This is a genomic window from Thermococcus sp. ES12 (assembly GCF_012027515.1).
GTDB classification, from domain to species: domain Archaea; phylum Methanobacteriota_B; class Thermococci; order Thermococcales; family Thermococcaceae; genus Thermococcus; species Thermococcus barossii.
Genome location: NZ_SNUP01000003.1, coordinates 223,809 through 276,042, shown reverse-complemented (window position 1 = coordinate 276,042; position 52,234 = coordinate 223,809). Strand labels below are relative to the sequence as shown.

General features: G+C 55.3%; 66 protein-coding genes (2 of these 66 only partly in view). 31 read left to right on the top strand and 35 right to left on the bottom strand.

Annotated features, from left to right (window positions below):
- Positions 1-1,049, bottom strand: the 5' portion of a protein-coding gene (locus E3E37_RS09380; RefSeq protein ID WP_167716799.1) for an A24 family peptidase C-terminal domain-containing protein. Its footprint begins 169 nt before the window's first position; 1,049 of the gene's 1,218 nt are visible here — the first part of the coding sequence; the start codon lies at positions 1,047-1,049; the stop codon falls past the left edge of the window.
- A gap of 9 nt (positions 1,050-1,058) precedes the next feature.
- Positions 1,059-1,223, bottom strand: coding sequence for a class III signal peptide-containing protein (locus tag E3E37_RS09375; RefSeq protein WP_088865042.1), 165 nt, complete (start codon positions 1,221-1,223; stop codon positions 1,059-1,061).
- Between the two features lie 93 nt (positions 1,224-1,316).
- On the opposite strand from E3E37_RS09375, the gene E3E37_RS09370 reads away from it, so the two are divergent.
- Together E3E37_RS09370 and E3E37_RS09365 are read left to right on the top strand one after the other, a co-directional pair.
- Positions 1,317-1,655 (top strand): ASCH domain-containing protein, encoded by a 339-nt coding sequence (locus tag E3E37_RS09370; RefSeq protein WP_088865041.1) that lies wholly within the window; start codon positions 1,317-1,319, stop codon positions 1,653-1,655.
- Complete coding sequence (locus E3E37_RS09365) at positions 1,652-2,221, top strand: ASCH domain-containing protein (RefSeq protein ID WP_088865040.1); 570 nt, start codon at positions 1,652-1,654, stop codon at positions 2,219-2,221. The genes E3E37_RS09370 and E3E37_RS09365 overlap by 4 nt, the downstream gene beginning before the upstream one ends.
- Here the strand turns inward: E3E37_RS09365 and E3E37_RS09360 are convergent.
- On the bottom strand, positions 2,202-2,468 hold the full coding sequence (locus E3E37_RS09360; protein WP_088865039.1) for a hypothetical protein: 267 nt from the start codon (positions 2,466-2,468) through the stop codon (positions 2,202-2,204). The two genes, E3E37_RS09365 and E3E37_RS09360, sit on opposite strands and share 20 nt — an antisense overlap.
- A 155-nt stretch (positions 2,469-2,623) precedes the next feature.
- On the opposite strand from E3E37_RS09360, the gene E3E37_RS09355 reads away from it, so the two are divergent.
- Entirely contained in the window at positions 2,624-3,331 is a 708-nt protein-coding gene (locus tag E3E37_RS09355; protein ID WP_167716901.1) for a TIGR02253 family HAD-type hydrolase, read from the top strand.
- Between the two features lie 78 nt (positions 3,332-3,409).
- Here E3E37_RS09355 and pgsA read toward each other — a convergent pair whose 3' ends face one another.
- The 3 genes from pgsA to E3E37_RS09340 are packed head-to-tail and all read right to left on the bottom strand — an operon-like array spanning position 3,410 to position 6,123.
- Entirely contained in the window at positions 3,410-3,976 is a 567-nt protein-coding gene (gene pgsA / locus E3E37_RS09350) for an archaetidylinositol phosphate synthase (RefSeq protein WP_167716900.1), read from the bottom strand.
- 9 nt (positions 3,977-3,985) lie between these two features.
- Positions 3,986-4,522, bottom strand: a complete 537-nt coding sequence (locus E3E37_RS09345; RefSeq protein ID WP_167716797.1) for a tRNA (cytidine(56)-2'-O)-methyltransferase — start codon at positions 4,520-4,522, stop codon at positions 3,986-3,988.
- A complete protein-coding gene (locus tag E3E37_RS09340) occupies positions 4,522-6,123 on the bottom strand; it encodes a transglutaminase-like domain-containing protein (protein WP_167716795.1) in 1,602 nt (533 codons plus the stop codon). Before E3E37_RS09340 ends, E3E37_RS09345 begins: the two co-directional genes overlap by 1 nt.
- A gap of 50 nt (positions 6,124-6,173) precedes the next feature.
- Between E3E37_RS09340 and E3E37_RS09335 the strand changes: the two genes are divergently transcribed.
- Positions 6,174-6,953 (top strand): S-adenosyl-l-methionine hydroxide adenosyltransferase family protein, encoded by a 780-nt coding sequence (locus tag E3E37_RS09335; RefSeq protein ID WP_167716898.1) that lies wholly within the window; start codon positions 6,174-6,176, stop codon positions 6,951-6,953.
- The gene (locus E3E37_RS09330; protein ID WP_167716793.1) at positions 6,954-7,520 is read left to right on the top strand and encodes a nicotinamide-nucleotide adenylyltransferase; all 567 of its coding nucleotides are present in this window, start codon (positions 6,954-6,956) and stop codon (positions 7,518-7,520) included. It begins immediately after the preceding gene.
- Positions 7,521-7,559: 39 nt separating this feature from the next.
- Here E3E37_RS09330 and E3E37_RS09325 read toward each other — a convergent pair whose 3' ends face one another.
- From E3E37_RS09325 to E3E37_RS09315, 3 genes are read right to left on the bottom strand one after another with little or no spacing between them, the layout of a single operon-like run.
- Positions 7,560-7,949 carry a DUF6516 family protein gene (locus E3E37_RS09325; protein ID WP_167716791.1) on the bottom strand — a complete coding sequence of 130 codons (390 nt, stop codon included), beginning with the start codon at positions 7,947-7,949 and terminating at the stop codon, positions 7,560-7,562.
- Positions 7,924-8,202, bottom strand: coding sequence for a hypothetical protein (locus tag E3E37_RS09320; RefSeq protein ID WP_240921963.1), 279 nt, complete (start codon positions 8,200-8,202; stop codon positions 7,924-7,926). The genes E3E37_RS09325 and E3E37_RS09320 overlap by 26 nt, the downstream gene beginning before the upstream one ends.
- A 7-nt stretch (positions 8,203-8,209) precedes the next feature.
- The gene (locus E3E37_RS09315) at positions 8,210-9,391 is read right to left on the bottom strand and encodes an MFS transporter (protein ID WP_167716789.1); all 1,182 of its coding nucleotides are present in this window, start codon (positions 9,389-9,391) and stop codon (positions 8,210-8,212) included.
- A 538-nt stretch (positions 9,392-9,929) separates the two neighbouring features.
- On the opposite strand from E3E37_RS09315, the gene E3E37_RS11565 reads away from it, so the two are divergent.
- From E3E37_RS11565 to E3E37_RS09300, 3 genes are all read left to right on the top strand, one after another.
- The gene (locus E3E37_RS11565) at positions 9,930-10,127 is read left to right on the top strand and encodes a DNA alkylation repair protein (RefSeq protein ID WP_206204083.1); all 198 of its coding nucleotides are present in this window, start codon (positions 9,930-9,932) and stop codon (positions 10,125-10,127) included.
- A gap of 124 nt (positions 10,128-10,251) precedes the next feature.
- On the top strand, positions 10,252-11,559 hold the full coding sequence (locus E3E37_RS09305) for an ATP-binding protein (RefSeq protein ID WP_167716787.1): 1,308 nt from the start codon (positions 10,252-10,254) through the stop codon (positions 11,557-11,559).
- 41 nt (positions 11,560-11,600) lie between these two features.
- Positions 11,601-12,461 carry a radical SAM protein gene (locus E3E37_RS09300; RefSeq protein ID WP_167716785.1) on the top strand — a complete coding sequence of 287 codons (861 nt, stop codon included), beginning with the start codon at positions 11,601-11,603 and terminating at the stop codon, positions 12,459-12,461.
- A gap of 72 nt (positions 12,462-12,533) precedes the next feature.
- Here E3E37_RS09300 and E3E37_RS09295 read toward each other — a convergent pair whose 3' ends face one another.
- Complete coding sequence (locus E3E37_RS09295; protein ID WP_240921962.1) at positions 12,534-13,010, bottom strand: GNAT family N-acetyltransferase; 477 nt, start codon at positions 13,008-13,010, stop codon at positions 12,534-12,536.
- 40 nt (positions 13,011-13,050) lie between these two features.
- On the opposite strand from E3E37_RS09295, the gene E3E37_RS09290 reads away from it, so the two are divergent.
- Positions 13,051-14,178 (top strand): beta-galactosidase, encoded by a 1,128-nt coding sequence (locus E3E37_RS09290; RefSeq protein WP_167716783.1) that lies wholly within the window; start codon positions 13,051-13,053, stop codon positions 14,176-14,178.
- Between the two features lie 35 nt (positions 14,179-14,213).
- Here the strand turns inward: E3E37_RS09290 and E3E37_RS09285 are convergent, their stop codons facing one another.
- Complete coding sequence (locus tag E3E37_RS09285; RefSeq protein ID WP_167716781.1) at positions 14,214-15,026, bottom strand: GNAT family N-acetyltransferase; 813 nt, start codon at positions 15,024-15,026, stop codon at positions 14,214-14,216.
- A 66-nt stretch (positions 15,027-15,092) separates the two neighbouring features.
- On the opposite strand from E3E37_RS09285, the gene E3E37_RS09280 reads away from it, so the two are divergent.
- Positions 15,093-15,596 (top strand): hypothetical protein, encoded by a 504-nt coding sequence (locus E3E37_RS09280; RefSeq protein ID WP_167716892.1) that lies wholly within the window; start codon positions 15,093-15,095, stop codon positions 15,594-15,596.
- A gap of 111 nt (positions 15,597-15,707) precedes the next feature.
- Here E3E37_RS09280 and E3E37_RS09275 read toward each other — a convergent pair whose 3' ends face one another.
- Positions 15,708-17,450: a hypothetical protein gene (locus tag E3E37_RS09275; protein ID WP_240921961.1), complete on the bottom strand. Its 1,743-nt coding sequence runs from the start codon at positions 17,448-17,450 to the stop codon at positions 15,708-15,710.
- 274 nt (positions 17,451-17,724) lie between these two features.
- Positions 17,725-18,645: a hypothetical protein gene (locus E3E37_RS09270; RefSeq protein WP_167716777.1), complete on the bottom strand. Its 921-nt coding sequence runs from the start codon at positions 18,643-18,645 to the stop codon at positions 17,725-17,727.
- Positions 18,646-18,733: 88 nt separating this feature from the next.
- Here E3E37_RS09270 and E3E37_RS09265 point away from each other — a divergent pair, with 88 nt between their 5' ends.
- Genes E3E37_RS09265 through E3E37_RS09255 form a run of 3 tightly spaced genes read left to right on the top strand, consistent with a single transcriptional unit; the run spans position 18,734 to position 20,230 of the window.
- Positions 18,734-19,414 carry a carbon-nitrogen hydrolase family protein gene (locus E3E37_RS09265; protein WP_167716890.1) on the top strand — a complete coding sequence of 227 codons (681 nt, stop codon included), beginning with the start codon at positions 18,734-18,736 and terminating at the stop codon, positions 19,412-19,414.
- 33 nt (positions 19,415-19,447) lie between these two features.
- A complete protein-coding gene (locus E3E37_RS09260; RefSeq protein WP_167716775.1) occupies positions 19,448-19,777 on the top strand; it encodes a methionine--tRNA ligase subunit beta in 330 nt (109 codons plus the stop codon).
- Positions 19,778-20,230 carry a dual specificity protein phosphatase family protein gene (locus E3E37_RS09255; RefSeq protein WP_167716773.1) on the top strand — a complete coding sequence of 151 codons (453 nt, stop codon included), beginning with the start codon at positions 19,778-19,780 and terminating at the stop codon, positions 20,228-20,230.
- Here E3E37_RS09255 and E3E37_RS09250 read toward each other — a convergent pair.
- From E3E37_RS09250 to E3E37_RS09240, 3 genes are read right to left on the bottom strand one after another with little or no spacing between them, the layout of a single operon-like run.
- Positions 20,217-20,780: a nitroreductase family protein gene (locus E3E37_RS09250; RefSeq protein ID WP_167716888.1), complete on the bottom strand. Its 564-nt coding sequence runs from the start codon at positions 20,778-20,780 to the stop codon at positions 20,217-20,219. The genes E3E37_RS09255 and E3E37_RS09250 overlap by 14 nt on opposite strands.
- On the bottom strand, positions 20,767-22,155 hold the full coding sequence (locus E3E37_RS09245; RefSeq protein ID WP_167716771.1) for an ATP-binding protein: 1,389 nt from the start codon (positions 22,153-22,155) through the stop codon (positions 20,767-20,769). The genes E3E37_RS09250 and E3E37_RS09245 overlap by 14 nt, the downstream gene beginning before the upstream one ends.
- Positions 22,156-22,193: 38 nt before the next feature.
- Positions 22,194-22,943 carry an MBL fold metallo-hydrolase gene (locus E3E37_RS09240; protein ID WP_167716886.1) on the bottom strand — a complete coding sequence of 250 codons (750 nt, stop codon included), beginning with the start codon at positions 22,941-22,943 and terminating at the stop codon, positions 22,194-22,196.
- A 64-nt stretch (positions 22,944-23,007) separates the two neighbouring features.
- Between E3E37_RS09240 and E3E37_RS09235 the strand changes: the two genes are divergently transcribed.
- A complete protein-coding gene (locus E3E37_RS09235) occupies positions 23,008-23,475 on the top strand; it encodes a Mut7-C RNAse domain-containing protein (protein ID WP_167716769.1) in 468 nt (155 codons plus the stop codon).
- On the opposite strand, the gene E3E37_RS09230 is transcribed toward E3E37_RS09235, so the two are convergent.
- Genes E3E37_RS09230 through E3E37_RS09210 form a run of 5 tightly spaced genes read right to left on the bottom strand, consistent with a single transcriptional unit; the run spans position 23,469 to position 28,915 of the window.
- On the bottom strand, positions 23,469-24,458 hold the full coding sequence (locus E3E37_RS09230; protein ID WP_167716767.1) for an ABC transporter ATP-binding protein: 990 nt from the start codon (positions 24,456-24,458) through the stop codon (positions 23,469-23,471). The genes E3E37_RS09235 and E3E37_RS09230 overlap by 7 nt on opposite strands.
- Positions 24,455-25,426 (bottom strand): ABC transporter ATP-binding protein, encoded by a 972-nt coding sequence (locus tag E3E37_RS09225; protein ID WP_088865019.1) that lies wholly within the window; start codon positions 25,424-25,426, stop codon positions 24,455-24,457. The genes E3E37_RS09230 and E3E37_RS09225 overlap by 4 nt, the downstream gene beginning before the upstream one ends.
- 5 nt (positions 25,427-25,431) lie before the next feature.
- Entirely contained in the window at positions 25,432-26,280 is an 849-nt protein-coding gene (locus E3E37_RS09220) for an ABC transporter permease (protein ID WP_167716765.1), read from the bottom strand.
- Positions 26,281-26,290: 10 nt separating this feature from the next.
- Positions 26,291-27,310 (bottom strand): ABC transporter permease, encoded by a 1,020-nt coding sequence (locus E3E37_RS11780; RefSeq protein WP_198362167.1) that lies wholly within the window; start codon positions 27,308-27,310, stop codon positions 26,291-26,293.
- A 48-nt stretch (positions 27,311-27,358) separates the two neighbouring features.
- Entirely contained in the window at positions 27,359-28,915 is a 1,557-nt protein-coding gene (locus E3E37_RS09210; RefSeq protein ID WP_167716763.1) for an ABC transporter substrate-binding protein, read from the bottom strand.
- Between the two features lie 129 nt (positions 28,916-29,044).
- Between E3E37_RS09210 and E3E37_RS09205 the strand changes: the two genes are divergently transcribed.
- Positions 29,045-29,755, top strand: a complete 711-nt coding sequence (locus E3E37_RS09205; protein WP_167716761.1) for a 6-hydroxymethylpterin diphosphokinase MptE-like protein — start codon at positions 29,045-29,047, stop codon at positions 29,753-29,755.
- Here E3E37_RS09205 and E3E37_RS09200 read toward each other — a convergent pair.
- Together E3E37_RS09200 and E3E37_RS09195 are read right to left on the bottom strand one after the other, a co-directional pair.
- Positions 29,737-31,026: a sodium-dependent transporter gene (locus tag E3E37_RS09200; RefSeq protein WP_167716759.1), complete on the bottom strand. Its 1,290-nt coding sequence runs from the start codon at positions 31,024-31,026 to the stop codon at positions 29,737-29,739. The two genes, E3E37_RS09205 and E3E37_RS09200, sit on opposite strands and share 19 nt — an antisense overlap.
- 174 nt (positions 31,027-31,200) lie before the next feature.
- Positions 31,201-32,028 carry a hypothetical protein gene (locus E3E37_RS09195; RefSeq protein ID WP_167716757.1) on the bottom strand — a complete coding sequence of 276 codons (828 nt, stop codon included), beginning with the start codon at positions 32,026-32,028 and terminating at the stop codon, positions 31,201-31,203.
- A gap of 62 nt (positions 32,029-32,090) precedes the next feature.
- Here E3E37_RS09195 and E3E37_RS09190 point away from each other — a divergent pair, with 62 nt between their 5' ends.
- Together E3E37_RS09190 and mobB are read left to right on the top strand one after the other, a co-directional pair.
- Positions 32,091-32,306 carry an LSm family protein gene (locus E3E37_RS09190; RefSeq protein ID WP_167716755.1) on the top strand — a complete coding sequence of 72 codons (216 nt, stop codon included), beginning with the start codon at positions 32,091-32,093 and terminating at the stop codon, positions 32,304-32,306.
- A 9-nt stretch (positions 32,307-32,315) separates the two neighbouring features.
- Positions 32,316-33,050 (top strand): molybdopterin-guanine dinucleotide biosynthesis protein B, encoded by a 735-nt coding sequence (gene mobB, locus E3E37_RS09185; RefSeq protein ID WP_167716753.1) that lies wholly within the window; start codon positions 32,316-32,318, stop codon positions 33,048-33,050.
- 1 nt (position 33,051) lies between these two features.
- Here the strand turns inward: mobB and E3E37_RS09180 are convergent, their stop codons facing one another.
- Positions 33,052-33,450, bottom strand: coding sequence for a M67 family metallopeptidase (locus tag E3E37_RS09180; protein WP_167716751.1), 399 nt, complete (start codon positions 33,448-33,450; stop codon positions 33,052-33,054).
- A gap of 64 nt (positions 33,451-33,514) precedes the next feature.
- On the opposite strand from E3E37_RS09180, the gene E3E37_RS09175 reads away from it, so the two are divergent.
- The gene (locus E3E37_RS09175) at positions 33,515-33,664 is read left to right on the top strand and encodes a hypothetical protein (protein ID WP_167716748.1); all 150 of its coding nucleotides are present in this window, start codon (positions 33,515-33,517) and stop codon (positions 33,662-33,664) included.
- A 189-nt stretch (positions 33,665-33,853) separates the two neighbouring features.
- Positions 33,854-34,003, top strand: coding sequence for a hypothetical protein (locus E3E37_RS09170; RefSeq protein WP_167716746.1), 150 nt, complete (start codon positions 33,854-33,856; stop codon positions 34,001-34,003).
- On the opposite strand, the gene E3E37_RS09165 is transcribed toward E3E37_RS09170, so the two are convergent.
- The 4 genes from E3E37_RS09165 to E3E37_RS09150 all read right to left on the bottom strand — a co-directional run bounded on the left by E3E37_RS09165 (position 34,000) and on the right by E3E37_RS09150 (position 38,214).
- Positions 34,000-34,245, bottom strand: coding sequence for a hypothetical protein (locus E3E37_RS09165; RefSeq protein WP_167716744.1), 246 nt, complete (start codon positions 34,243-34,245; stop codon positions 34,000-34,002). The two genes, E3E37_RS09170 and E3E37_RS09165, sit on opposite strands and share 4 nt — an antisense overlap.
- Positions 34,246-34,314: 69 nt before the next feature.
- Entirely contained in the window at positions 34,315-36,702 is a 2,388-nt protein-coding gene (locus E3E37_RS09160) for a CDC48 family AAA ATPase (RefSeq protein WP_167716742.1), read from the bottom strand.
- Positions 36,703-36,784: 82 nt separating this feature from the next.
- Positions 36,785-37,270 carry an Hsp20/alpha crystallin family protein gene (locus E3E37_RS09155; protein ID WP_088865007.1) on the bottom strand — a complete coding sequence of 162 codons (486 nt, stop codon included), beginning with the start codon at positions 37,268-37,270 and terminating at the stop codon, positions 36,785-36,787.
- 86 nt (positions 37,271-37,356) lie between these two features.
- The gene (locus tag E3E37_RS09150) at positions 37,357-38,214 is read right to left on the bottom strand and encodes an MBL fold metallo-hydrolase (RefSeq protein ID WP_167716740.1); all 858 of its coding nucleotides are present in this window, start codon (positions 38,212-38,214) and stop codon (positions 37,357-37,359) included.
- 145 nt (positions 38,215-38,359) lie between these two features.
- Here E3E37_RS09150 and E3E37_RS09145 point away from each other — a divergent pair, with 145 nt between their 5' ends.
- The 5 genes from E3E37_RS09145 to rpl18a all read left to right on the top strand — a co-directional run bounded on the left by E3E37_RS09145 (position 38,360) and on the right by rpl18a (position 41,565).
- Positions 38,360-40,048 carry a methylmalonyl-CoA mutase gene (locus E3E37_RS09145; RefSeq protein ID WP_167716884.1) on the top strand — a complete coding sequence of 563 codons (1,689 nt, stop codon included), beginning with the start codon at positions 38,360-38,362 and terminating at the stop codon, positions 40,046-40,048.
- A gap of 118 nt (positions 40,049-40,166) precedes the next feature.
- Complete coding sequence (locus E3E37_RS09140; protein ID WP_088180793.1) at positions 40,167-40,322, top strand: 50S ribosomal protein L39e; 156 nt, start codon at positions 40,167-40,169, stop codon at positions 40,320-40,322.
- Positions 40,323-40,333: 11 nt separating this feature from the next.
- Positions 40,334-40,603 carry a 50S ribosomal protein L31e gene (locus tag E3E37_RS09135; protein ID WP_167716738.1) on the top strand — a complete coding sequence of 90 codons (270 nt, stop codon included), beginning with the start codon at positions 40,334-40,336 and terminating at the stop codon, positions 40,601-40,603.
- A 27-nt stretch (positions 40,604-40,630) separates the two neighbouring features.
- Positions 40,631-41,317 (top strand): translation initiation factor IF-6, encoded by a 687-nt coding sequence (locus tag E3E37_RS09130; RefSeq protein WP_167716736.1) that lies wholly within the window; start codon positions 40,631-40,633, stop codon positions 41,315-41,317.
- 17 nt (positions 41,318-41,334) lie between these two features.
- Positions 41,335-41,565 carry a 50S ribosomal protein L18Ae gene (gene rpl18a / locus E3E37_RS09125; RefSeq protein WP_088865000.1) on the top strand — a complete coding sequence of 77 codons (231 nt, stop codon included), beginning with the start codon at positions 41,335-41,337 and terminating at the stop codon, positions 41,563-41,565.
- Positions 41,566-41,574: 9 nt separating this feature from the next.
- Here the strand turns inward: rpl18a and E3E37_RS09120 are convergent, their stop codons facing one another.
- Together E3E37_RS09120 and E3E37_RS09115 are read right to left on the bottom strand one after the other, a co-directional pair.
- On the bottom strand, positions 41,575-42,168 hold the full coding sequence (locus E3E37_RS09120) for a hypothetical protein (protein ID WP_167716734.1): 594 nt from the start codon (positions 42,166-42,168) through the stop codon (positions 41,575-41,577).
- A gap of 87 nt (positions 42,169-42,255) precedes the next feature.
- Entirely contained in the window at positions 42,256-42,861 is a 606-nt protein-coding gene (locus tag E3E37_RS09115) for an asparagine synthase-related protein (protein WP_167716732.1), read from the bottom strand.
- A gap of 101 nt (positions 42,862-42,962) precedes the next feature.
- Here E3E37_RS09115 and E3E37_RS09110 point away from each other — a divergent pair, with 101 nt between their 5' ends.
- The 5 genes from E3E37_RS09110 (at position 42,963) to E3E37_RS09090 (ending at position 45,505) form a co-directional block, all read left to right on the top strand.
- A complete protein-coding gene (locus tag E3E37_RS09110; protein WP_167716882.1) occupies positions 42,963-43,379 on the top strand; it encodes a YhbY family RNA-binding protein in 417 nt (138 codons plus the stop codon).
- 2 nt (positions 43,380-43,381) lie between these two features.
- A complete protein-coding gene (locus E3E37_RS09105; protein WP_012572063.1) occupies positions 43,382-43,834 on the top strand; it encodes a 30S ribosomal protein S19e in 453 nt (150 codons plus the stop codon).
- 100 nt (positions 43,835-43,934) lie between these two features.
- Positions 43,935-44,273 carry a DNA-binding protein gene (locus tag E3E37_RS09100; RefSeq protein WP_167716730.1) on the top strand — a complete coding sequence of 113 codons (339 nt, stop codon included), beginning with the start codon at positions 43,935-43,937 and terminating at the stop codon, positions 44,271-44,273.
- 15 nt (positions 44,274-44,288) lie between these two features.
- On the top strand, positions 44,289-44,567 hold the full coding sequence (locus tag E3E37_RS09095; RefSeq protein ID WP_088864995.1) for a hypothetical protein: 279 nt from the start codon (positions 44,289-44,291) through the stop codon (positions 44,565-44,567).
- Positions 44,568-44,605: 38 nt separating this feature from the next.
- Positions 44,606-45,505 carry a transcription initiation factor IIB gene (locus tag E3E37_RS09090; RefSeq protein WP_088864994.1) on the top strand — a complete coding sequence of 300 codons (900 nt, stop codon included), beginning with the start codon at positions 44,606-44,608 and terminating at the stop codon, positions 45,503-45,505.
- Positions 45,506-45,516: 11 nt separating this feature from the next.
- Here the strand turns inward: E3E37_RS09090 and fen are convergent, their stop codons facing one another.
- The 3 genes from fen to E3E37_RS09075 are packed head-to-tail and all read right to left on the bottom strand — an operon-like array spanning position 45,517 to position 47,547.
- Positions 45,517-46,542, bottom strand: a complete 1,026-nt coding sequence (gene fen / locus E3E37_RS09085; RefSeq protein WP_167716879.1) for a flap endonuclease-1 — start codon at positions 46,540-46,542, stop codon at positions 45,517-45,519.
- A 53-nt stretch (positions 46,543-46,595) separates the two neighbouring features.
- Positions 46,596-47,036 carry a phosphate-starvation-inducible PsiE family protein gene (locus E3E37_RS09080; protein ID WP_088864992.1) on the bottom strand — a complete coding sequence of 147 codons (441 nt, stop codon included), beginning with the start codon at positions 47,034-47,036 and terminating at the stop codon, positions 46,596-46,598.
- A 55-nt stretch (positions 47,037-47,091) separates the two neighbouring features.
- Positions 47,092-47,547, bottom strand: coding sequence for a phosphate-starvation-inducible PsiE family protein (locus E3E37_RS09075; RefSeq protein ID WP_088864991.1), 456 nt, complete (start codon positions 47,545-47,547; stop codon positions 47,092-47,094).
- A gap of 186 nt (positions 47,548-47,733) precedes the next feature.
- Here E3E37_RS09075 and acs point away from each other — a divergent pair, with 186 nt between their 5' ends.
- Positions 47,734-49,128 (top strand): acetate--CoA ligase alpha subunit, encoded by a 1,395-nt coding sequence (gene acs / locus E3E37_RS09070; RefSeq protein ID WP_167716728.1) that lies wholly within the window; start codon positions 47,734-47,736, stop codon positions 49,126-49,128.
- 91 nt (positions 49,129-49,219) lie between these two features.
- On the top strand, positions 49,220-49,927 hold the full coding sequence (locus tag E3E37_RS09065) for a metallophosphoesterase (RefSeq protein ID WP_167716726.1): 708 nt from the start codon (positions 49,220-49,222) through the stop codon (positions 49,925-49,927).
- A gap of 9 nt (positions 49,928-49,936) precedes the next feature.
- Here the strand turns inward: E3E37_RS09065 and E3E37_RS09060 are convergent, their stop codons facing one another.
- Together E3E37_RS09060 and E3E37_RS09055 are read right to left on the bottom strand one after the other, a co-directional pair.
- Complete coding sequence (locus E3E37_RS09060; RefSeq protein ID WP_088864988.1) at positions 49,937-50,263, bottom strand: PRC-barrel domain-containing protein; 327 nt, start codon at positions 50,261-50,263, stop codon at positions 49,937-49,939.
- Between the two features lie 75 nt (positions 50,264-50,338).
- On the bottom strand, positions 50,339-52,234 hold the 3' portion of the coding sequence (locus tag E3E37_RS09055) for a CDC48 family AAA ATPase (protein ID WP_167716724.1). 621 nt of this gene lie beyond the right edge of the window; only the last 1,896 of its 2,517 coding nucleotides appear in the window; its start codon lies beyond the right edge, outside the window — the gene reads right to left on this strand; the stop codon is at positions 50,339-50,341.

Sequence of the window (52,234 nt, the reverse complement as noted above, 5' to 3'; positions counted from 1 at the left end):
CCGCTCAGCCCTTCGGCACTTGACGAAGCTATCACCCTCCCGTAATCCGGATGAAGTGCTCCCAGGTCCGCACTTAGAAGGGCGTTCTTTATCCTTGTGAAGGCGTCGTTTCTGTCTCTGAGGATTTTTCCATCCTTCTCAAAGACGGTCTCGCCAAGTATGTCCCACTCCCTGAGCTCCTCCACAGTTACTTCTTCCATCAGAACCTCGGTGCGCATGAACTTCACGAGGGAAAAGAAGACCTTGAACAGGTACAGCACGGTGAGGAGCTTCAGGAACGCTTCCGCGGTGGTAACTGGTTCCTGATATGCCAGGTACGCCAAAACCCCGATTCCTACCGCGTCTCCTACCTTCCTGAACCTTCCGAAGACGTATATCGCGGCGATTGTGAATATCCATGACCACAGCCCGACGATTGAAACCCCTACGGTCTCCCGGATTATCAGCCTCAGCCCGAGGGCGGCCATTATCCAGAGGGATACTTCGAGGGTAAGCCGTGCCTTGTCGGTGAATATCTCCCTCAGCTCGGCAAACTTCCTTCTGGCGATGAGCACCCCAAAGGCGTAAACGAAGATGAAGGGGAATATCGCGATGATGCTGTTGAGCAGTATGGTTAGGGGGTAGAGGGGATACTCAACGGTGTAGGGCGCAACGATAGATGCGGTTGCCGGCGCGTATGGCAGGAGAGCCGAGAAGCCCGCCAGTATCACGGCATCGCCGCTGGCCCATGCGCCGAGGTAGTAGAGAAGCAACCCGAGAACGAAGCCCAGTATGAGACCAATGAAGCCGGAGGCGGCCAGGAGTGTGTTTCCCTGGCTGAGCCCAAGGTAAAGGTAGTAGAGCACCCCGACCTCAACGGCGGGTATTATCAGTTTGGGAATCCACCCGGGAAGGCTTTCCTCCTCATCCTCCTCTTCCCATCCAAGGAGCTTTCCTATCAGAGTGAGCGTCGGAAAGATGTGATTGTCAAAAACGAATCCGGTCTTTACGTCAGTGTACGAAGTAACGGCTCCCATAACCAGCCCCAAAAGCAGGGGAACGTAATCCATGATTCCACCTCATAGATCTTCGAGAATCTGCTTCCTTACTTGGGTTGTGTAGTTTGATATCGCCTCGTTGAGGTTCCTCGTGCCGTTGAGAACCACCCTGGCGGCTATGGTTACCAGAATCAGAACCGCCGCCAGCATGAACAGGTACTCAAGGGCTCCCTGGGCTCGTCTCATCTCTCACACCTAACCTTTCTTCGGTGCTAAAGGATTTAAAAGTTTCCATCGGCTAAGCTTTTAAGGAGAAGGTCAAGCCGGAATGTGGTAAAAATGAGGGTCTATCACCTGAGGGTCCGCGAGGAGTACCTGGACTACATAAAGTCCGGGGAGAAGAGGATAGAGGTCCGGGTGGCGTATCCGCAGCTTAGAGGTATAAAACCGGGGGATAAGATAATCTTCAACGACTCGGTTCCCGCCGTGGTAACCGGGGTCAAGCGCTACGAAACATTCCGACAGGTCTTGAGGGAGGAACCGGTAGGAAAAATCTTTCCCGACGAGCCGAGCTTCGAGAGGGCCGTTAAGAGGTTTCACGGCATGTATCCCAAGTGGAAGGAGAACCGCTACGGCGTCATAGCCATTAGGTTCAAGCTCCTCGGTGAGGGGAGATGAAGCACCTCGAATTTGACGGCAGATACGCTGAAGCCATACTGAAGGGCAGGAAGAGGGCGACGGTTAGACTTGGGAGAAAACCGAATCTGAAGGAGGGCGATACGGTTCTGATACACTCCGGCGGCTACGCGATAGGGAAGGCCATAATCGAGAGGGTCGAGAGCAAGACGGTTGGAGAGCTCACCGACGAGGACGCTTTTCTGGACGGCTTTTCGGGCAGGGAGGAACTTATCAGAGCCCTGAAGGAGCACTACAGATACGTTAACGACGATTCCACCGCCCACGTCATAGTCTTCCGCCTCGTGGAGCGCTTTGATAAACCCGTTATGAGCTCCGACTACGCCTACGAAGGCAACCTGCCCATAGAGATAGCTGAGAAGGCTCTCGAGCACCTCGACCTTTCCGGGGAGGACAGAAAGCTGCTGGAGCTTTTCCTTAAAACAGGCAGCCTGAGGAAAGCGGCCTACAGGCTCGGCGGTCTCAACAAGAGGTATCTGATAAGGGACGCCCTCAGGAGGGCCTACGGGGAGCTGAAAAGGAGGGGCATCATGGGGCCGAAGGTTTGAGCCCCTCTAGGACGCTCGTTTCTCCACCGTTCTTGACGGCTGAAATTACGACAGGAATCAGCTTGAAAGTGCCCCCGTGGATTACGCGCTTGAGGTCTCTCATGAAGGTTTCCATTTCGAACTCGTCCCGAAATTCCAGCTTGGCCAAGAAGTCATACTCCCCGTAGAGCCAGTATCCATCAACGGGGAGCCTTTCCAGAACCTCGTCCCGGACGCCCCAGACGAGGAGTATCGCCTCGATTTTCATCACCCCCGTCGGCGATTCGTCCCCGAGAGTGAATAAAAGTCTTTCTAAGTATTTTCCGTCATAGATGCAACTTTCTGAAAAATTTTGGGGTTCAACTTGTCGTTCCGCCGGGCAAGGGTTTTAACGTCAGCCCCTAACCTCCTCAGGTGGTTGCTATGAAAGCGGTCTTCTTTGACTTCGTGGGCACTCTCATAACGAAGGAGGGCGAAAACGTAACCCACCAGAACATAGTTCGCGAGGTTCTGAAGAGAGCCGGGAGGGACGACCTCGACTATCTCATGCTCTGGGAGGAGTACGAGGCCGAGAGCTCGGCGATGTTTAAAGAGCTTGCCGGCAGGCCCTACGTCAAAATCCGGGACGTTGATACCGAGGCGATGAAGAAGGTTGCTGGAAGATACGGTTTTACAGTTCCTGACGATTTTTGGGAGATTAGTCTTGAGATGCACGCGAGGTATGGAGAGCTCTTCCCAGATGCCGTTGAGGCGATTAAAGCACTTAAAGACCTTGGCCTGCACGTTGGCATAATCACCGACTCGGACAACGACTACATAGAGGCCCACCTAAAGGCACTCGGCATCTACGACCTCTTTGACTCGATAACCACCAGCGAGGATGCGGGCTTCTACAAGCCCCACCCGAGGCCTTTCCAGCTCGCCCTTGAGAGGGCCGGCGTTGAAGCGAACAAAGCTCTCTACGTCGGTGACAACCCTGCGAAGGACTGCGTCGGGGCGAAGAAGGTGGGAATGCTCAGCGTTCTCCTCGACCCCAACGCTGCCAAGCGCGAGCTCTGGGGGGACTGTGACTTTGTTGTCTCAAGGCTGAGCGAGGTCGTTGAAATCGTTAAGGGCCTGATGGAAAAATGAGGGGTCGGCAACGGCAGGGGTCTTCATGGCCGCACTGGGCGGCTCGTTTAGCGAAATTTTCGTCATTCCCCCTCTTCTTCACTCCCTGAGCCTCTGGTAGGCGGCGTAAAGCCTCTGGAGGACGGTTATCCACGCTAGGACTGCAACCGCGTAGAGGCCGTACTCAACGTGGCCGAAGAGCGCGGTAATGATTATTATCAGCAGCCTCTCCGCCCTTTCGGCTATTCCCACAGCCAGTTTTCCGGAGCCAGCCAGCTCGGCCCTGCAGCGCTCGTAGCTGACGAGGTAGCTCCCCATGAAGGCTATGAAAGCAACACGCCAGTCGGCGAGATTTCCGAGGGCTATCCCGAAGAGAACCGCACCGTCGCTTATCCTGTCGAAGGTTGAATCCAGGAACGCTCCAAAGCGGCTCGTCTTTCCTGTCAGCCTCGCGAGCGTTCCATCGAGGGCATCGACGAGAGAGCCGAAGAGCAGAACGAGAGCCGCTATGACCTGCTCGCCGCGGTAGAAGAGGTACGCCCCGGCGAGGCTTATCAGCAGACCGAGGACGGTTATCGTGTTCGGAGTCACTCCCGCCCTCGCGAGGGGTCTCACGAGGGCCTCAAGGTAGCCCTTAACGTTCTCGCGGTAGCGGTTGAGAACCATGAGCATCCCTCACTTCAGCTCGATTACCCTCTTCCCCCTCTCCTGCGGGATTATCCTGAGCTTCGCCCCTTCGAACTCCTTTCTGAGGCCTTCTCCGTCGAGCAGTCTGTCCAGGAAAACCGCCAGAGCGGCCACCTCGCTGTGGGGCTGGTTTCCCACTGCCACGTTGTAGTCGGCCATCTCATAGACCTCTTTGGGCACCTTCTCGGCACCGACGACGACGAGCACGTCCTTCCCCTTCCTCAGCTCGTCCCTGATTCTCGGCATAGCTTCATCAACGTGAATCCCGTACATCGTGAGGTGGACTATCACTCCTCCTCGGTTCTTCCACTCGCGCATGATGCGCTTCCAGCTGGGGTCAAAGGTTATCTCAAAAGGCCCGCCCCAGCGTTCAACCACGTCCTCCACGCTGTCTTTTACGTGCTCATCCATCTCGGCGGCTATTATAATCTTATCCGCCCCGAAGGCCCTCGCCGTTAAAGCCACGTGCGTCGTTATCCTCTTGTCCCTTTCCGGTCTGTGTCCGAGCCTTAGAACCGCTATCATCATACCTCCCCCGCGAATATTCTCCAGTACCTGGTGAAGTCGTCCCTCCAGGTCATGTTCTTGTAGAATTCGTACATGGTTTTTACGTCTTGCTCTATCTTGCTCGTGCTGTAATCGCTCAGCACTCTATTCAGGTCTTCCTCGCTGGGTGCGGAGGCAAAGATAAAGAGGGCATAGAGCCTCTCGTTCTCATCGAGGTTGTTCATGACGAGCATGAGCTTTGACCTCAACTCCGGTTTCAGCCTCTCGGTTACGGTCTTCAGGAGCCTGTCCTCAAGGTTCGCGAGGAAATCGCCGGTGACGTCAACGTGTTCGTGCCCCTGAAGGGTTGCCGGTGCCTGGGCGACTATTCTGAAGCCGTCGCGGGTCACAAGCTGGTACACCTTGGGGAAGTACGGGCTGGCGAGGTACTCGTCAACGGAACCAACGAAGTCGTGTCTCACGTCCACGATGTACCACCCGTCGGCGGTGTAGAACTCGGTCATGGGTCTCATCGTGCAGTCCGTTCCGTTGGAGAGAGTTATAACTCTGGCGGGGATGTCAACCGAGCGCAGCATCGCCGTGATGAGTATCTGGGCCTCCGCGTAGCTTATCCTGTCCTGCGGGAGTATCTTATCCGGCTCAAGGGTGGAGGTGGTGTCCCCGAGGGAGTACGTCCTCATCATCCAGCTGTATATTGCCTCCGCTGCCTGGGGCTCCGATTCTGAGTTGCCGATTATTCCCAGCGTGATGTTCCTGAACTCGGTTCTGTTGAACTCCGACGTCGAATTGTAGCGCTTCATCCAGTAGCCGTCGACTATGTATTCGTCCGTTACCCAGTGATACTTCAGGCCGTAGGCATCCTTTAGAACCTCGGTGCTCTGGTTCCAGGGTTTCCACACCACCTTCAGCGGGAAGCTCTTGACAGTGCTACCCTCGGCGCCGCTTATCGCGTACTTGAGGATGGTGGATATGTACCCCTCTCGGTACGCGTACGGTGCCCTTACGGTGTATCTGATCCTCACCTCGTCCTTTCCGTCAACAGATGCCGGAAGCGTCCCTGCGCTCACGACCTTCATACCGTTGAAGAGGTTGAAGCTGAGGTCGCGGAGCTCTATCGGAACGTCGAGCTTGTTCTTGATAATGACTGTTATATCGGCAGTTTGCCCACCCTCGATGACCTTGGGTGCCTCAACGTTTACCTCTACCTCATCGGAAGGGCCGGCCTCACTCGACACCGTTATTCTGAACTGTCCGTAGAAACCCGTCCACGAACGTTTGAGCTCGTCGGTAAGCTCAAGGGACAGTTTCAGGCTGTAGACACCGGGCTTAAGGGGCGCCCTAAGAATCCAGACGAGCTGAACGCTCTCGCCTACGGGGAGTATTTCCGGAAACTTTGGCTCTTGGAGTATCTGAAAGCTGTCGTCTCCGAGGACGAGCGTCGCACCGGTGAGCCCGACTTTTCCGGTGTTGTTCACGAATATAACCACGTGAATTGTTCCTCCGGGCCGGACGAGTGTCTTATCAACCGAGAATTTAACCTCCGCAGGAGGCTTGAAGAGGCAGCCTGAAACCACCACGATGAGAATCAGCAGGAGAGGGATTATCTTTCTCATGACCATCTTCCAAACCCTTTAAAGCCACAACCGTTAATAAGCTTTAGGTGGTGCCGATGATAACTCTGACGACCGACTTTGGCCTTAGGGGCCCCTACGTTGGGGAAATGAAGGTTGCTATGCTGAGGCTCAACCCGGAGGCGGTAATCGTTGATGTCAGCCATTCAATAACCCGACACTCCATCATCGAGGGCTCCTTCGCCATGGAGCAGGTCGTCAAATATTCTCCGGAGGGAACGGTTCACGTTGGCGTCATAGACCCCGGCGTTGGAACCGAGAGGAGGGCGGTAATAATCGAAGGCGAGCAGTGGCTGGTCGTTCCCGACAACGGTTTAGCCACGCTCCCCCTCAAACACATTAAAGCGAGGAAAGTCTGGGAGATAGACTTCGAGAGGGTGAAGCGCTTCACGAAGTGGGAGATAAGCTCGACCTTCCACGGGAGAGACATTTTTGGACCGGTTGGGGCCCTGCTGGACGCATGGGTTGAACCCGAGAAGCTCGGAAGAGAAATCCCCCTGGAAAGCTTAATCAGACTGGACGTCGAACCGAAGAGGGAAGATGACCTCTGGCTGCTCAGGGTGATTTACATCGACGACTTTGGGAACGTCATCCTCAACCTCGAGGACTATGAAAAACCAAGGGCCGTTGAACTTCCGGATTTCGACTTGAGTATCCCCTACCTCGACACCTACGGACAGGTAAAGCCCGGAGAACTGCTCGCACTCCCCGGAAGCCACGACTACCTTGAAATAGCCGTCAATCGGGGAAGCGCGGCGGAAATGCTTGGACTTAAGGTCGGGGACGAGGTGAGGGTGAAGTTGGTTGGAGGTGATTGAATGGTAAGGCGCGGACTCTTCGTCGGCCGGTTTCAGCCGGTCCACAACGGGCACATAAAGGCCCTTGAGTTCGTTTTCTCGCAGGTTGATGAGGTGATAATCGGCATAGGGAGCGCGCAGGCGAGCCACACGCTCAAGAACCCCTTCACGACGAGCGAGAGAATGGAGATGCTGATAAGGGCCCTGGACGAAGCTGGTTTAACCGGCAAGCGCTACTACCTAATTCCGCTCCCGGACATAAACTTCAACGCCATCTGGGCGACCTACGTGGTGAGCATGGTTCCGCGCTTCGATGTGGTTTTCACGGGCAACTCCCTCGTTGCACAGCTCTTCCGCGAGAAGGGCTATGAAGTGATAGTCCAGCCTATGTTCAGGAAGGACATCCTCTCGGCGACGGAGATAAGAAAGCGCATGGTTGAAGGTAAGCCGTGGGAGGAGCTGGTTCCAAAGAGCGTCGCCGAGTTCATCAGGGAGATAAAGGGCTGCGAGAGGATAAAGATGCTGGCGACAAACCTTGAAAAGAACGAGAAGGAGCTCCAGGCGCCGATAAGGATTCCGGAGTTTTAGAAGATCCCCTCCTTTGAACTAGGGCCACGTGCGCCCATTTCAATCGTTTCCATGAAGGGGTTCCCGATCGGAAGCTTGGGTCTTATGACAGGTTAGTCTTTCAATCACCCCGAGGACATCCTCCAGTGAAACCTCCTTGGAAGGCTGAACGTTATCCTTGGAGCCAACGTGCTTATGATGTGGGAAAGTCTCTACATCCCTGTGGTGCGGCGCGTTATCCCAGCGAACTATAAGCTCCCCATTCCTCTGCCACTGGAACGAGTAGTTGTAGTCATCCTCGGAGACGAACTCCCTGATGTACAGAACGCTCCCGTCTATTAGCTCTGCCTTGATTTTCAGGAAATAGAAGCTCTCTCCTTCTTTGTAATCGAGAATCTCGTAATCCTTAACAACGGGACGGCCATCAAGCAACTCTAACTCTCTGAGCATGCTTAATCTCCCTGAGCCTGCTTTTGAGTTCTTCCAGTTTCTTTACGTATGCCTTCCACTCAATGTAGTCGTCCCATGCCTCGAAAGACTCCTCCGAGCTTTTGAGTTTTTTCTCGAACTCTTCAATCGTCATCCCATATTTCTCCTCGAACATCCTGATTTTCTCGCGTATCGGAGCAAGCTCGGAGATTACCCTCAGCTTCTCGTGAGCCAGCACGTCCCTCTTCGAAATCACGACCTCGCTCATCGCCATCACGTCACTAACTTGACCCACTGGAATAAATACCTTTTCCCGCCAGCCACCAGAACATCGCCCCCGCCAGCAGGAACATCGCTAAGCTCGCCGCGTACGGGAGAGTTGCGTGGATGCTCGCTAAAGCACCCGCGATGAACGGCGTGACGAGGCCAATCAGCCTGTTGTAGCTCGATATTGCCGCGTGGAACTCGCTGGCTCGCTCCTTCGGAATCAGCGAGAACTGCCAGGAGCGGTAGAAGGGAAACCAGAGGGTGTTCCCGAAGTCTCCCACCGCGTAGACAACCAGCGCCAGCCAGAAGGGCGGTGAGAGCGCCATGACGAGGGCATAGGCGGCGTTGATGAACATCCCTGCCCCAATCACCTGAAAGCCCTTCCCCTTTGGAACCCTCTCGCTGGCGTAGGTGCCGATTATCGAAGCGAGACTGCTCGCGCAGGCTATGAGCGTTACCTCGAAGACTGTCTTATGGAGCACGAAAACGACGTAGTTGATGAGCACTATCTCGGGGGCGAGCGCCCAGGCAAGCGTGAGCAGGGCCTCGAAGGCGAGAAGGACCTTAAACTCTCCGACCTTAAAGGTGAAGCCCTCCGCGCTGATGCGCTCCTCTTTGCCGACCGAAGGCAGGAAGAGCCAGATGTATGCCACCGTAACGGCCGAGAACAGACCGAAGAAGATGAAGGCCCAGCGGTAGCTCTCCGCGCCGGGGTAGAGGTAGCCGAAGATGTAGCCGAGGATGGGAAAGGTTATCAGCCTCGCCACCTCCGGAAGGCGCAGGTGCCAGGCAAATATCTCCTCGTACTTATCCGCGGGATAGATTATCTGCTCGTAGGCACGGTAGAGGGGGTAAAGCACGGTTGATAGCTTCTCCACGGTTCTTCCGGCGAAGAGCACAAGTGGGGCTATGGTGCCTCTGGCGAGACCATAAAGGACGTAGGCGATGCCGTCTAGGATGTCTATTACAATCAGCCCCTTCTTGATGTCCCAGCGGTTGAAGAGCCTCCCGAAGAGATAGGTAAGGGGAATCGAGATGATGTTCACAGCGGTGAAGAACGCTCCGACCTCAAGGACGGAGTAGCCGACCTTCATCATGTAGAGGGGAAACAGTATCCAGACTATCAGGCCGGGAGCTATAATGGTGTGGTAGAGCATGTACGCTTTGGCATCCTTCGGAATCTCACTCCACTTCATGTCTTTGAAGTTTGTCAAGGTGTTTTAAATTATTTTCTAAATTTGAGAGAAACTAAGGCATTTTTAAAACAACTTGAGAAAGAAAATTACATGAGACTGGAACAGCTGACAACCAAGAAGTGGTTTTACATCATTTTGTTAATCCTCGTACTTCCTTCCACTCTACACCTCCAAGAGTTATTCCCCAGAAGAGACATCAAACGTTGTGTTTTGAGATACTTAGCCACTCCCTTCTTCCCTGTAAGCAATTAGCTCCAATCTTCCATGTCTCAGCCATTCTGATGATACTCTGTCTGCTCATCTTCAAGAACAAGTTTGGGAGGATTTTTGTAGTATATGTTTGATTTAACTACCTCTTCATAGCTGGGCCCGAGAAAGTTAATGAAGTGCTGATGGTGCTGGGTTAGGGATTTTGACAACTGGGACTTATGCGATCAATGTGTCATGAATCTTTTCTGGAGAACGAAATTTGCATGTAAAAAAGCAATGAGTGGAGCCAAAGTGAGGAAGAGTTTGTAAAAAGAGTGGCTTTGCGTTAATGGCAAAATTAGCTATCAGCGACAAGAAGGCGAGTGATGAAAAGTTTGAGAAGTTCTTCCCTTACATCCTCGAAGGAGCTAAAGACGAAAGAAACTATGTTAAGAAAGCTGTAAGCTGGGCGCTGAGGCAAATTGGAAAGAGAAATGCACGTCTAAACGAAAAAGCCATCAAACTGGCTGAAGAAATTGAAAATTAGGAACCAAAAGCGCAAAATACATAGCTAAAGAAGCCCTCAAAGAGCTGAGAAGTGAAAGGATTCAGCAAACACTTGCTACAAAACCTTTATAAATTGGTCATTCCAATGACCAAATGGTGATATTATGGTTCATCCAGATGACTATATTACCGGACATATACTCAACCTTCCAGCCCTTCTCAAACCCTATAACAAACCCAAAAAGCGAGAGCTCTATGACTGGCTCGTCTCTAAGGTGGATTCGTATCTGAAATATGGAAAAGCCGATACAATCTTACTTCTTGGCATAAGAGGGGTTGGGAAGACAACGCTTTTAGCACAGCTTTACTTTGATGCAATTTCAAAAACGAACCCAAATCACGTGCTTTATCTACCCCTTGATAGGCTCCAAGCTTTTGGGCTAAACCTCCTGGATGTCGTAGAAGCTTATAAGAGAATGATAAAGCCAGAGAAAGCTGTGATACTCCTCGATGAGGTTCAGTATGAGGACAACTGGGACTTAAAGCTTAAGCTCCTCCATGATGAGAAGAGATTTCTCATTGTTGTGACGGGTTCCTCGGCGATAAAGCTCAGAGAAAGTCCCGATTTGGCAAGAAGAGCTCTTCACAAAGAGCTTTTCCCAATGACCTTCAGAGAATATTATCGCCTCAAAATCGGTGAATCCCTTCCAGGACTCATGTGGGAGATCCTCAACTTGGAAGAAATCGAGATTCCACTCCTTAGGGAAGAGATAGTCGAGTACGTAAAAGTTGGCTCCATGCCGCTTTCGCTTGAGATGGAAGAATGGGAGGTTTATGAGAGGCTCATCACGATGCTCGATAGAGTTGTTTACCGTGACCTTAGAGAAGCTCATGAATTCGACGCTGAAACGCTCGACAAAGCCTTCAGCCTACTCTACTTAATGGCTAATCCAAAAGGGGAAAGATTCAGCTATGAAAAGCTTTCCAAAACGCTTGGCTTGGCCAAGGGAACCGTTATAAAGCTTGTAGATGCCCTTGAGAAAGCTGGTCTTGTTCAAAAAATTCCCACTCATGGTTCGCTTTCTAAGAACATCAGAAAAAATCCGAAGATAAAGTTTCTTGCAGTTCCGATAAAATCAGCCCTTCTTTACAAAGCTGGCATAAACATCAACAAAGAGGAAGTCTTTGCCTCTCTTCTTGAAGATGTCGTGGCGTTTTACCTTTACTTGATTGCAAAGGTAAAAATGGGAAAGCTAAGCTATGAGCCGAGTAAAGGAAGCGCTGACTTTGTACTTGAGGTCGGCGGTGGAAAGGTGGTAGTTGAAGTAGGTCTTGGGAAGGAAAAGAAAGGTCAGGTAGAGAGGACTATGGAGAGAGTTGGGGCCGAGAAAGGGATTGTAATTGGGAGGAGGTATAAGGTTGACGAGAGAGTTGCCTTTTATCCATGGCAGGTATTTGTGGCAGGGTTTTAGGGGAAAAAGCCCAAGTATGCAAAGCATAAAGGTCGATAAAGATGGTTAAAGGGATATTTGTTAAGAGCGTGTTGAACAAGCATAAAAAGAGGGACGAATGGTTTTTGGACGATTATTCTCTGAACCCCTACCAGCTCTGTGAGTTTGGGTGTGTTTACTGCTACATTCATGGAAGTAAATATGGAGAAACCAAAAGCTTAGCTGTTAAAGTAAATGCTCCCTTGATTCTCCAAAGAGAACTCAGAAAGGGGGCAGAAAGAAAGGAATACGGTTTCATAGCACTCGGTTCGGCAACTGAACCTTGGCAACCAATGGAGGAGAAGTATCAAGTGACGAGGAGATGCTTGGAGGTTATCCTCAAGTTCAAGTTTCCTGTGCACTGTTTGACAAAATCAACTCTAATCTTGAGGGATTTGGATTTGCTGAGAGAAATAGATAGGAAGGCTATTCTTCCCGGGGATTTGGAAAATTTAAGGGGAGTTTTGATAACATTCTCATTCTCAAGCTTGGATGAGAGGATTGCAAAAATCTTTGAACCAAAAGCTCCCTCTCCAAAGGAAAGGCTTGAAACGCTTTGGCGGGTCAAAGAGGAAGGATTTTACGCTGGAATCGCCTACATACCAGTGCTGCCATTTATTTCAGATTCAGATGAGCAGATGGAGGAAATGATAAAGGTTGCTAAAGAATTCAGCGCCGACTATGTTTTTGTTGGGGCTCTGACCCTCTATGGGAGCGGGAAAACAGCGTATTACAGCATTCTTGGGAAGTATTTTCCAGAGCTGCTACCGAAATATGAAGAGCTGTTCAAATTTAATCAGCCAAATTGGGAGTATCAAAGGAGACTTGAAAAGAAAGCAAGAGAGCTTTGCAAAGAGTATAACGTAAGGTATAGGATTGTATGAGATGCAAAGAGCAAGCTACCTCAGAACACTTAATCCCTTTCTTTCAGCGCTCCATTTAAAAGTACTTCCAAATCATCTCAAGCACTTAACATAAATCAAAGCTGGCTCGCCCCACCCCGGATACGGGTCTATCAGCGCTATTCTCACGAAGCCCCTCAGCTCGTAGAAGCGCCTCGTCGCGTCGTAGGGCTCGTATGAGAGGTCGCCAGAGGTTTTAACGACGAGAACCTCAAAGCCCCTCTCCTTAGCCCACTCTTCGGTAAAGAGGAGCATTTCCGTCCCTATACCTTTTCCTCTTAGCTCTCTCCTAACGGCCATCCAGAGGATTTCGAGGGCTTTTTCGCTGAGGGGCTTGACAGTTATGAAGCCGAGAACGTCTCCCCCCTCGATGGCAACGAAGGTCCTCCCCTCCCCTAAATCCCGCTCCATCGCCCTGAGCCCGGCCTCGTTGAACCACTCGGGCAAGTCTCTGGCAATCTGGAGGCATCTGCGAATTTCGTCTCTCTTGGTGAGGGTGTGGATGTCCATTGGATTCATCCTCCGGCTCATCTTTCGTGGGAACGTTTAAATGGGGTTCCCCCAAGTTTGGTTGGCGGTCATCGTGCTGAAAAAATTATTTCCCGCGGCGTTTCTCGTTGCCCTTCTGCTCGCATCTGGCCTGTTCCTTGTGAACCGGAACCCCGAGCTCCCGCCCTGCGAAAACAACGTCACCTACTCCCTTTCCCCCGACGTCAACGGATCCCTTGGCGTTCTTGTGGTCTATATGGATCCCGGCATAAGCCACGAGAGGGCAGAGACCGTTTTCGACGCCGCAAGGGACGTCGGTGCGAAGTGGGTCAGGATAGGCTTCATCTGGGCCATAGCAGAGCCCTCTCCTGGCGAGTACAACTTCACTGAGTTCGACTGGATCATCAACGCCGCCCTCCAGAGGAACCTCTTGGTGCTTCCCGTCGTGATGTTCACGCCGAGGTGGGCCTCAGAAAGACCGGACGCAAGGAACTACTACCTCTACCCTCCATCAAACCCCGAATACCTCCGCGAGTTTGCGAGGGCCCTTGCAGCGCACTACCGGGGGAGAGTAACCCACTGGGAGCTCTGGAACGAGCCAGACATGGCCGGCTTTTTGAATGACCCCGATGGAGACGGCTCGACCGCCGACGATTACGCGGAGATGCTGGCCCACTTCTACCGTGGGATAAAGGAGGGAAATCCCAGCGCCAAGGTCGTCCTCGGCGGGCTGGCCAATTCAAAGGCCGAGCCCTCCTGCGAGGGGAACTACCTCAGAAAGCTCCTGAGCGACCCGGAGTTTCCAGCCGGGCGGAACTTCGACGTCATGAACGTCCACACGAACTTCCGTAACCCCTGGGAAATAGTTGAGAAAATGCGGGAAATCAGGACTGTCCTGCAGGAGTTCGGCCTTGAAAAGCCAATCTGGGTAACGGAGACGAGCTACACACCCGTTAAAAGGTTTCAGATTCTGCCGTGCTATCGGGGAGAGGAGGGCTTTGAACGCTACGTCCATGACGCGCTCGTGGTGGAGCTGAACGAGGGGGCTGAAGTGGCCTTCTGGGCGGCCCTCCACGATTACGGAGGTGACAGGCCAGAGAGCGACCCGTACAAGTACTCCGGCCTCTACACCTACGACCTGAAACCCAAAGGCGCCGCGGAGGTCTTCAGGAATCTGAGCGAGGAGCTGGCAGTTAACGGCTCTCGCTGAGTTTCAACTTCTTCCGCGGGGGACATGTACGGTATTTATTCCAGCCGCTTCCTGAACACCAGCACGTTAGGCTCCTCCGCCTCGTCCCAGAGGAAGAGGCCGAGCCGTTTTAACCCCGGCAGGAGCGGCTTAACCCCGCTCGGGAGCATCACGTCGAACTCTTCCCTGTCCCTCTCCCTCGCGACCCACGCCATCGCCGGAAGGGTGGCCTTGAGCGTCGCGAGACCGACTTCCAGCGGCGTGAAGGTCGTTCCCTCCTTCGGGGCCAAAAAGCGGAAGCCGTTGATGTCGTAGAGCTCTGCATTTCTCCGTATCCACCCTAGGGCTTCCTCGCTCCTGTGCACGAACTTCCAGCCGACGGGAACGGTGCCGAGCGTCAGGTCTTCAAGCGCTGGCTCGATCCGCTCCGGCTCCTCGGGTTCAAAGCTTTCAGTTTTTGCCCCGAAGACGAAGAACCTGGCCCTCACGTGGAAGCCCGTTCTCTCGGCCATCGAAATGCTCTCACGGTTGAGAAAGTAAGTCGCGAACTCGAGGGCCTCGACCTTACCCTCGCGGGCGAGTTTGCTTCCGAGTTCGAGCATGAATTCGTGTAGAAGCCTCCCGTAGCCCTTACCTCTATAATCCGGGTGAACCCTCAGCCCCTCAAGCCAGCCGACCTTTTCCGGGAGAAGCGTCAGCTTCGCCGTGCCGATTACCTTTCCATCAACCTCCAACACGTAGAAGTGGCCGTCTCTAAGCCACTCGTCAAAGACCCCCGCCAGGTAGTCTTCCCCGCCCCACGTGAGCCTTGAAATCTCCTCGATGAAGGGTCTATCTTCAGCCCTTGCCTCCCGGATGAGCGGTTTCATGCCATCACCGGTACGGCTTGAGGGAAACCTTTTAAGGTTCTTTCGTTATTACGAGTGGTGGTGTTAATGGGACGTGTTGCTCCACTCATCATTGCCGTGCTCCTGGTCGTTACAGCCTACACAGGCTACGGGTACCACCAGCGGGAAGCGGAGCTTGGTGCAACCATGAATGGCCTGCTGGAGGTTTCAGACATGGCCATCTTCTGCCTTGAAGATTCTGGGTCACTCGGAATCCTGCTCGAGAGCAACGTGAGCGACGACATCCTCCGGGAGAGGCTGGGCAGGTACACCTCCTGCTCCATGATGCTGAGGAAGGCATCGTTCTCCATCTACCTCGCGAATAACGAGGAGCGATACCGGAACCTCAGTTTGGTCGCCGCCGATCTTGAGGTCTATTTTCACGCAACCATGAACAGCCGGAACCCGCGAAAGCTACTTTCGGAGAACATGGAAACCATCGATGAAATCTCCAAAGAGCTGGGCGCGATACTCCAGGGCGGTGGGGCGAAGAACCTGAGTGATGAGCGGGTCGGGAGGCTCTTCAACCTAACGGAGAATCTATCGGGCTGAAGAACTATTTCTTCGCGTTCCAGTATCTGGTTTAGTACAGCCCCACTGTCAGGCAAAAATCGGGAAAGTGATGGTTTCGAAGGATGTTTTCCGGGAGATAGCCACCCCCCATCACCTCCACATTGCCCTGGCGGAGGTTTTGACACCCGGCTTGTCCCCGTAGAGCAGTATCAGGACGTCCATGTCCCCGTAGGTGGAGATCTCGATGTAAACCGCTTCTCCGTTTTTCTCGAAGAGGTCATTGGCCACCAGGTGTCTCCTCTCATCGTGGGAGGGAAGCTCGACGTAGTCCCTCTCCACCCACACCGTTTCGAGGAACGCTTTCTTGAGCTGGAAGTAGACTTCCATGCCGAGCCGGGCAGGATAGAACAGCACCACCGCTTTCGTGTCACCTGAGGCGTTCCCCTCCAGCTTGTATATGTACCCCTCGAACCTCAGTCCCACCTTTTCCGTCCAGTTCCAGGGCCTCACGTCGTTCCTCAGTTTGCCGAAGGAGAGCAGCGCACCTGGACTTGCTCCGCCCGTGCCGACCACATGCCAGAAGAAGTCGCTGGTCGAGTACCTGGGCTTCTTGATGACGATGGCGAGGTAGTGGTTGTAGCGGTACTGGACGAAGGCCGTTAGGGTGTCTGAATCCCGGGCGAAGGTTCTCGCGTAGGGTTCCCTTCCGTCGTCGGTTCTCTCCCAGCCCTCAGCCAGGAGCTTTTCGGTCAGTTCATCGAGGGCTTTGAGGTAAGCGGTGGCGTTTGGATAGACGAGGAGCATAAACTCGACGTCGTCAGTCCTTCCGCTGTACCAGGCCGCCGCCGGGACATCGGGAATCTCCACAAAGTCCGCCGTGATGTTGAAGTCCTTCCTGAGGTCATCGAGGACCCTCGATATCACCGTTTCAGGCCTCACGCCCCTTTCGCTGACCGGCCTGAAAACGCCCCCTGGCACCTCTGCCCCCCGCTCGAAGGATAGCCCCTCCGTCGGGTCTCCTTCGGACCACATGTCGTTTACGATGGCTTTGACATCTCCGGACTTCCCGAGCAGGAGGGCAACGCGCTCCAGGCCGGTGATCCTCGCCAGTTCTATGTAGGTCCCCGTACCGTTGGCCTCGAAGTAGTCGCCGGCCATAACGCTCCCGACTGGACCCCGGGTGTTGGTGTTGATGTACTCACCCTCAACCCAGCCGTTCCTGAGAAACGCCTCCTTGAGCTGGAGATAGACCTCTCTGCCCTCGCCTGGCCGGTAGACGAGAAAAACCGCGCTGACGTTGGTTCCCTTAACCTTCCCCTCAAGGGCGTCCAGGTAGCCCGAAAACTTCAGACCCCTCTCCTCGCTCCAGTTCTCCGCGATCACTTTGACCTGCAGGAAGGGGCCGAGAACCTTGCCGGGGCTGGGTCCGTAAGCAATGGCACTCTCCAGGAACTCCGAGAGGTGTTCCCTCCTTTCTTCCGCGCTCCCTCCAGCGGTCCTCGCCACGGACAGGACATAGAAGTAGCGTTCGTAGAATAGGAATACCAGGTAGGTCTCGTTTCCTTTCTCCCAGAAGATATCGTCTCCCCGCTGAAAGCCGTCCCCCTGCAGGAGTTCCACTACGTGATTCATGGCTTCTTTGGCCGCCGTTGAATTGGGATAAACAAAGAGGCCGAACTCGGTGCCGTTCGCCGTTCCGGTAAAGCTTGAGAGGCTCCTCTGAGGTTGGGGTATGCTCACCCTCCCCTCGGTGACGTTGTACCGTTTCGATAACCTGGAGACGACGTCAAGGATCGCGTACTCCGGCGGATATGCGAACCAGTCCGTTGGTTTCGGTTCGAATGTTCCCCCCGGAAACGTGGCTTTTACAGCCTCCGGAGGGGAAATGTTCATGGGGGGTCCATGTTCTCCACTTTTGAAGGCCGTTTCCGTTTCAGGGCTTCCGGTTTCTTCTCCAGGCGGACCGTTGATGCACCCGCTGGACGTTGTGATCAGAACTATAAGGATCAGTGAAACAATAAGTTTGATGTGCCTCATAGGGAACCCCGGGTACTTTTGGATTTTAAATTATAAGTATTTTTCCCTTGCAAGTTGTTCAAGGATTGGCGCCCGTCCGGTTCCCATTGCGGGGGGTTAGGTGAGTTACGAGGGATTAGGGGGCTAAGGGCTAGAGCAAGGCGATGACCATCTCGACTCTCTCCCTCACTCCAAGGGCAACACCTTCCCCCAAAACCTCTATCGATCCGTTCTCCCAGGGCTTTCTCCTGCCCACCACTTCTCCCTCCCCGGAGAGTTCAACGATGACGGCGTTTCCTTCGAGCTCCCCACCGACGAGAAGGCAGTCTTTGGTGGCGAACATCGAAGTGGCGGTTCCCTCCCCGAGTGTGATGCCCCTCTTCCCTACCCGAACCCAGAAGTTCTCGCCGCGGTAGCCCGCGAGGACGAGCTTTTCACACCACAGACCGGCAGTCAGCGCTATTCCCTCCGCGAGGGCTTTCTCCCCGATAAACTCTCCACTGGAGCCAAAATCGAAGACCCTGACCTCCCAGCGCCCGGTTTTCACGCTCCCGATGAGCTTGAAGCCGTTCTCAGATGGAAGAAGTGCCGTGAATACTACGTCTTCCCAGTGCCCAAAGTCCCTCAGCAGGAGGAGTTCACCTTCGAGTGAGAGCCTTCCGAGGAGGAAGCCCTTGCCGCCGGACCTTCCCGTCTCGCCGGCGATGAAGAGACCTTCCTCTGTCGGAAGAACCGAATAGACCGCCCCGTTCTCCCTCACATCAATCTTCCGCTCCCAGAGGACGTTTAAGCTTTCGTCGAGCCTCGCGACGTAGGCCTTCCAGCCCTCGCCGCCGTTCGGTGTTGCAACGCCTTCGACGGCCCCGCCGATGATGTAGCCGCTGTCCAGTTCCGCTGCGCTGTGGCCCTCCCAGTCGTTTTCTCCAGCCAGAAAGCGGGTTTCAACGATTTCCTCCCCTACAACCCTCGCCAGCATTATCCTGTAGTTCCTCCCGTCGTGAACGCTTCCGACGACGAGGTCTTTAGCCATGGCAGCCGGAACCGTCTCAACACCGAATGAGTAGGTTCTCATGGCTCACCCTCCAACGGCCATCGTTGTTACCACTCAAAAAAGTTTTTAAGGGTTATCCATGACGATGAATTCAGGTGAAACTGAAAAAATGAAGGTTGCCCTAATCCCGATGCGCGTTGAGGTTGGGAACTTCGAGGGCAGCTGGAACGAGTTCAAAAAGCGCTTCAATGAGGCTTTGGAGCACGAGCCCGACTTCGTGGTCTTCCCGGAGTACTGCCTGACCGGCTTTGAGGAGTGGGACTTCAGCGGGGCAAAGCTGTACGGTGAGATAATCGAGCGGGTGAGCGAACTGGCCAGGGAGAACGGCGTTTACATTGTCTTTGGCCTTCTTGAACCCTACAAGAACTGCGTCTACAACTCCGCCCTGCTGATCGGTCGAAACGGCGAGGTGCTCCTCAAGCACCGCAAGTTCCAGGAGCCGATGAAGTTCTGCACCGGCAACACTGTGAGAACAACCAAAACAGAGTTCGGAAAGGTGGCGATAATCATCTGCGGCGACCTTTACAACAAGAGGATAGCCAAGTGGGTTAGACGGAAAAGGCCCGACTACCTCTTCGTGCCGATGGAGTACTCGCCGGAATCTGGAAAAATAACATCCGAAGACGTCGAGGCGATGTCTGAGCGCGTTAAGCTCCTTGGCGTCAGGACCTTTGTTGTGAACAGCTTTCCGCCCGGCGGGGCGTGGGTCTTCGATGGGAACGGGAAGCTTCTGGCGTCATCGGAGGGAGAGAAGATTCTGGTTGCAACTCAGATGTTCCAAAATCCTTAAACCCTGCCATGCCGAGACTCAAGCGGTGGTAATATGGAGCTCTACGATGTGAACGAGTTCTGGAAGTTCGACCTCAGGGTCGGCCTTGTGAGGAAAGCCGAGAGGCTAAGGAGGACAAGGAAGCTGATAAAGCTCGACGTTGACTTTGGAACCGAGGAAAGGACGATAATAACGGGTATAGCCGACCAGTACAGTCCTGAGGAGCTTGAGGGGAAGAAGTTCATCTTCGTCCTGAACTTGAAACCGAAGGAGTTCTCAGGGGTCAGGAGCGAGGGGCTACTTGTCGTGGCGGAGAGCGAGGATGGCAGGGTCTATCTCCTGCCCGTTCCGGAGGACGTCCCAGAGGGCACGAAGGTGTGGTGAATGTGGAGCTCTGCCAGGTTCATCGATGAGGGCGTTGCCTTCTCAAGGATGCCAGCGGTGAGTGAGCTCGATCGTGTTGCAGGAACCTTCGACGCTGTTGTCGTCCTCGTCGAGGAGTTCGAGCTTCCTTATTCCATCGAGGAATGGGAGAAAAGGGGCGTTGATGTTCTTCACAGCCCAATCCCCGACTTCTCGGCCCCTTCACTGAATCAGCTCCTCGAAATTTTGGGGTGGATTGAAGGAAAACGGATGCAAGGCAAGAGGGTTCTCATCCACTGCCTCGGTGGCCTCGGGAGGAGCGGAACGGTGGCTGTGGCGTGGCTGATGTACTCCAAGGGAGTTCCACTGAGGGAGGCCCTCGCGAGGGTCAGGAGTATAAGGCCCGGGGCCGTGGAAACCCCTGAACAGATGAAGATTCTGGGGGAACTTGAGGGCTACCTTAGAAGCCGTTGAAGCTCACTACCTCCTCGAGCTTTCTTCTCTCGTACTTCGGCTTCGGGTCGGCGGGATAGCCAACGGGCAGTATCGTCTGGAGCTTGTATTCCGGAGGAGCCTTTAGAAGCTCCTCTACCGGTTTTGGATTCGGCGGCGTGTAGGTCACGGTCCCGAGGCCTAACTCTTCCAGGGCCAGGAGAAGGTAGCCGACGGCTATCCACGTTGACTGGAGCCAGTAGGGGGCTTTTGTGTGCCCGAAGACAAGTATCAGGTAGGGCGCCTCGCTGAGAAAGGGTTTCTCCGGAGTAAAGCCCTTCGCGCTGAGCCACGCCATCAAATCTCCTCTAGTTCCGGAGTAAAACTTCCTCTCTTCCCCCTCGCAGAGTTCCCTTACCTTCCCCTTCAGCCAGGGGTCGTCTATCACCACGAACTTCCAAGGCTGGGCGTTCATTCCGCTCGGCGCTTCCTTGGCCACCTTGATGGCCGTCATTATGTCCTCCCTGGGAGGCACATCAGGCAGGAATTTTCTCACGGTCTTCCTCCGCCTGGCGAGCTCAAGGGTTCTCATGGCCACCAGCTCCATCAAACTCCATGAAGTCCTCCAAATCCCATGCGAACCATCCCTCTTTCCTCAGCTGTTCTTTTCCCATAACCTCTTTCGCGACGAGCCCGTAACCCTTTTCCCACCCTTCAAGGCCCATCAACCCTGCCTTGCGCTCCAGGTCCTTCAAAATTCCCCGGACCTCCCTCTCGCCAAGTTCCTTCCACTTCACCTCGACGAGGAGGGCCCTTTTTTCCCGCTCGTCGAGGGCAACGATGTCTATTTCCTCGTTTTTATGCCACCACCTTCCAAGCCTGCTGGGCCTCAGAGGGAGCTTTCCCTCCCTTCCCAGCCTGACGAGGAACTCCCTGGAAACCTCCTCGAAGACTGAACCTAGGTATGTGCTGTATCCCTTCAGAAACTCCTCCCAGAAGTCGAGGCTCTCGAGCTCTATCTCGTCCCTGTACCGCTCAACGAACCTGAAGTAGAAGGCGAGGTATCTGTCAGATATTCTGTACCTTGTGTGCTTAGTCTTCAGTGGGGCGGTAACCGGAGTTTCCCTCCTCACGAAGCCGAGTCTTTCGAGGACTTCCAGGTACTTGAAGAGGTTCGAGCGAGGGATTCCTGTGTAGGTGCTTATCTCATTGAAACGGGTTTTGCCCTCGGCGATTGCCTTCAGGATGAGCTTGTACGTCCGCGGTTCCCTCAGCTCGCTTGAGAGCAGGAAATCCGCCTCGGCGTATAGGAATCCATGCTTGCTGAAGGCGACCCGCTTGACGTCCTCAAAGTGGCTGAAGAGGAGGAGATACGCCGGAACTCCGCCGGTCACGCCGTAAATCTTCACAGCTTCTTCAACGTCAACGCCGAGCAGCTTCCAGGAGCTGAAGAAGTCGAGGGGGCCGAGCTTTATCTGGCCGTCTCTCCTGCCGTAGAGCGGACTTTTCTGGCCCAGCACGTGCTCCTCCATCATACCAACGCTCGAACCGACGAGTATGAGATAAATCCCGGAGTTCCTGACGATTTCATCGACTATGTACTGAAACTCGCTCAAAACCCTTCTGTCCGACTGGATGAGATATGGAAACTCGTCTATGACAACCACGACCTTCCCCTTCTCCGCGATGTACCTGAAAGCCTCCTCGAAGCTCGAGAACGACGACTCGTTCAGGAAGGGGGCGAGGTGCACCTTGAGAACCTCCCGGGTGAACCCCCTCAGGTTGTCCTGGTAGGTGCTGTTTCTGGCGAGGTAATAAACCGACGGTTTGTCCCTCATGAACTCCCTGACCAGGCGGGTCTTTCCCACGCGCCTCCTCCCATAGATGGGAAGGAATGCGTTCTCCCCCTCCCAGAGTCTTTCCATGAACTCTATCTCGGACTCCCGGTCAACAAAAGTTATTACCATAGTATGATACTCGACTTATAACTTTTTAAGCATTGCGCTCACACGTAGAACACCATGCCGTCATAGGCGACGAGAACCCTGTTTTCCCACCTCCGCCTCACGTACTCCGTCAGCTCAAGGAATGGCAGGTTCTTGTGGGAGATGTGGCTTAGAACCGTCCTCTCGGCCAGCCTTAGGCCCAGTTCGGCAGCTTCATCGACGTTGTTGTGGTAAGGATCCTCAATTCCCGGCGGGTAGGTTGCATCGACGATGGCGAGCCTGAGGGGAGCTTTCTCCGTCAGGAACTCAAGCGTCTCCCCCGGCAGGTCCTTGGTGTCATAGAGGATTGCGATGGCCTTCCCGTCCTCCTCGATCAGGTAGCCGAGGGTTTCAACTTGGTGATTGAGCCTCAGGGCCGTTATCCTCAGCGTGTCCAGCTTAATAACGTCACCCGCTTTCACCACCCTTGGCTGGAGGTTCTTGGGCTCGCGGAGGATCAGGGCGTCGGCGTGCCCCTCCGGAGCGTAGAGCGGGGTTTCAAGTGCCATCCAGCGGAGCTTGTAGAGGCCGTAGATGTGGTCGTGGTGCCAGTGAGTCAGAAATATTGCCTCCAGGGGGACGTTGAGGTAATCCCTTATGTCCGTGCCCACGTCGAAGAGAACCGCTTTCCCCTTTTCGGTGATCACAGCGAGGGTCGAGGGCTTCCTCTGGGCGAAGCCGAACCTCCTCGCCTCGGTGCAGGTTGAGCAAGTGCATAAGTGAGCGGGAATCCCCTCGCTGCCGCCGGTGCCTATGAAGTAGACTATCAAATCCACCACCTATTTCACGGCTGTGAAATAAGGCCCTTATAAGGATTGCCTCCAACTTCAACATATGAGGTTCATCGCCGACATGATGCTTGGCCGGCTTGCGAGGTGGCTCCGGCTGTACGGCTACGACACCCTCTATGGGGTGGAGGCGGATGAGGACATACTCCGGATTGCCCTGGCCGAGAACCGGGTTCTTCTGACCAGGGATTCAGGCCTTGCAGGGAGGGCTAAGAAGCTTGGAGTGAGCGTTATCCTACTTACCTCGAACTCCCTTGAGGGTCAGATGGAAGAGCTCAGGAGTTTTGGCGTGGAGTTTAAGGAGCTCTTCCCAGCCAACGCGCGCTGTCCGAAGTGTAACGGGCCCATAAGACCGGTCCCAAAGGAAGAAATCAGGGAGAGGGTTCCGGAGGAGGTGTACGAGAGGTACGACGAGTTTTACGTCTGCGAGAACTGTGGGCAGGTGTACTGGCCCGGGAGGCAGTGGAAGGAGATGCTCAGGATGGACAAAAAGCTGAGAAAAATAAATCAGTGAAGCGGGTGGTGGCAGGCGACGAAGTGGTTGTGGCTTACCTCCACCAGCTCCGGTTCGTGGGCTATGCAGACCTCGCTTGAGAATGGGCATCTCGGGTGGAACCTGCATCCCCTGGGCGGGTTTGCCGCGTTTGGAACTTCCCCTGTTATCTTGAGCTTCTTCTCCTTCTTCCTGCGCGCTATTGAAGGTACCGCCTGGATGAGGGCCATCGTGTATGGGTGGGACGGGTTCTTCAGGACTTCCTCCGTCGGGCCTATCTCCACTATCTTGCCGAGGTACATCACCGCTATCCTGTCGGCTATGAGCTTGCCCACCGCTATGTCGTGGGTGATGAAGAGCTGGCTGAGGTTGTACTCCTCCCTGAAGCTTTCAAGGAGCTCAAGTATCGAGGCACGCATCGAGACGTCTATCATCGAGACCGCCTCGTCGGCAACGACGAACTCCGGCTTCAGTATCATCGCCCTCGCTATGACAACGCGCTGCCTCTGGCCGCCGCTGAGGTGGTGCGGATAGCGGTCGTAGAACTCCTCCTCTGGGGTTAGGCCGACGCGCTTCAGCATCTTGAGGGCCATCTCCCTTGCCTCCTCTTTCTCGGCCATGCCGTGGACGAGGAGCGGATGGGCTATCGCATCGCCAATTTTCATCCTGGGGCTCAGGCTCGCGTATGGATCCTGGAAGATTATCTGCATCCTCCGCCTGAAGGGCCTCATCTCCTCGCGGGAGAGCTCCGTTATATCCGTCCCGTCGAAGATTATCCTGCCGTCCGTGGGCTCTATGAGCCTCAGAACGGTCCTTCCAGCTGTGGTTTTACCGCAGCCGCTCTCGCCGATGAGCGCGAGCACCTCTCCCCTGGCTATCTCGAAGGTGATGCCGTCCACGGCCTTGACGTAGCGCGGTGGCTCCTTTCTGAGCACCTCCAGGATGTTCCTCTTGACCGGGAAGTACTTTTTGAGGTTCTCAACGCGAAGAAGTGGCTCGCTCATTCCCCTGCACCCCCGTAGAGATGGCAGGCCACGAAGTGACCCTTCTCGTACTCTATCATTTCAGGTTCCACCGCGTCGCAGAGGCCCTTGAGGGTCGGGCGCTCCCTGAAAACCGGGCACCTCGGGTGGAAGCGGCATCCCCTCGGCGGGTTTCTGAGGTCTGGGGGATATCCTGGAATTGCTCTGACCTCGCTCTCCTTCCAGAGGTCCGGAACCGCCTCGATGAGCGCCCTTGTGTAAGGGTGGAGAGGATTCTCGACTATCTGCTCAACGGTTCCGAACTCGACGAGCTTTCCTGCGTACATTACCGCTATCTTATCGCTCCTCTCAGCCGCAAGAGAGATGTCGTGGGTGACGAAGTATATGCTCGTTCCCTCCGCCTTGAGGTTGTCGATGAGGTCCATTATGGAGTCCTGCACGATGACGTCCAGGGCGGTCGTCGGTTCGTCCGCGATGAGGAGCTTCGGGTTGAAGGCCATCGCCATCGCTATGCTTATTCTCTGCCTCTGGCCGCCGCTGAGCTGGTGCGGGTAGTAGTCAAGCCTGTCTGGCGGAAGGTTTACCTTCTCTAACAACTCTTTTGCCCTTTCCCTCGCCTCCTCCTCCGGGACGCCGTGAACCGTCATGACCTCGACCATCTGGTCCCCGACTTTCCTGAGGGGGTCGAGGCTGGTCATCGGGTCCTGGAATATCATGCTGATGTCCTTCCCCCTGATGTCCCTCAGCTCGTCTTTGCCGAGCCTCAGGAGGTCCCTCCCCTCGAAGATAACCTCCCCCGTCACTATCCTTCCAGGTGATGGAACGATGTTCATTATCGCGTGGGCGACCGTTGATTTCCCGCTCCCGCTCTCCCCGACGAAGGTGACCCACTCGCCCCTGTCTATGCTGAACGTAACTTTCTCGGCCCCCTTGACGACTCCCGCAAGGGTGTAGTAGTAGATGCTAAGGTTTTTGACCTCCAGCAGCATTCACATCACCTCGTTCCAAGGGAGAGCCTCTCGCTGAGGGCCTCTCCTATCAGCGCGAAGGCCATGGCCAGCAGCATTATCATTACTCCCGGAAAGAAGACCAGCCACCAGTAGCCGTCGAGGAGGAAGGGCTGGCCGACGCGCAGGTCGTACCCCCAGTCGGGCGTCGGCGGCGTTACCGACAGTCCCAGGAAGCTCAGGCCGGCCTCGGTTAATATGGCATCGGCGACACTGAGGGTGAAGACCACCAGTATGGTTGGCGCCAGGTTGGGCAGGATGTACTTGAACATGACCTCCCTGTCCCTCGCGCCTATCGCGTGGGCCGCTTCAACGAAGAGCTGGCCGGTGAAACTGAGCGTCTGCCCGCGGACCATCCTGAAGTAGGTCGGCACGTAGACGAAGCTTATAGCTATGGCGGTGTTTATCGGACTCGGACCCAGGACCACAGCGATGACCATCGCGAGGATGAGAGCTGGAAACGCGTAGATGCTGTCCATTATCACGCTCAGCGTCCTGTCTATCCTGCCCCCGTGGTAGCCGGAGAGAAGTCCCAGAGGAATTCCTATCGCCATCGAGAGCAGAGTCGCTATGAAGACGACGTAGAGGACGACCCTTGAACCCCAGACTATCCTCGAGAACATGTCCTGGCCGAGCCTGTTGGTCCCCATGAGGTGGTCGTGGCTTGGTGGGGCGAAGACGTCGTCGCTGCTCTGCGTCGGGTCGTATGGGGCTATCCATGGTGCAAAAACCGCCATGATTACGACGATGAGGACGATGATTATGCCGAAGATGAGCATGCCCCTGCCGGGCTTCTTCCCGAAGACAAACTCGGTTATTTTTCCCGCTATTTCCATCTTGACCACCTCAGTACTTCACCCTCGGGTCGAGCAGCGCGTAGACTATGTCCACTATGAGGCTGATGATGCCGACGAAGAAGGCGAAGAATATCACCGCACCCTGGATGGCGTTGTAGTCGCGGTAGTCTATCCTGTCCACCAGAAAAGTTCCCATCCCTGGCCAGCTGAAGGTCGTCTCGGTGAGAACAGCTCCTCCCAGGAGTATCGCGAACTGGAGTCCCATCAGGGTAACTACCGGTATGAACGCGTTCTTAAGGGCGTACCACATCACCTTCCTGTCGGCAACGCCCCTCGCGTGGTAGGCCCTTATGAAGTCCTGGCTGAGGACGTCAACCATGTTGTTCCTCACCAGCCTCGTGTAAGCCCCGCTGAGGACGATTCCCAGGGTGAGGGCTGGTAGGATGAGGTGTCTAACGGAGCTCACGAGGGCGTCCCAGTTGGCTGTAAGGATGCTGTCCAGGACGTAGAGGCCCGTTATCGTGTGCAGATTAACCCCCGGGTCGAGTCTGCCTGAAGTGGGCAGCCAGTGCAGGTGGATTCCGAAGAGGTACTGGAGCATCATACCGAACCAGGGTATGAAGAGCGTGTAGGCGATTATGCTGTACACCCTCATCGCCGTGTCCGTCTTCGTCCCTTTCCTTGTGGCGCCTATCACTCCGGTCAGGAGGCCGAGGAGCACGCTGACGGTGAAGGCCCAGAGGGCGAGCTCCAGCGTCGCCGGGAAGCGCTGGGCTATGTAGTCCCACACGGGCTTTCCCATCGGAAACGCCAAGGTTACGCCAAAATCTCCGTGGAGAACACCCTTGAGGTAGTCAAAGTACTGGACGTACAGGGGCTTGTCCAGCCCGGCCATGTGCATGAGGTGTTCCAGCTGCTCTGGGGGAATGTTCTTCGTTCCAACTACGGCCATAACCGGGTTTCCGGGAAGGATTCTCAGGAAAAAGAACACGAGGGTGTAGAGAATGAGGATCGTCGGAATTATCATGAGCGCCCTGATTATTATGTACTGACCGAGTCCCCTGGCCACGTTATCACCCCTTCGTTAATTAAGACAAAAAGGAGTGAAAGAAGGAAATCACTCCTTGTAGAGGGTCGAGTAGCGGAATATCATGTCCGGGCCTATCGTTACTCCCTTGACGTTCTTCTGGGTAACCACGAAGAGCTTGCCCTGTATCAGCGGTATGTAGGGAACGTCCTGCGCCAGTATATCCTGAACCTGCTCGTAGAGCTTCGTCCTCTCGTTCTGGTCGCTGAGCCTCTGGGCCTGGCTCAGGAGCTCGTCCATCGTCGGGTTGGAGTAGCCGGTTCCGGCCCACTTGTTGGCGCCGGTCTTAAGGAACGGGGTGGTGTAGTCGTCGGGGTCGAGGTAGTCCGGATACCAGCCGAGCAGGTAGACCTGCATCTGGCCGTTCCTGGCGTAGTCGGTGTAGGTTCCCCATTCGGCGCTCTTTATGGTGACCTTTATCATTCCGGTCTTTTCCCACTGCTCCTTCAGGATCTGGGCAAGGTCCGCCTCCGTGTCCCCGTAGTGGGTCGGCGTGTACCAGAGCTGTATCTCCAGCGGGTTGCTCTCGGAGTAGCCTGCCTCGCTGAGGAGCTGCTTGGCAAGGTCAAGGTTGCCGTCGCCGTACTTCTCCTTGAAGACGTCCTTGTGGCTCCACATTCCGTTCGGTATTAGGCTGTAGAGTGGCTCGACGGTTCCCATGAATACCTTCTGGGCTATTTCCGGCCTGTCAACGGCCGCCGCGAGCGCCTGCCTGACCTTGACGTTGCTCGTCGGGTCGTTCTTGGTGTTGAGGCAGATGTAGCGGATGAATCCGCCCGGAACCTCTATGACGTTGAAGTTCTCGTCCTTCTTCAGGCTGTCTATATCGCTGGGCCTGAGGGTCCTCCAGGCGATGTCTATCTCGCCGTTCTGGAGGGCGAGGCGCATGGTCGAGGCGTCGCGGTAGAACTTGATGATTATCTTCTCGGTCTTCGGCTTCTCTCCGTAGTAGTTCGGGTTGGCCTCAAGAACGAGCTCCTCATCACGAACCCATTTGATTATCTTGTAGGGGCCCGCACCGCCGGCGGTCTGGTCGCTCTGTATCTGGTCGGGGGCGTAGTCCGGGTGAACCGGGAAGTACGGCGGGGTCGTCAGGAGCGCTAAGAAGTATGCGGTTGGCTGCTTGAGGTAGAAGACAACCGTGTAGTCATCCTTGGCCTCCACCTTGTCCACGAAGTCGGTAACGAGCCACGAGGGGTCGCCCTGAATGGTCATTACTCTCTCGATGCTCCTGACCACGTCCTTGGCCGTGAGGGGGGTTCCGTCCGCGAATTTGAGGTCCTTCCTTAGGTGGAAGGTCCAAACTGTCGAGTCCTCGTTGACCTCCCAGCTCTCTGCCAGGGCAGGTTCAATCTCCAGGGTGCCCGGCTTGTACTTCACCAAGCCCTCCATGACGTTGTTGAGAACCTCCCATGTGTAGAAGTCGTAGGCGTTGGCCGGGTCGAGGTCGGTTACCTTGTCAGTGACTCCTATCACTATCGTCGTTGGCTTTTCTTCGCCGCCTCCACCGCCGCTTATGCAGCCGCTGGCAACGACAGAAAAAACAACCAAAAACACCAGGGCCAATGTCGCATACTGCCGTCGCATAAGGTGTCACCGATGGATATTTACGAGCATCTATGGATTTAAACCTTTCGTAGTGTTCATTATCGAACCGACGAAGTCAGAACCCCGTACCGGGGCAAAGTTGATATATGCTCCATGCGAGTTCCTTCCATGGAATGGGAAGAATGGAAGCCCTTCTACCTGCGCGTAGTCCGGGAGATGGGGTACTCGGTTGAAGATGACAGGAAGGCGGCCGAGCTTCTGAGGGCGCTCCTGCTGGAGGGCGACGAATACATCCTGCGGGACGAACTGGCAACCATCATTGAGAAAAGAGTTTATGTCTTTGGGTGCGGTCCCAGCCTGGAGAAGGCCCTTGGGAAGTTTGATTTTTCGGATGGAACGCTGATAGCGGCCGACGGAGCCACCTCCGCGCTCATAGAGAACGGCTTGATCCCAGATATCATAGTTACTGACCTCGACGGCAGGATTCCGGACCTGAGGATAGCCAACGATAGGGGGGCGTTCATGGTGATTCACGCCCACGGCGACAACGTGGACAGGCTGAGCTCCTACGTTCCGCTCTTCTCAAGGGTTCTTGGAACGACCCAGACCGAGCCCCTCGACATCGTTTACAACTTCGGCGGCTTCACCGACGGTGACAGGGCCGCTTTTCTGGCCGAAGAGCTGGGTGCGAGAGAAATAATCCTCGTCGGCTTCGACTTCGGCGATACCGTTGGGAGGTGGAGCAAACCGGGTCTCAGAGAACATGCCCCAATATGGGAGAGCAAGAGGAAGAAGTTCGAGTTCGCTAAGGAACTGCTGGAATGGCTGGAAAAGAATGGAAGGGCAAAGGTTGAGTACGTTCACCTGGACTCAAGGTAGTTCTTGATCTTGTCGTTTAGTATGAGGGCCAGTCCGACTATACCGATCAGCAGGAGAAATGACACATACTGACCCTCCGTGAGCATGTGGTAAAGGCTGTACAGGCCAAGTATTCCAACCACGACGATACCGGGGTAAGCGACTTTTTTGAGTCCTTCTGGCACATATTCCCTGTGTTCTATTGCCGCCCATGCGGCTATTATTCCTCCAAAGAGGACAAATGTCGAGACGGCTCCGTCCAGTATGGTTATCGTGTCGATTCCAAACTTCATTCCCACGATGTTTGTAAGTCCCAGGAGAGCGGTAACGCCTATTATCGTAAGAACTGCCTTGTCGCGTGGAAGCCTCATGAATTCCTCATAGATTCTCACTATGGTTTCCCCAATGGGTATCATACTTGAGAGTGCAGCTAGGAACACCGCGAAACTGAGTAGATAAAATAGGGCGGGAAGTTTGAGTATGTCAACCATAACTTTCGGGAGGCCTTGGAACAATAGTGCCGTGCCTTGGATTGGTATGTTGGGATCAACGGCAAGAATCATGGCAATCACGAACGTTGCAAGGATTGAGGCAAAGGTATCCAGTGCCGCTCCAATCGATGCAAGCTTTGCACCGGATATCTCATCAGGTAGGAATGCCCCAAGTATTAGGTAGAAACCCATACCCAGACTGAGAGAATAAGCCGCCTGAATTGCCATGTCCCTCACGGTGGCCTCGGTTATGCCCTTCCACGTGAATGCTTGCCCTATGAAGTGACTGATGGCACCTTTGTCGGGGACATTGGAGTATATCCCAATGATAGCCACTATGAGCGCGAGGAAAAAGAGTCCAACCGATATCACCATGACGTCAAGGGTCTTTTCTCTTCCCCTGATGAGGATTAATATCAGGAGGGCAAAAACAAACACGAGTGTTATTGCGTTCCCAGAAAGACTCCCGGTAACGTCCTTGATTACTAATGAACTCAGGGTCCAGCCGCCGACTATGGAATAGTAGCTCAGCAGGAGTATGTTGAAGAGAAAGAACATGAATCCAAACGCCGGCCTTTTATATTCCTTCAGGTAATACTCCAAGAGCTCGTATCTTTTGTGCTTCGTGCTCTCGAGTGCCACAGCTATGAGGGGAACCATCATTGCAACGAAGATTAGATAGACCACTATTCCCCCGAGACCGTGCTGAAAAGCCAGGGCCGGGAACTTCCATATGTTGCCGAGGCCTATCATAAACGCAGCAACAACTAGGCTTAAGTATCCCAAAGTAAACCTGTTCATTTTACCCCCTCCAGCATATTGTGCCTTTGAGGTTGGTATTTATTTAATATTGGCTCGGGACTGCTTTAATTTTTATCTGTTATGTATTGCCAATTTTGCTCAGAAGAACCAGTAAATTGGAATAATAGCAAATAATAATAGAAAACGACCGGAGGATATTGTCATGTTGACAATTCAATGCAAATCCCTGAGCTTCTTGACCTTCCCGGCCTTTATCTCGATGTAGCCGGCTCTCTTGAGGAAGCGAAGCACCTCCTCAATGGCCTTTGGGGAGTAGTTGATGACGAGGGTTCCCTTTTCGGTGGGTATCGAAATGGGGGAGGCCCTAACGAATCCCCTGACCAGGTCCTCCTCCGGAACCTTTTCGCCGCCGAGGGACTTGAGTATCTCTCCCGCCAGGATGGAGCGGCCTATCAGCGCGAAGTAGACCTTGAGGAGGTAGTCCTCCGGGAAGTAGCGTGATGCAATCTTTCCGAGGGTGTTTATCTTGGCTATGTCCAGCTCCAGTATTTCGAACTCATACTCCATTGTGAGGTCGGCAAAGGCGAACTGCTTTGCTATTCTCTCGGTGCTTTCCGGGCTGTGGACGAGGTTGAAGGGAAACTTGAACTCGAAGCGGAGCTTCGTGACGTCAACGCCCTCCCGCAGCCTTATCACGCCGTCCTCGTAGTCTATCGCCCCGTTTCTCGTGAGCTGGTCGAGGAGCTCGGCGACCCATGGGCCCTCCTGCAGGAGAACCTCGAACCTCTCGCCGACCTTGATGTGCTCCAGTATGTGGTTCAGGCTCTCCCTGAAGGAAATGAACCCCTCTCTGAGGGCCTCCCTGTCGGCCCCCTCGATAACGTCTATCTGTGCGCTTATCTCTTCGAGGGTTCCCTCCAGCAGGTACCCGACGAACGCCTCGTATCCGAGTCTCTCATGAAGCTCGAACTTAATGCCCTCCCTCTTCAGGTCATCGAAAAACGATTTCTTCACCGATTCACTCTTCGTAACGAACCTCATTCTATCACCGAACCGGAAACGGTTAAAAGCCTTATAGGTTTTTGGTTTCTGGAGGTGAGCGCATGGGCGAGAAGCAGTACCTTCTCGACAGGACCCTTGAGACATGGAAGGGGAAGAGGGTTGCCATAGCGGTTAGCAACGAGCACTCCTTCACCGGAATCCTGGATGACTTCGATGAGGAGGTCATACTGCTCCGCGACATCGTGGACATAGCCGGGAACAGGGCGAAGGAACTGCTCGTTAAGATAGACGACCTCAACTGGATAATGTTGCTGTGAGGTGTTGAGATGAGGGCCGTTGCTTTCGTTGGCTTCAAGAAGAGCGGGAAAACGACGACGATTGAGGCCGTCGCGAGGGTCCTCAAGGAGAGAGGTTACCGCGTTGCCATAGCCAAGAGCATGCACGTCGACTTCGACAGGGAAGGGAGCGATACGTGGCGCTTCTCCAAGGTCGCCGATGCCGTTCTGGTAAGTGCTAGTGACACGGATGCGCTCCTCTTCAGGGCTAAAGACATCAACGCGCTCTTCTCGATGGTCAACGCGGACTTCCTCCTCCTGGAGGGCTTCAAGTCAGTACAGCACGTTCCGAAGGTGATATGTGCGAGGAATGAGGAGGATGTGAGGGAGCTCAACGACGGCCTTGCCATAGCGGTGAGCGGGGTAATAGCTTCAACCGGCGTTGAGGAGATAGACGGATTGCCCGTGATAGACTCCACGAGGGAGCCGGAAAGGCTCGCCGCCCTCGTCGAGAGGCGCGCCTTCATGCTGCCCAACATAGACTGCGGCCTCTGCGGCTTCAAGTGTGCTGAGATGGCGAGGATGATAGTGAACGGTGAGAAGACGCTGAGGGACTGCGTTGTGCTCAGCTCAAAGCCGAAGGTCACGGTTAAGATAGACGGGCATGTTCTGCCGATGAAGGACTGGGTGCAGGAGCTGGTGGAGAAGACGATAAAGGGCATGCTCTCAAGCATGAAGGGCTACCGCGAGGGCAGGAGGATAGAGATAGTGATAAGGGAGGATTGAGTTAGACGATTTTAACTTTCACCTCCCGGATTTTGTCTCCCTCCAGCACATAAGCCCCGTAGTTTCCCCTGTCGTCCACTATCAGCCAGACCACAGGCCAGAGGTTCATTCCCTTCAGATCGCGGCCGCTCGGTCTCGGCGGACACTTCAAGTGGGAGTGAAAGATGCCAACAACCTGCAGACCCCTCGCCTCGGCATCATCGATGGCCCTCACCATCTCCAGTGGCTCCATCTCAAACTTCTCTGCAGAGTTCAGCCTGTTTGGGATGAAGCGGACTTCTTCAACCTCGATCCGTTCCCCGCTTCCCCGGCCGAAGAGCATGCCGCATATCTCAATCCGTGAATTTTCCGCCGCCTTGATAATCCGCTTTAAATCTTCACCCCGGATAACCATCATCATGTCAATGAATTTCGCGTTAACCTTATAAATTTTGGAGAGCCGAGAGGTCTTTGCCGGTGATACGATGAAATGGGCCCTCACCCTGCATGGCGGGGAAAACCACGGCGAAACCATAATCTTCCACGCCGACAGCGCCGACGAGGCCAGGAGGATGGCGGTAAGGGAGATGAAACGGAAGGATGCGAGGGTCTTCGAGCTTGAGAAGCTTGAGTGATTCTTCTTACCTTATTATTCATGGGTTTTCACCCGCTTGGTGTACCATGATGTTTATTCTCGCGGCCTTGTTCACCAATGTCCCTTTGGGTTTGGACTGTAACGTGCATTGATGTTCAAAAGCAAACAATAATGTTTTTAAATCCTCAATGATCCCTATCCCTCGCAGTGATACATTGGAGGCGATACTATGCTCGTGAGGATAGTCTATTATATGCCCGATACCCTCCCGAAGGAGAGAATAGTTGTCACCAACGACATGAAAAAGGCAGAGAGAATAGCACGCGAAGAAATGCAAAGGCTTGGGGCTAGAAGTTACGAGCTCGAGTGGGTCGCTTAGCTCTCCCCCTCGATCTCTATGACCTTGACGTTTATCGGGAGCTCCCTCAGCTCGTTGGCTATCCTTTCGGCCGCCCTGCTGGAGCGGGCGAGCATGACGAAGGCGACGTCGCCCTTGTAGCGGGCCTCGGTGAAGCTTATAACGTCTCCCCTCGCTATTCCATGGCCAATGACTTTCCTTACTTCGTCCTCGTACTTGGTCACGAACTTCTCGGGTATGCTGAGCAGCACTCCGTAAATCATTCAATCACCTCCAAGAGGGTAAAAGTGGGGCATCAGCCCCTCGCCCAGCGCAAGCTACAGTTCGCTGGTTCACCCTCTCGCCTGCTTGAACTGCTCCTGAATCTTCCTGTAGTACTCCATGGTTTCCTCGCTCACGCTGGGGCCTATCTTCTTCATGGCCTCCTCGAAGTCCTTCATCGTGACCTTGACCTTGGCCCTTATCTCGTCCGCCCTCATGCCGGGCCTTATGATGCCCTCCTGCAGGCCCCTTCTCATGGCGAGCATCGCGGCCTCTCTGACCACCGCTTCGATGTCGGCTCCCGTGTAGCCCTCGGTCTTCTTCGCCAGCTCCTCGAGCTTGACGTCCTCGGCGAGCGGCACGTTCCTGGTGTGGACCTTGAATATCTCCAGTCTGGCCTTCTCGTCCGGCGCCGGAACGAGTATGAGCCTGTCGAACCTTCCAGGTCTGAGCAGTGCAGGATCGATGATGTCCGGCCTGTTGGTCGCGCCTATGACGACGACGCCGCTGTTCTCCTGAATTCCGTCCATCTCGGTGAGGAGCTGGTTGATGAGCCTATCTGTGACGCGGTTGACATCGGTTCCCCTCCTCGGGGCTATTGCGTCGATCTCGTCGATGAATATAACCGTCGGAGCCGCCTGCCTCGCCTTCCTGAATATCTCCCTGATGTTCTTCTCGCTCTCGCCGACCCACTTGCTCAGCACCTCTGGGCCCTTGATGGCGATGAAGTTGGCCTCGCTCTCGTTGGCAACGGCTTTAGCGAGGAGGGTCTTACCGGTTCCAGGCGGGCCGTAGAGGAGTATTCCCTTCGGCGGGGTTATGCCGAGCCCCATGAAGGCCTCGGGGTACTTGAGCGGCCACTCCACCGCTTCGCGGAGCTCCTCCTTGACGTCCTCCAGGCCGCCTATGTCATCCCAGCGCACGTTCGGGACCTCGAGGAGCACCTCTCTCAGCGCCGATGGCTCGACCATCTTGAGGGCCTCGTAGAAGTCCTTCCTCGTGACCCTGAGCTCCTCAAGGACCTCCTTGGGTATGTGCTCGGCCTCGAAGTCGATCTTGCCCTCCTTGATGAGCCTCCTCAGAGCGGCCATCGCCGCCTCTCTCGCCAGCGCCGCGAGGTCGGCACCGACGAAGCCGTGCGTGACCTCGGCCAGCTCCTCAAGGAGAGCATCGATGAGCCTGGCCTTGACCTCGTCGTAGAGCCTCTCGTCTATGTCCCTGAGTATCTCGGGAATCTCCTCCTCCTTGGCGTCCTTGACCTTCATAAGCGCCCTCTCGGCGCTCTCGCGGTAGGCGTCGTTCCTCTCAAGCTCCTCGAGTATCTCGATGACCCTGCCCTTCCTGAACTCGGGCTCGATGGGCATTCCCCTCGTGTGTATCTGGAGTATCTCCTTCCTGCCCTGCTTGTCCGGAACGCCGACCTCGAGCTCGCGGTCGAACCTTCCGGGCCTCCTGAGGGCCGGGTCAATGGCATCGGGCCTGTTGGTCGCGCCGATGACTATGACCTTACCCCTGCTCTTCAGGCCGTCCATGAGCGTGAGGAGCTGTGAAACAACCCTCTTCTCGACCTCACCGTGGGTTTCTTCCCTCTTCGGAGCAATCGCGTCTATCTCGTCGATGAATATTATCGCCGGCGCGTTCTCCTCGGCCTCCTTGAAGACCTCCCTCAGGCGCTCCTCGCTCTCACCGTAGTACTTGCTCATTATCTCTGGACCGTTGATGGCTATGAAGTGGGCGTTCGCCTCGTTTGCCACAGCTTTAGCGAGGAGCGTCTTACCGGTTCCGGGCGGCCCGTATAGGAGAACTCCCTTCGGCGGCTCAATGCCGAGCTTCTCGAATATCTCCGGGTGCTTGAGCGGAAGCTCTATCATCTCCCTGACCTTCTGGATGACGTCGCTCAGTCCACCGATGTCCTCGTAGGTGACGCCGAGGGCTGCGGTCTTTGACACCTCCTTGACGGGCTTCTCGCTGACCTGGAACTCGGTGAACTCGGTTATCTGGACTATTCCGGCCGGAGTCGTTGCGGTGACCACGAAGGTCAGTTCCTGGCCGAGGATTCCGACCTTGATGTAGTCTCCCCTGACGACGGGCCTCCCGACGAGCCTGCTGTGGAACCACTCGACGAAGTCGTGCCCGAAGCGGATCGGCTCGGTCGGGGCGACTATGACCTTCTTCGCCTCCTTGACGTCGGCCCTCCTGACGGTCACCTCGTCACCGAGGCCAACGCCGGCGTTCTTCCTTATGGTTCCGTCCATCCTGATTATGCCGAGTCCCTCGTCCTCGGGGTAGGCAGGCCACACCACCGCGGCCGTGTTCTTGGTTCCGATGATCTCGATTATGTCACCGCTCTGAACGCCGATTTCACGCATCGCCTTGCGGTCTATTCTAACTATTCCTCTCCCAACGTCCCTCTGGTAAGCAGAGGCGACCTTGAGCTTGACTTCCCTCTTCTCGGTCATCATTCACCACCTCCAAATTTTTCGTGACCGATGATCGTGAGTTGACTGATTTTAATCCAAAACGGAAAAATCGAAAGGGTCATTACTCGATCTTCACCTCGAAGCCCTCTCCCTCTGTCTTCTTTGGAGCCTTCTTGGGTATCTCTATCTCAAGGACTCCGTTGTTGTAGCGGGCCTTGGTCTTCTCAGGGATGACTTCCTCCGGGAGCCTGATGACCCTGCGGTAGCCGCTGTAGTAGCGCTCGATCCTTATCGCGCCCTCCTCCTCGAGCTCCTTCTCGCGCTTCACCTGGGCCTCAAGGTAAACCGTGTCCTCTGTGACGCGGAGCTTGATGTCCTCCTTCCTGACCCCTGGAAGCTCGACGGTTATGACGAACCTGTCACCGCGGTCGAAGATGTCCACGAAGGGCTCGCGCCAGGTCTCGCTGACGGCTATGCTCTCTCCGGGCTCGCGGTAGCCCCAGAGCCTCGGTCCGCGCATGATGTCTCTGAAGATGGCGTCGATTTCTTCCTGAATCTCCCTCATCAGGTCGAAGGGGTCCCAGTAGCGGTCCCTCCTCCAGACCATCTTCTCACCCCCTCCACCTTTTGGTTACCAGTAGTAACTAAAAGCTGACCCTTTATAAACTTTTCGATTTTAGTCCCCGGTCGTTACTAAATCCTCAGCCCCGTGTTGGGCTCTATGGACTCGGCAGTGTAACCGAGTCCCCTCAGTATCCTCGCAAATTCCCGGGCGAAGCCGTAGACCGTGAAGACCCTTTCCGGGTTTACCTTCTCCACAATTCTCATCAGCTCCCAGAAGTCGGCGTGGTTGCTGAGCTTCAATCTTCCAAAGCCTGAAACCGTCAGTTCCCAGGGCGATAGGGAGTTCTTCACGTGCGGAGAGCGGTAGGAACGGAGAACGACCTCGCCATCGGGATCGATGTTTCCAAAGGTTACCCCGAACTTCGAGTAAACGCGCGCCACCTTGAGAATCTCCCGGGAGGGCCTCACAGTTACCCCGTGTGCCTCCAGTATCTTCATGACCTCCTGTGCCTTTCCGGTCTGGTTCACGTAGAGAACCGGCCTTTTTCCCCTGTCGAGGGCCTCCTCCACGAAAGCTATCAGCTTCTTCTCCGCCTCCCTCGGAGCTGGGAAGGTGAAGCTGGGGACGCCGAAGGTGGCCTCCATGACCAGGAAGTCCGCCCTCGGAAACCTGCTCTTCTCCGCAGTCCTGAGCTTGAACCACTTGGTGTCACCTGTGTAGAAGAGGGTGCCGTTTTCCAGCCAGAGCTTTATTCCTGCCGAGCCGAGCATATGACCCGCTGGATAGAGCTTCGCCCTGAATTCCCCGAGGTAGAAGGTCTTTCGGAACTCAACCTCCCTGTAAAAGCCGCCCTTCCGGAGGTGGCTGAGGAATTTGGTCGCTTTGGTTGCGAAGATGACCTCTCCGCTGACGAAGTGGTCGGTGTGGGCGTGGCTCTGAAAGGCGAAGCGCGCGGAGCTGTCGAGGCCTACGTTGCCTATTATCATCACATTGAATAAGGGTTAGTCGGCCTTATTTATCTTCGCCCGGCCTCGGTTGGACTGATGGACAATTTATCCAACATCAAGGCCGGCCTTGAGTTATGTAAAAGCTTTTTATAGGCCGGCACCCAAATAGGGGCAGGTGGTAGGCATGACCTTCGATAAGGAGAAGCTCGCGAAGATTAGGGAGGAGGAGAAGCGCTGGGAGGAAACGACCGTTAAAAAGTTCATTGAGAAGAGGCCCGAAAGAAAGGAGAAGTTCATGACAGACGACGGTTTTGAGATAAAGCGCGTTTACACTCCCGCCGACCTCGGGGAAGACTGGGACTACCTTGAAAAGCTCGGCTTCCCCGGTGAGTACCCGTTCACCCGTGGTGTCTACGCCACCATGTACCGCGGCCGCTTCTGGACGATGAGGCAGTATGCCGGCTTCGGAACCGCTGAGGAGAGCAACAGGCGCTACAAGTACCTGCTTGAGCAGGGTCAGACCGGCCTGAGCGTCGCCTTCGACCTGCCTACCCAGATAGGCTACGACTCCGATCACCCGATGAGCGAGGGTGAGGTCGGAAAGGTCGGCGTCGCCATTGATTCGCTCTGGGACATGCGCATACTCTTCGACGGAATCCCGCTCGACAAGGTCTCAACGAGCATGACCATCAACTCGACGGCCGCCAACCTGCTCGCCATGTATATCCTCGTGGCTGAAGAGCAGGGGGTCCAGCCCCACCAGCTCCGCGGAACGGTTCAGAACGACATCCTCAAGGAGTACATAGCACGCGGCACCTACATCTTCCCGCCGCAGCCGAGCATGCGCCTTACGACCGACATCATAATGTACTGCGCCGAGAACGTCCCCAAATGGAACCCGATAAGCATAAGCGGCTACCACATCCGCGAGGCCGGAGCCAACGCCGTCCAGGAGGTCGCTTTCACCCTCGCCGACGGTATCGAGTACGTCAAGGCCGTCATAGACAGGGGCATGGACGTCGACAAGTTTGCCGGAAGGCTGAGCTTCTTCTTCAACGCCCACAACAACTTCTTGGAAGAGATCGCCAAGTTCAGGGCTGCCAGAAGGCTCTGGGCTTACATCATGAAGGAGTGGTTCAACGCCAAGAACCCGCGCTCGATGCTCCTGCGCTTCCACACCCAGACGGCCGGCTCAACGCTCACCGCCCAGCAGCCGGAGAACAACATCGTCCGCGTTGCCATTCAGGCTCTGGCAGCTGTCCTAGGCGGGACGCAGAGCCTTCACACCAACTCCTACGATGAGGCTCTGAGCCTGCCCACCGAGAAGAGCGTCAGGATAGCCCTCAGGACCCAGCAGATAATCGCCTACGAGAGCGGCGTCGTTGATACGATAGACCCGCTCGGAGGCAGCTACTACATCGAGTGGCTCACCGACCACATCTACGAGGAAGCTTTGAAGTACATCGAGAAGATCCAGAAGATGGGCGGCATGATGAGGGCCATCGAGCGCGGCTACATCCAGAAGGAGATAGCGGAGAGCGCTTACAAGTACCAGAGGGAGGTCGAGGAGAAGAAGCGCATCATCGTCGGTGTGAACGAGTTCATCGTCGACGAGCCGCTCGACGTCGAGATACTCAAGGTGGACCCGAGCATCAGGGAGAAGCAGATCGAGAGGCTCAAGAAGCTCCGCTCCGAGAGGGACAGCAAGAAGGTCGAGGAGGCCCTCGACAGGCTCAGGAAAGCAGCTGAGAGCGAGGACGAGAACCTCATGCCCTACATCATCGAGGCCCACAGGCACCTCGCGACCCTCGGAGAGGTCACCGACGTCCTGCGCGAGGTCTGGGGCGAGTACAGGGCGCCGCTGATATTCTGATCTCGCCCTTTCCATTTCTACCCCCATTCTCCCAGAAACCCTGAAACCCCACGAAAAAGCTTAAAAAAGGATAGCCAAAGCATCAACAGGCATCATGATAATCCCCGGAGGTGTAGTTATGGCGAGAAACAAGCCGCTTGCGAAGAAACTCAGACTTGCAAAGGCCGCGAAGCAGAACAGGCGCATTCCGGTCTGGGTCATAGTCAAGACCAACAGGGAGGTCATGACCCACCCGAAGAGAAGGATGTGGAGAAGGACCAAGCTCAAGGAGTGAGGTGAGTTAAGATGATCAAGCCCGGAGAGGAGGTCATATTCGTCGTTCCCATCAGGAAGATAAAGAAGCGCGTCCCGCGCTGGAAGAGGGCCCCGAGAGCAGCTAAGTTCGTCCGCGAGTGGATAGCGAGGCACGCCAAGGCCGAGGAGGTCAAGCTCGACCCGGCCGTCAACGAGAAGCTCTGGGAACGCGGAGCGGAAAAGCCGCCCAACAAGCTCCGCGTTAAGGTCGTTGTCGAAGAGGAAGAGGGCAAGAGGATAGCCAAGGTTTCCCTCGCCTGATCCCTTTTAATTTAACGAGGTGACGAGATGCACATAGAAAGGCTCGATTTTGAGAACTCTCCGTATCTGGGCGTTTACGGTACCGCCACCGACAGGTTAGTCCTGATCAGGGAGGGCCTCGGCGAGAAGAAGCTCGGGGTTCTCAGGGAGGTTCTCAAGGTTCCGCTCATTGAAACGAGCATAATGAAGTCCCGCATAGTCGGCATATTCGCGGCCGGAAACTCCAGTGCCATAGTCGTCCCCTGGTACGTCTGGGACGCCGAGCTGGAGCACATCAACGGTCAGCTTAAGGAGTACGGAATAGACACCGAGATAGTCCCGTTCCAGAGCACCCTCACGGCCTTCGGCAACTTAATCCTCGCTAACGACAGGGCCGCGCTGGTGAGCGCGAAGTTCAGCCGCGAGGAGGCAAAGAAACTCGAAGACGTACTCGGCGTCGAGGTCGAGAGGGGTATGATAGGCGACTTCCACGCCGTTGGGAGCGTCGGGGTCGTCACCAACAGGGGCGGACTCGTTCATCCGGAGGCCACCGACGAGGAGCTGGAATGGCTCCGCGACCTGTTCAAGGTTGACATCTACGTCGGAACCGCCAACATGGGCGTTCCCTTCGTTGGCTCGTGCATGCTTGCCAACTCTCACGGTGTCGTCGTTGGGCACCTAACCACCGGTCCGGAGATAGTGAAGATTGAAGAAGCCTTGGGCTTCCTTGACTGATGATGGAGGTGTGAGCTATGGAGGTTAAGGTCTTCCGCGTTAAGGGCGTTTTCGAGAGGAACGGAAAGAGGGAGAGGTTCACGAGGGAGTACCGCGGTCTTAAGGAAGAGGACGTCGTCGAGATACTCTACTCCGAGGTCGGCAGCAAGCACCGCGTTCCGAGAAACAAGATATGGATCGAGAGCATTGAGGAGATAAAGCCGGAAGAGGCCGAGAACCCGATAGTCAGAAAGCTCAGCGGGCTCTGATTTCCTTTTCTACTCTACCCCAATCCCCACCGAGAAGTCCATTTCTTCCCTTGCCTTTCCAACGCTGAGCCTGAGCGTGAATTTTCCGTGTCCGCTGAGGCCGATGAAGCCGCTCATGGCCTTCTGGAGTCCCTGGGGCGAGAGAACTTTCTCGTGGGAGATTATGAGCATCGGTTCCCTGATGAACTCGTAGGTGAACCTTCCCTGCTCGCTTCCGAAGAAGACGATATCCTCGACCATCTTGCCGAGCAGAAGAAGGTCAGCGTAGCCGGCCTTCTGGAGGTTTAATGTAATCGCTCCTTCAAAGCCGTTTTCAAGGGGTTTTAGGGAGACCTGGGCGTAGTCCTCCAGGTTTCCCGCCTCCAGAACGTCGCCCGGGAACGTGACCCGGTAACTCGGCGTAATGTAGAGGAGCAGAACACCGTTTTTGAGCCGGTATCCCGGAAGCTCGATCCTTCCGGAGCCGGGGACGTCGAGCTCGACCCTGTACTGGGCCGGAACCAATGGGAGCTCGCTGGAAAGAACGCCTTCCTCCGGCACGAATTTTCTGGACGTGTTGAAGAGCCAGCCCGACGTGTAGTCTCCCGGAAACTTCCTCGACAAGTTTTCTGACTCTGCTGGAGAAAAATCTACCGCCGGAAATCGTGAGGATTCTCATTCAACGTCCCCCAAAGGAGTGGGAGAGAAAATTTAAATCCCTTTCTCCCTCCAGCCGAGAACCCTCGACTGGTGGTGCCTCCTCGGGAAGATTTCGAGGGGGTCGAGTCCCTTCTCCCTTATGATGTGCCTCAGCTCGACCTCGTAGTCGGCCTTCTCAAGCTCCTCGCTCTCCCTGATTTCAACGACGAAGAGCCTCTCGGTCAGCTCGCGTACCGTCCTGTAGCCGAGGCCGAGGAGCGGGCGTATGTAAGCAACGCCAAAGCGGTCCTCCAGCGAGCGGGCCTTCGGCAGGTCGAGAAGAGGAACCCTGTCGTCCCTCCTCGTTCCGTCGCTGACCCTCTCAACCTCCGGCATCGATGCTATTGCCTCTAGGGCCCTTTCGTGGATGAACTGTATGGCGTTGTTGGGATGCCCATCTTCAATGGCAATCTCAGCCGCCTTTTCCAGAACTTCCCTGGGCAGGTATAGGACTTGGTGCTCAAAGCCCAGCCTCTCGGCGGTTTCCCTGGCGAAGCGCCAGTTGTCGAGTAGGCCGAAGCTCACCGTTACGAGCTTCACCTCGTAGCCGAGCCTGGTTAGAATCCACGCGGCTAAACTTGAGTCTTTTCCACCTGAATAGAGATGATGGACGAGCATGGCCTCACCCCAATCTATGCTCCTCTGTGGTTGTCGCCAACACCTTTAAAAGGCCAACCTTTATAAGGCCTCCACCTGCGAGAAGCTTAGAGGTGAGAGAGATGGAGAAACGCTTACCCGGAAAGGTGAGACGCGCCATAAGGGCGAGATACTACGACATTCCTCCACGGGCGTGGATAGGTAAGAGAGGACTGGATGAGGGTGTCATCGAGGAGATAAACACCCAGCTTGAGAAGGACGGCATCCTTAAGGTCGAGATAAGGAAGGGCGCGCTCATAAGCACCGAACTGGACAGGAGGCAGCTGGCCGAGAAGGTCGCTGAAATGACGGACAGCGAGCTGATTGAGGTTCGCGGCAAAAGGTTTATATTGTTCAAACCGAGGGAAGGTTGGGAAAAGTATTTAAGGAAGCTCCAGAGAAAGGAGCTTTCGAAGGAAAAGCGGGAGGAGAAGCCCGTTAAGAAAGTCAAGCTCGATATCGCTCAGTTCAGGAGGAAATTCAAGAAGGGGAGGGATTGAAAGTGGCGACAGTTTATGACGTTCCCGGTGATTTGCTCGTTGAGAGGGTTGCCCAGAAACTCAAGGAGATAGAGGCCATAAAGCCGCCCGAGTGGGCCCCGTTCGTCAAGACCGGCAGGCACAAGGAGAGGCTTCCCGAGCAGGAGGACTGGTGGTACTACAGAGTTGCCAGCATCTTCAGGAAGATCTACATCGACGGGCCGGTCGGAATCGAGAGGCTCAGGACCTGGTACGGCGGCAGGAAGAACCGCGGCCATGCCCCGGAGCACTTCTACAAGGCCGGGGGAAGCATCATAAGGAAGGCCCTCCAGCAGCTTGAGGCCGCTGGCTTTGTCCAGAAGGTTCCGGGTGAGGGCAGGATCGTCACCCCGCAGGGGCAGAGCTTCCTCGACAAGATCGCCACCGAGCTCAAGAAGGAGCTTGAGGAGCAGATTCCGGAGCTCAAGAAGTACTGAGGGCTTTGGCCCCTTTCTACTTGTTGGTTTCCCTCTTCCCGCGGTTCTCGAACCCAATACCTTTTTAACCGAAGGTATAACCCTATGTGGGGGTGAGAGGATGGCCGAGGACATAGAGGAGATCAGGAAGCGCAAGCTCATGGAACTGCAGAAGAAGTACCTTGAGCAGCAGAAGGCTCAGGAGGAGGCTTTGAGACAGGAGATGGAGCTTGAGGCCCAGCTTGATGCCATAATGAGGAGAATTCTCACGCCCGATGCCAGGGAGAGGCTCGGTCGCGTCAAGCTCGTCAAGCCCGAGCTCGCGAGACAGGTGGAGCTGGTTCTCGTTCAGCTTTACCAGGCGGGGCAGATAAGGGAGCCCATAGAAGATGCCAAGCTGAAAAAGATACTGGCCCAGATAGACGCCAGAACGAGGCGTGACTTCAAGATTAAGTGGTAGCCAGAAGGTGCTCCCATGGACGCCAGGGAGATAGTCCGTATACTGGACGAAAAGGGAGAGGTTAGTCTCGAAACCTGGAGGGCCGTCTCGGTTAAGAAGAACAAGGACGGTACCGTTGACGTTCTCTACAAGAACCTCCACGTTGGGACTGACGAGGACCCGGTCTTCCTCTGGATATACGCTAACGTGGTGGAGGAAGACTGGGACGTCCGTGTTCTGGAGAGGATAACCTTCAAGCGCGAGGACCTTGCCTGGTTACTACGTTACGTTGTGAAAAAAGGAGAAGGTTTATAAGGGCTTTATAAAATAGCCGGCCGGTTGGGGGTGTTTGAGTGAGCAAGCGTAGGGTCTGCCCGGTCTGTGGTTCAACGGAGTTCATCTACGACCCGGGTAGGGGAGAGGTCGTCTGTAAGGTTTGCGGTTACGTTATCGAGGAGAACGTCATAGATATGGGTCCGGAGTGGCGCGCATTTGACGCGAGCCAGAGGGAAAAGAGGGCCCGTGTCGGTGCACCCGAGAGCATCCTCCTCCACGATAAGGGTCTCTCGACGGATATAGGCATAGACAGGAACCTCTCCGGGCTGATGCGCGAGAAGATGTACCGCCTGAGGAAGTGGCAGTCCCGCCTGAGGGTGAGCGATGCCGCCGAGAGGAACCTCGCCTTCGCCCTGAGCGAGCTCGATAGAATCGCCTCCCAGCTCAAGCTCCCGAGGCACGTCGAGGAGGAGGCGGCAAGGCTCTACCGCGAGGCCGTCAGGAAGGGCCTCATAAGGGGCCGCTCCATTGAGAGCGTGATAGCGGCCTGTGTCTACGCCGCCTGCAGGCTCCTGAAAGTTCCGAGGACGCTCGACGAGATAGCTGACATATCGCGCGTCGACAAGAAGGAGATAGGCAGGAGCTTCCGCTTTATCGCGAGGAACCTCAACCTTACGCCGAAGAAGCTCTTCGTAAAACCAACGGATTACGTCAACAAGTTTGCAGACGAGCTCGGCCTGAGTGAGAAGGTCAGAAGAAGGGCCGTGAAAATACTCGACGAAGCCTACGAAAAGGGTCTCACGAGCGGAAAGAGTCCCGCCGGCCTCGTCGCGGCCGCGCTCTACATTGCAGGCCTTCTTGAGGACGAGAAGAGAACCCAGCGCGAGGTGGCCGAAGTAGCGCGCGTCACCGAGGTCACGGTCAGGAACAGGTACAAGGAACTCGTGGACAAGCTGAACCTGAAGATACCCGTTTGAGAAAAGGAAAGTCAGCGCTTCCCGAACCAGCTCTCCAGCGTCGACTGCTTTCCTGCTTTTACCGCCTTCTTCAACCTCTCAAGGCCGTTTTTAACGCGCTCTTCGCTGAAGTCGTGTTCATCGCAGAGGAATTTGAGGATTCCTTCCTCGTCCGGCTCGCGCCACTTAAGCTCGTATTCATCGGTAACCGGCGGGTTGAGGAAGAACTCCTTTATCGCGTAGAGGTCAACCTCGCTGTCCTTGTTGTACTTCTTCAGCGGGTCCTTGCTGCGCTTGACGATGGTTAGGGCTTTCTTCGGCCCGATGCCCTTAATCCCGCCCGGATTGTAGTCGGTGCCCACCAAGATGGCCATCTCGATGAGCTTTTCCCTGTCTATGCCCAGCTCTCTGAGAACTTCCTCCAAGACTATCAGTTCGGGCTTCACCTCAACGTAGACGTTCTTCCCCGGGAGCTTTCTCCGCCCGGTTATCGTGACGTTTCTGACAAGCCTCGGCGCGCCGAAGAGGAGAGAATCATAGTCCTGGCTCGCGGAGGCGTAGACCTTCTTTCTCGCCGCCATGTATGCCGCCTGGGCCTCACCCTCGCTCGGCGCCTGTATAACCGGGATGCCCATCAGCTCGAGGAGTCTCTTAGCGTCGTTTATGAGCCCCTCGTTTACGCGGGTTGCACGCATCGCGTACTTCTTCGCCTCTTCGAGGTCGCCCCTTTCGAGGGCCTCGTACCACTTCTCCTCGGCCTCTTCCCTCGCCTCACGCCTCTTCTCTATCTCCCTCTTCTTGAACTCCGGCGGCTTGCCGTCGAACACATACGCCGGCTTTATCCCGGCCTCCATGAGGTTGATGTTCCTGTATAAGAGTCCGCTGAGGTGGGAGGTTATCCTCCCCCGGGAGTCCATGAGCGGCGTTCCGTCGCGCTGACGAATGGTCGAGAGGAACTGGTATATCGCGTTGAAGGCATCTATCGCGATCTTCCTTCCGTAGAGGTTCTCCAGCTCTATCTCCTTCCTCGGAACCAGCTCACCTATCTGTACTCCCATACTCACCACCTAAAAGAAGAAAGGCCGTAAAGGTATTTAGGGTTTGTCCAAAGTCACTTCCTACCCTTCTCAATCAGGAACTCCTCGTGAGATGTTATCCTTCTTCTCTCCTGAACATATATCCAGCCCATTGCAAGTATCAAGGCTGCCATTCCAATGAGTGTGGTCCAGGGAATCTTGCTATAGTCAAGAGTGATGACTATCTTCCTTACCATCGCCAGAACCCCGAGCTCGACGACGTTCCTCATGCTGACATGGTGTTCCTTGACGTACATCACGAGCAGTTCGAAGATCTCCAAGAAGATTATGATGAGCACTATCTCGTGGAGGACAACCTCCACGTCGAATCCCTGTAGGGATGTCTCAAGGAGGTTCCAGATCAGATAGATCACGTAGCCCATGGTCAGCGTCCCAAGAGCTATGACGACTAGGTCGAAGAGAGCACTAAGCCAGCCCATCACAACGCTCTCCACAATGGTGGGCTTCCTACTCATGTTTCCACCTGCACGCCTAAGGACTAGGATTTAAAAATGTTCGTATTGGGAGGCCTCAATCTCCCATGAGCTCCTCTCTTCCGTGTTCGATTAAGAAATGTTCGTGTTCATCCTCTCTTCTCCGTTCCCGTGTGTAGACCCATCCCATCGCCGCTATGAGAGCCGCTATCCCGAAGAGCATCTGCCAGCCGAGTTCCTCAAGGTTTATGGTCACGAGTAGCTCTTTGACGAGCGCCAGGACGCCTATCTCCACAACATTTTTCATTGGGACGTGGTGATAGATGATGTACATCGCTATTATCTCAAACACCTCAAGAAATATCAAGATAAGAACTATCCCCTGAAGGGCTTCATCCGGGCTGAAGTGCTTTATGGAGTTTATAGCGAGGTCTATGATCATCCAGACAACGTACACCATCGTGAGCGTCCCAAGGGCGATCACAACGAAGTCAAACAATAGACTGAGCCATTTGAGGGCCGTCTTCTCGCTCCGGCTGGATATTGCTCTCATTTATGTTCCCCTTAAAGGGTTTACACCTCGCGGACTAAAAGCCTTTCGAAAAATCTCCCAAATGGTGTCCAACCTTCGGTTCTTTTAACGTCCGTCGAGTTTCCTATCGTCAAAAAGAGAAGGGAAAAGTTATAACTCGTTTTACGGACGTGAAACTGTGACTTTCATTCGGATGAGGTGATTGAGATGGAAGGAAACCTGGAGGCCCTCTTCAGACCCAAGAGCATCGCCGTCATCGGCGCTTCTGAGAAACCGGGCAAGATAGGATATGCTATTATGAGAAACCTTGTTGAGTACGGATACGAGGGTAAGATATACCCCGTGAACATCAAGGGTGTTGAGATAGAGATAAACGGGAGGAAGTTCAAGTCCTACAAGAGCATCCTCGACGTTCCGGACGAGGTGGACATGGCCGTCATCGTCGTCCCGGCCAAGTTCGTCCCACAGGTCGTTGAGGAGGCAGGAAAGAAGGGCGTCAAGGTTCTCCCGATCATCAGCTCGGGCTTCGGCGAGCTCGGCGAGGAGGGCAAGAAGGTCGAGAGGCAGATAGTCGAGACCGCCCACAGGTACGGGATGAGAATCCTTGGCCCGAACATCTTCGGTGTCGTTTACACCCCCGCCAAGATGAACGCCACCTTTGGTCCCACCGACGTCATGCCAGGCAACCTGGCCCTCATCAGCCAGAGCGGTGCGCTGGGAATAGCCCTCATGGGCTGGACCATCCTTGAGAAGGTCGGCCTTTCAGCGGTTGTCAGCGTCGGGAACAAGAGCGACATCGACGATGCCGACCTGCTCGAGTTCTTCAAGACCGACGACAACACCAAGGCCATCCTCATCTACATGGAGGGCGTCAAGGACGGGAGGCGCTTCATGGAGGTTGCCAGGGAGGTCAGCAAGGAGAAGCCGATAATCATCATCAAGGCCGGAAGGAGCGAGCGCGGTGCCAAGGCTGCCGCTTCCCACACCGGTTCCCTCGCCGGTGCCGACAAGATATACGAGGCGGCCTTCAAGCAGAGCGGCGTCCTGAGGGCCCTCACCATCGGCGAGGCCTTCGACTGGGCCAGAACGCTGAGCAACCTCCCGGAGCCTGAGGGGGAGAACGTCGTCATACTCACCAACGGCGGTGGAATCGGAGTCATGGCCACAGATGCCGCCGAGGAAGAGGGACTTCACCTCTACGACAACCTCGAGGACCTCAAGGTCTTCGCCAACCACATGCCGCCCTTCGGAAGCTACAAGAACCCGGTTGACCTCACCGGTATGGCCGGCGCGGAGAGCTACGAGGGTGCCATCAGGGACGCCCTTGCCAACCCGAACATGCACAGCATAGCGGTGCTCTACTGCCAGACGGCCGTGCTTGACCCGCGCGACCTGGCGAAGATAGTCATCCGCGAGTACAACGAGAGCGGAAGGAAGAAGCCCCTCGTCGTTGCCATCGTTGGCGGCATAGAGGCGAAAGAGGCAATAGACATGCTCAACGAGGAAGGCATTCCGGCCTACCCTGAGCCGGAGAGGGCGATAAAGTCCCTCGCGGCCCTCTACAGGTGGAGCAACTGGAAGGCCAGGCAGAAGAAGGAGTGATTTCTCATTTCTTCCTATCTCTTCTCGGTTCTCTCCGGTTTTTGGTAAGTGTTTTTAATGTGCGTCTCCCATATAAACATAGGGGAGTGCCATGCTCATTGCCCTCATAAGCGACATCCACTCCAACCTGGAAGCGCTGAAAGCAGTTTGGCGGGAGGTAAAGGGCGCGGACGCTGTACTCTGCATGGGCGACCTGGTGGGATATGGAGCCAGTCCGAACGAGGTTGTGGAGTTCGTGAGGAGGCAGATGAAGAAACGAACTTTCCTTTGCGTTCGCGGAAACCACGACAACGCAATAGCCTTCGGCGCCGAGTGGGGATTCAATCCCTACGCGAGACAGGCTGTAAGGTGGCACCAGCGGGTGATGAGCGTTGAAAACCTTGAGTTCCTGAGGCGCCTTCCGGTTAGGGGGCTCTTCACTGACGACACGGGCCGAAGCTACCTCCTAATCCACGGCTCCCCCCGGGCCCCTCTGGACGAGTACCTCTTCCCCTGGCTCCCCGATAGTGAGTTTCGCGCCGTTCTGAGCTACGTTAAACAGGACGACCTCCTCGTCGGCCACACCCATGTGCCCATGTTCAGGGTGATCAATGGAAGAAGAATCATCAACCCCGGCGGTGTGGGTCAGCCCCGCGATGGGGATTGGAGGGCAAGCTACGCGCTGATAGACACCGAGGGAAAGCTTTCGGATAACGTTGAGTTCCATCGGGTGGAATACGACGTGGAAGAGGCCGCAAGGAAGATAATAGAGGCAGGACTTCCGAGGTTTCTGGCCATGAGGCTCTATGAGGGGTATTAAAAGAGGGGATCACTCCCCGAGGGTCCCAGACTCCTCCTCGGTGAGCTTCCTTTTTATCGTGCCTACCCTTCTGAGCTTGGACTTGACTGCGAGCTTGCTGGAGTCGATTATGATAACCTCACCGATGCTCTTGACAGCGCTGACCGGAATGAGGAGAAGACCCTCGTGATCGGTGACAAACTCGCTCGTATCGAGATCCTCATCAGGCTCGGCAACTATCACGAGAATGTCTCCAGTTTCCTCATCGAAGCTGAGGTCGTAGACCCAGCCGAGCCTTATACCAGTGTCGGTTATCAGCTCCACGTCCCTAAGCTTGGAGGCTATTATCTTGACCATTTTCGCCACCCCTCGGTTTAATCGTGTAAGTTCTTGGGCACCAACGTATAAAACTTTTTCCAAAGGGAAAAGAAATCAGAAGGTGTAGTAGTCAGGGCCGGCCGCTCTCTTTTCGACCCTCGACTTCCTGCTCTCCTCAAAGTTCCTGTAGTAGTCCATCATGTAGGGCGTTATGCTCGGCTTGACCTTCTTGAGGGCCTCCTCGAAGTCCCGCCTTGAGACCCTGAGCTTTTCAAGGAACTCTTCGCTTTCCTCTTCCACGATTTCCGCTGGAAGTTCGGCCATTATCCTGCGCATCGCCAGCAGGGCCGCTTCCCTCACCAGGGCCTCGATGTCGGCACCGGAGTAGCCTTCGGTCTTCTTCGCAAGCTCGCGGAGGTTTACATCTCCCGCGAGGGGAACCCTTCTGGTGTGCACCTTGAATATCTCCAGCCTGGCCTTCTCGTCCGGCGCTGGCACGAGTATGAGCCTGTCAAACCTGCCGGGTCTCAGTAATGCCGGGTCAAGAATGTCGGGCCTGTTGGTGGCCGCTATTACCACCACGCCGCTGTTGCGCTCTATTCCGTCCATCTCCGTGAGGAGCTGGTTGATGAGCCTGTCCGTGACTCTGCTCATGTCACTTCCCCTGGCTGGAGCGATGGCGTCGATCTCGTCGATGAATATCACCGTCGGAGCCGCCTGGCGAGCTTTGCGGAATATCTCCCTCACGCGCTTCTCGCTCTCGCCAACCCACTTGCTCAGCACCTCCGGCCCGCGGATGCCGATGAAGTTGGCCTCGCTCTCCGTTGCGACGGCCTTTGCCAGTAACGTTTTGCCCGTTCCCGGCGGCCCGTATAGGAGCACTCCCCTCGGTGGCTCTATCCCCAACCGCTGGAAGGCCTTGGGATACTTGAGGGGCCACTCAACGGCCTCCTTGAGTTCCTGCTTTACCTCGTCCAGCCCGCCGACATCCTCCCAGTGGACGTTGGGCATCTCGATGAGAACCTCCCTGAGGGCGCTCGGCTCGACCATCTTCAGCGCCTCGTAGAAGTCGGCCTTCCTCACACGGAGCTGCTGGAGAACCTCCGGTGGGATTCTCTCCTGCTCCGGGCTGATCTTGCCCTCGTTTATGAGCCTTCTCAGAACAACCATCGCCGCCTCTCTCGCGAGGGCCGCGAGGTCCGCTCCAACGAAGCCGTGCGTCTTTTCTGCTATCTCCTCAAGCATTCTGTCTATCAGTCTGCCCCTTACCTCCGGATAAATCTCGCTCTCGCTCTTCAGGGCCTCCTTAACCTCACTGTCGCTCTTAGCGGCCTCGACCTTCTCGATGAGTCTCTCAATCTTCTCCCTCTTGAAGGCCTCCCTCTTGGCCAGCTCCCTGAGAACCTTGAGAACCGTGGCCTTGTCGTAGTCCGGTTCCAGGGGCATTCCCCTGGTGTGTATCTGGAGTATCTCCTTCCTGCCTTTCTTGTCGGGAACGCCGACTTCTATCTCCCTGTCGAATCTACCAGGCCTTCTGAGGGCCGGGTCGAGGGCATCGGGTCTGTTGGTTGCCGCTATGACTATGACCTTGCCCCTGCCCTTGAGGCCGTCCATAAGCGTGAGTAGCTGTGAAACAACCCTCTTCTCGACCTCCCCAACGACCTCCTCCCTCTTCGGGGCTATGGCGTCAATCTCATCTATGAAGATGATGCTCGGTGCGTTCTCCTCGGCGTCCTTGAATATCTCCCTTAACCTTTCCTCGCTCTCCCCGTAGAATTTGCTCATTATCTCTGGACCGTTTATTGCAATGAAATGGGCGTTCGCTTCGTTGGCAACAGCTTTAGCGAGGAGCGTCTTACCCGTCCCGGGCGGTCCGTATAGGAGAACTCCCTTCGGCGGCTCAATGCCAAGGCGCTCGAAGAGCTCGGGGTGCTTGAGCGGAAGTTCGACCATTTCGCGTATCTTCTGAATAGCATCGCTTAGACCGCCGATGTCCTCGTAGGTGACCTC

Bases quoted from the DNA above. Each gene is read 5' to 3' on its own strand.
- E3E37_RS09315 (WP_167716789.1), bottom strand. From the start codon at position 9,391: ATGAAGTGGAGTGAGATTCCGAAGGATGCCAAAGCGTACATGCTCTAC.
- E3E37_RS09080 (WP_088864992.1), bottom strand. From the start codon at position 47,036: ATGAGTAGGAAGCCCACCATTGTGGAGAGCGTTGTGATGGGCTGGCTT.
- E3E37_RS09205 (WP_167716761.1), top strand. From the start codon at position 29,045: ATGGAATGGGAAGAATGGAAGCCCTTCTACCTGCGCGTAGTCCGGGAG.
- E3E37_RS09285 (WP_167716781.1), bottom strand. From the start codon at position 15,026: ATGAAACCGCTCATCCGGGAGGCAAGGGCTGAAGATAGACCCTTCATC.
- E3E37_RS09095 (WP_088864995.1), top strand. From the start codon at position 44,289: ATGGACGCCAGGGAGATAGTCCGTATACTGGACGAAAAGGGAGAGGTT.
- E3E37_RS09250 (WP_167716888.1), bottom strand. From the start codon at position 20,780: ATGAGAACCCTTGAGCTCGCCAGGCGGAGGAAGACCGTGAGAAAATTC.
- E3E37_RS09130 (WP_167716736.1), top strand. From the start codon at position 40,631: ATGCACATAGAAAGGCTCGATTTTGAGAACTCTCCGTATCTGGGCGTT.
- E3E37_RS09145 (WP_167716884.1), top strand. From the start codon at position 38,360: ATGACCTTCGATAAGGAGAAGCTCGCGAAGATTAGGGAGGAGGAGAAG.
- E3E37_RS09140 (WP_088180793.1), top strand. From the start codon at position 40,167: ATGGCGAGAAACAAGCCGCTTGCGAAGAAACTCAGACTTGCAAAGGCC.
- pgsA (WP_167716900.1), bottom strand. From the start codon at position 3,976: ATGGTTCTCAACCGCTACCGCGAGAACGTTAAGGGCTACCTTGAGGCC.
- E3E37_RS09165 (WP_167716744.1), bottom strand. From the start codon at position 34,245: ATGATTTACGGAGTGCTGCTCAGCATACCCGAGAAGTTCGTGACCAAG.
- E3E37_RS09065 (WP_167716726.1), top strand. From the start codon at position 49,220: ATGCTCATTGCCCTCATAAGCGACATCCACTCCAACCTGGAAGCGCTG.
- E3E37_RS09100 (WP_167716730.1), top strand. From the start codon at position 43,935: ATGGCCGAGGACATAGAGGAGATCAGGAAGCGCAAGCTCATGGAACTG.
- E3E37_RS09280 (WP_167716892.1), top strand. From the start codon at position 15,093: ATGGGACGTGTTGCTCCACTCATCATTGCCGTGCTCCTGGTCGTTACA.
- E3E37_RS09325 (WP_167716791.1), bottom strand. From the start codon at position 7,949: ATGCTCAGAGAGTTAGAGTTGCTTGATGGCCGTCCCGTTGTTAAGGAT.
- E3E37_RS09180 (WP_167716751.1), bottom strand. From the start codon at position 33,450: ATGATGATGGTTATCCGGGGTGAAGATTTAAAGCGGATTATCAAGGCG.
- E3E37_RS09245 (WP_167716771.1), bottom strand. From the start codon at position 22,155: ATGGTAATAACTTTTGTTGACCGGGAGTCCGAGATAGAGTTCATGGAA.
- mobB (WP_167716753.1), top strand. From the start codon at position 32,316: ATGAGGGCCGTTGCTTTCGTTGGCTTCAAGAAGAGCGGGAAAACGACG.
- E3E37_RS09060 (WP_088864988.1), bottom strand. From the start codon at position 50,263: ATGGTCAAGATAATAGCCTCCAAGCTTAGGGACGTGGAGCTGATAACC.
- E3E37_RS09200 (WP_167716759.1), bottom strand. From the start codon at position 31,026: ATGAACAGGTTTACTTTGGGATACTTAAGCCTAGTTGTTGCTGCGTTT.
- E3E37_RS09265 (WP_167716890.1), top strand. From the start codon at position 18,734: ATGAAGGTTGCCCTAATCCCGATGCGCGTTGAGGTTGGGAACTTCGAG.
- E3E37_RS09305 (WP_167716787.1), top strand. From the start codon at position 10,252: ATGGTTCATCCAGATGACTATATTACCGGACATATACTCAACCTTCCA.
- E3E37_RS09365 (WP_088865040.1), top strand. From the start codon at position 1,652: ATGAAGCACCTCGAATTTGACGGCAGATACGCTGAAGCCATACTGAAG.
- E3E37_RS09355 (WP_167716901.1), top strand. From the start codon at position 2,624: ATGAAAGCGGTCTTCTTTGACTTCGTGGGCACTCTCATAACGAAGGAG.
- E3E37_RS09330 (WP_167716793.1), top strand. From the start codon at position 6,954: ATGGTAAGGCGCGGACTCTTCGTCGGCCGGTTTCAGCCGGTCCACAAC.
- E3E37_RS09220 (WP_167716765.1), bottom strand. From the start codon at position 26,280: ATGGAAATAGCGGGAAAAATAACCGAGTTTGTCTTCGGGAAGAAGCCC.
- E3E37_RS09270 (WP_167716777.1), bottom strand. From the start codon at position 18,645: ATGAGAACCTACTCATTCGGTGTTGAGACGGTTCCGGCTGCCATGGCT.
- E3E37_RS09225 (WP_088865019.1), bottom strand. From the start codon at position 25,426: ATGCTGCTGGAGGTCAAAAACCTTAGCATCTACTACTACACCCTTGCG.
- E3E37_RS09190 (WP_167716755.1), top strand. From the start codon at position 32,091: ATGGGCGAGAAGCAGTACCTTCTCGACAGGACCCTTGAGACATGGAAG.
- E3E37_RS09075 (WP_088864991.1), bottom strand. From the start codon at position 47,547: ATGAGAGCAATATCCAGCCGGAGCGAGAAGACGGCCCTCAAATGGCTC.
- E3E37_RS09255 (WP_167716773.1), top strand. From the start codon at position 19,778: ATGTGGAGCTCTGCCAGGTTCATCGATGAGGGCGTTGCCTTCTCAAGG.
- E3E37_RS09150 (WP_167716740.1), bottom strand. From the start codon at position 38,214: ATGATAATAGGCAACGTAGGCCTCGACAGCTCCGCGCGCTTCGCCTTT.
- E3E37_RS09335 (WP_167716898.1), top strand. From the start codon at position 6,174: ATGATAACTCTGACGACCGACTTTGGCCTTAGGGGCCCCTACGTTGGG.
- E3E37_RS09300 (WP_167716785.1), top strand. From the start codon at position 11,601: ATGGTTAAAGGGATATTTGTTAAGAGCGTGTTGAACAAGCATAAAAAG.
- E3E37_RS09260 (WP_167716775.1), top strand. From the start codon at position 19,448: ATGGAGCTCTACGATGTGAACGAGTTCTGGAAGTTCGACCTCAGGGTC.
- E3E37_RS09170 (WP_167716746.1), top strand. From the start codon at position 33,854: ATGCTCGTGAGGATAGTCTATTATATGCCCGATACCCTCCCGAAGGAG.
- acs (WP_167716728.1), top strand. From the start codon at position 47,734: ATGGAAGGAAACCTGGAGGCCCTCTTCAGACCCAAGAGCATCGCCGTC.
- E3E37_RS09115 (WP_167716732.1), bottom strand. From the start codon at position 42,861: ATGCTCGTCCATCATCTCTATTCAGGTGGAAAAGACTCAAGTTTAGCC.
- E3E37_RS09230 (WP_167716767.1), bottom strand. From the start codon at position 24,458: ATGAGCGAGCCACTTCTTCGCGTTGAGAACCTCAAAAAGTACTTCCCG.
- E3E37_RS09370 (WP_088865041.1), top strand. From the start codon at position 1,317: ATGAGGGTCTATCACCTGAGGGTCCGCGAGGAGTACCTGGACTACATA.
- E3E37_RS09340 (WP_167716795.1), bottom strand. From the start codon at position 6,123: ATGGTCATGAGAAAGATAATCCCTCTCCTGCTGATTCTCATCGTGGTG.
- E3E37_RS09235 (WP_167716769.1), top strand. From the start codon at position 23,008: ATGAGGTTCATCGCCGACATGATGCTTGGCCGGCTTGCGAGGTGGCTC.
- E3E37_RS09210 (WP_167716763.1), bottom strand. From the start codon at position 28,915: ATGCGACGGCAGTATGCGACATTGGCCCTGGTGTTTTTGGTTGTTTTT.
- E3E37_RS09320 (WP_240921963.1), bottom strand. From the start codon at position 8,202: ATGGCGATGAGCGAGGTCGTGATTTCGAAGAGGGACGTGCTGGCTCAC.
- E3E37_RS09110 (WP_167716882.1), top strand. From the start codon at position 42,963: ATGGAGAAACGCTTACCCGGAAAGGTGAGACGCGCCATAAGGGCGAGA.
- E3E37_RS09160 (WP_167716742.1), bottom strand. From the start codon at position 36,702: ATGACCGAGAAGAGGGAAGTCAAGCTCAAGGTCGCCTCTGCTTACCAG.
- E3E37_RS09155 (WP_088865007.1), bottom strand. From the start codon at position 37,270: ATGGTCTGGAGGAGGGACCGCTACTGGGACCCCTTCGACCTGATGAGG.
- E3E37_RS09275 (WP_240921961.1), bottom strand. From the start codon at position 17,450: ATGAACATTTCCCCTCCGGAGGCTGTAAAAGCCACGTTTCCGGGGGGA.
- E3E37_RS11565 (WP_206204083.1), top strand. From the start codon at position 9,930: ATGGCAAAATTAGCTATCAGCGACAAGAAGGCGAGTGATGAAAAGTTT.
- E3E37_RS09345 (WP_167716797.1), bottom strand. From the start codon at position 4,522: ATGATAGCGGTTCTAAGGCTCGGACACAGACCGGAAAGGGACAAGAGG.
- E3E37_RS09375 (WP_088865042.1), bottom strand. From the start codon at position 1,223: ATGAGACGAGCCCAGGGAGCCCTTGAGTACCTGTTCATGCTGGCGGCG.
- rpl18a (WP_088865000.1), top strand. From the start codon at position 41,335: ATGGAGGTTAAGGTCTTCCGCGTTAAGGGCGTTTTCGAGAGGAACGGA.
- fen (WP_167716879.1), bottom strand. From the start codon at position 46,542: ATGGGAGTACAGATAGGTGAGCTGGTTCCGAGGAAGGAGATAGAGCTG.
- E3E37_RS09135 (WP_167716738.1), top strand. From the start codon at position 40,334: ATGATCAAGCCCGGAGAGGAGGTCATATTCGTCGTTCCCATCAGGAAG.
- E3E37_RS09295 (WP_240921962.1), bottom strand. From the start codon at position 13,010: ATGAGCCGGAGGATGAATCCAATGGACATCCACACCCTCACCAAGAGA.
- E3E37_RS09175 (WP_167716748.1), top strand. From the start codon at position 33,515: ATGAAATGGGCCCTCACCCTGCATGGCGGGGAAAACCACGGCGAAACC.
- E3E37_RS09360 (WP_088865039.1), bottom strand. From the start codon at position 2,468: ATGAAAATCGAGGCGATACTCCTCGTCTGGGGCGTCCGGGACGAGGTT.
- E3E37_RS09195 (WP_167716757.1), bottom strand. From the start codon at position 32,028: ATGAGGTTCGTTACGAAGAGTGAATCGGTGAAGAAATCGTTTTTCGAT.